The 57,671-nt window shown below is 65.0% G+C and carries 33 protein-coding genes and 3 pseudogenes (1 of these 36 running past the window's edge); 24 read left to right on the top strand and 12 right to left on the bottom strand.

What is annotated here, in order from left to right; all coding sequences use genetic code 11:
- Positions 1–41 precede the first annotated feature (41 nt).
- Positions 42–9,974, top strand: a pseudogene (locus tag NA4_RS15950) (non-ribosomal peptide synthetase); the annotation flags it as partial.
- A 605-nt stretch (positions 9,975–10,579) separates the two neighbouring features.
- On the opposite strand, the gene NA4_RS15960 reads toward NA4_RS15950, so the two are convergent.
- Positions 10,580–11,215 carry an MspA family porin gene (locus NA4_RS15960; protein ID WP_245671403.1) on the bottom strand — a complete coding sequence of 212 codons (636 nt, stop codon included), beginning with the start codon at positions 11,213–11,215 and terminating at the stop codon, positions 10,580–10,582.
- Between the two features lie 436 nt (positions 11,216–11,651).
- On the opposite strand from NA4_RS15960, the gene NA4_RS15965 reads away from it, so the two are divergent.
- Positions 11,652–11,918: a hypothetical protein gene (locus NA4_RS15965; protein WP_067470424.1), complete on the top strand. Its 267-nt coding sequence runs from the start codon at positions 11,652–11,654 to the stop codon at positions 11,916–11,918.
- A 100-nt stretch (positions 11,919–12,018) separates the two neighbouring features.
- Here the strand turns inward: NA4_RS15965 and NA4_RS15970 are convergent, their stop codons facing one another.
- Positions 12,019–12,855, bottom strand: a complete 837-nt coding sequence (locus NA4_RS15970; protein WP_084497130.1) for an AfsR/SARP family transcriptional regulator — start codon at positions 12,853–12,855, stop codon at positions 12,019–12,021.
- Positions 12,856–13,654: 799 nt separating this feature from the next.
- Between NA4_RS15970 and NA4_RS15975 the strand changes: the two genes are divergently transcribed.
- The 8 genes and pseudogenes from NA4_RS15975 (at position 13,655) to NA4_RS16010 (ending at position 28,188) form a co-directional block, all read left to right on the top strand.
- Positions 13,655–15,472 carry an NAD(P)/FAD-dependent oxidoreductase gene (locus NA4_RS15975; protein WP_067470425.1) on the top strand — a complete coding sequence of 606 codons (1,818 nt, stop codon included), beginning with the start codon at positions 13,655–13,657 and terminating at the stop codon, positions 15,470–15,472.
- 24 nt (positions 15,473–15,496) lie between these two features.
- The gene (locus NA4_RS15980) at positions 15,497–17,215 is read left to right on the top strand and encodes an NAD(P)/FAD-dependent oxidoreductase (protein ID WP_218022306.1); all 1,719 of its coding nucleotides are present in this window, start codon (positions 15,497–15,499) and stop codon (positions 17,213–17,215) included.
- A gap of 80 nt (positions 17,216–17,295) precedes the next feature.
- Positions 17,296–18,171: a thioesterase II family protein gene (locus tag NA4_RS15985; protein ID WP_157129049.1), complete on the top strand. Its 876-nt coding sequence runs from the start codon at positions 17,296–17,298 to the stop codon at positions 18,169–18,171.
- Positions 18,168–23,801 carry a type I polyketide synthase gene (locus tag NA4_RS15990; protein WP_067470427.1) on the top strand — a complete coding sequence of 1,878 codons (5,634 nt, stop codon included), beginning with the start codon at positions 18,168–18,170 and terminating at the stop codon, positions 23,799–23,801. Before NA4_RS15985 ends, NA4_RS15990 begins: the two co-directional genes overlap by 4 nt.
- Before the next feature lie 285 nt (positions 23,802–24,086).
- Positions 24,087–24,710, top strand: coding sequence for a winged helix-turn-helix transcriptional regulator (locus NA4_RS15995; protein ID WP_067470428.1), 624 nt, complete (start codon positions 24,087–24,089; stop codon positions 24,708–24,710).
- 555 nt (positions 24,711–25,265) lie between these two features.
- The gene (locus tag NA4_RS16000; RefSeq protein ID WP_245671405.1) at positions 25,266–26,276 is read left to right on the top strand and encodes an alpha/beta fold hydrolase; all 1,011 of its coding nucleotides are present in this window, start codon (positions 25,266–25,268) and stop codon (positions 26,274–26,276) included.
- 174 nt (positions 26,277–26,450) lie between these two features.
- Positions 26,451–26,699 (top strand): annotated as a pseudogene (locus tag NA4_RS42610) (IS1380 family transposase); the annotation flags it as partial.
- 52 nt (positions 26,700–26,751) lie between these two features.
- Positions 26,752–28,188: an MFS transporter gene (locus tag NA4_RS16010; protein WP_067470431.1), complete on the top strand. Its 1,437-nt coding sequence runs from the start codon at positions 26,752–26,754 to the stop codon at positions 28,186–28,188.
- A gap of 187 nt (positions 28,189–28,375) precedes the next feature.
- Here NA4_RS16010 and NA4_RS16015 read toward each other — a convergent pair whose 3' ends face one another.
- Complete coding sequence (locus NA4_RS16015; protein ID WP_067470432.1) at positions 28,376–28,624, bottom strand: hypothetical protein; 249 nt, start codon at positions 28,622–28,624, stop codon at positions 28,376–28,378.
- Between the two features lie 1,304 nt (positions 28,625–29,928).
- On the opposite strand from NA4_RS16015, the gene istA reads away from it, so the two are divergent.
- Both istA and istB read left to right on the top strand, forming a co-directional pair.
- On the top strand, positions 29,929–31,569 hold the full coding sequence (gene istA / locus NA4_RS16025; RefSeq protein WP_067470434.1) for an IS21 family transposase: 1,641 nt from the start codon (positions 29,929–29,931) through the stop codon (positions 31,567–31,569).
- Positions 31,570–32,434: pseudogene (gene istB, locus NA4_RS16030) on the top strand (IS21-like element helper ATPase IstB).
- Between the two features lie 239 nt (positions 32,435–32,673).
- Here istB and NA4_RS16035 read toward each other — a convergent pair.
- A complete protein-coding gene (locus NA4_RS16035; RefSeq protein WP_084497133.1) occupies positions 32,674–33,378 on the bottom strand; it encodes a helix-turn-helix domain-containing protein in 705 nt (234 codons plus the stop codon).
- A gap of 239 nt (positions 33,379–33,617) precedes the next feature.
- Here NA4_RS16035 and NA4_RS16040 point away from each other — a divergent pair, with 239 nt between their 5' ends.
- Positions 33,618–34,628: a hypothetical protein gene (locus NA4_RS16040; RefSeq protein WP_218022307.1), complete on the top strand. Its 1,011-nt coding sequence runs from the start codon at positions 33,618–33,620 to the stop codon at positions 34,626–34,628.
- A gap of 254 nt (positions 34,629–34,882) precedes the next feature.
- Here the strand turns inward: NA4_RS16040 and NA4_RS16045 are convergent, their stop codons facing one another.
- Positions 34,883–36,688, bottom strand: a complete 1,806-nt coding sequence (locus NA4_RS16045) for a tryptophan 7-halogenase (RefSeq protein ID WP_067470436.1) — start codon at positions 36,686–36,688, stop codon at positions 34,883–34,885.
- A 458-nt stretch (positions 36,689–37,146) separates the two neighbouring features.
- Between NA4_RS16045 and NA4_RS16050 the strand changes: the two genes are divergently transcribed.
- The 9 genes from NA4_RS16050 to NA4_RS16090 all read left to right on the top strand — a co-directional run bounded on the left by NA4_RS16050 (position 37,147) and on the right by NA4_RS16090 (position 48,157).
- A complete protein-coding gene (locus NA4_RS16050; RefSeq protein ID WP_084497134.1) occupies positions 37,147–38,112 on the top strand; it encodes a DUF1702 family protein in 966 nt (321 codons plus the stop codon).
- Positions 38,113–38,198: 86 nt separating this feature from the next.
- Positions 38,199–39,080 carry a DUF1702 family protein gene (locus NA4_RS16055; RefSeq protein WP_245671411.1) on the top strand — a complete coding sequence of 294 codons (882 nt, stop codon included), beginning with the start codon at positions 38,199–38,201 and terminating at the stop codon, positions 39,078–39,080.
- On the top strand, positions 39,074–40,060 hold the full coding sequence (locus tag NA4_RS16060) for a DUF1702 family protein (protein ID WP_084497135.1): 987 nt from the start codon (positions 39,074–39,076) through the stop codon (positions 40,058–40,060). The genes NA4_RS16055 and NA4_RS16060 overlap by 7 nt, the downstream gene beginning before the upstream one ends.
- Positions 40,060–41,007, top strand: a complete 948-nt coding sequence (locus NA4_RS16065) for a DUF1702 family protein (RefSeq protein WP_067470439.1) — start codon at positions 40,060–40,062, stop codon at positions 41,005–41,007. Before NA4_RS16060 ends, NA4_RS16065 begins: the two co-directional genes overlap by 1 nt.
- A gap of 26 nt (positions 41,008–41,033) precedes the next feature.
- Positions 41,034–42,605, top strand: coding sequence for an MFS transporter (locus tag NA4_RS16070; RefSeq protein WP_084497136.1), 1,572 nt, complete (start codon positions 41,034–41,036; stop codon positions 42,603–42,605).
- A 545-nt stretch (positions 42,606–43,150) separates the two neighbouring features.
- Positions 43,151–44,956: an NAD(P)/FAD-dependent oxidoreductase gene (locus NA4_RS16075; RefSeq protein WP_084497137.1), complete on the top strand. Its 1,806-nt coding sequence runs from the start codon at positions 43,151–43,153 to the stop codon at positions 44,954–44,956.
- A gap of 63 nt (positions 44,957–45,019) precedes the next feature.
- Positions 45,020–45,862, top strand: a complete 843-nt coding sequence (locus tag NA4_RS16080; protein WP_157129051.1) for a TetR/AcrR family transcriptional regulator — start codon at positions 45,020–45,022, stop codon at positions 45,860–45,862.
- A gap of 372 nt (positions 45,863–46,234) precedes the next feature.
- Positions 46,235–47,647, top strand: a complete 1,413-nt coding sequence (locus tag NA4_RS16085) for a cation:proton antiporter (RefSeq protein ID WP_067470457.1) — start codon at positions 46,235–46,237, stop codon at positions 47,645–47,647.
- A 144-nt stretch (positions 47,648–47,791) separates the two neighbouring features.
- The gene (locus tag NA4_RS16090; protein ID WP_067470443.1) at positions 47,792–48,157 is read left to right on the top strand and encodes a hypothetical protein; all 366 of its coding nucleotides are present in this window, start codon (positions 47,792–47,794) and stop codon (positions 48,155–48,157) included.
- A 74-nt stretch (positions 48,158–48,231) separates the two neighbouring features.
- Here NA4_RS16090 and NA4_RS16095 read toward each other — a convergent pair whose 3' ends face one another.
- From NA4_RS16095 to NA4_RS16115, 5 genes are all read right to left on the bottom strand, one after another.
- Complete coding sequence (locus NA4_RS16095) at positions 48,232–48,510, bottom strand: 4Fe-4S dicluster domain-containing protein (RefSeq protein ID WP_067470458.1); 279 nt, start codon at positions 48,508–48,510, stop codon at positions 48,232–48,234.
- 274 nt (positions 48,511–48,784) lie between these two features.
- Positions 48,785–49,114 carry an SCP2 sterol-binding domain-containing protein gene (locus NA4_RS16100; RefSeq protein ID WP_067470444.1) on the bottom strand — a complete coding sequence of 110 codons (330 nt, stop codon included), beginning with the start codon at positions 49,112–49,114 and terminating at the stop codon, positions 48,785–48,787.
- Between the two features lie 94 nt (positions 49,115–49,208).
- On the bottom strand, positions 49,209–50,087 hold the full coding sequence (locus tag NA4_RS16105; protein WP_084497138.1) for an AfsR/SARP family transcriptional regulator: 879 nt from the start codon (positions 50,085–50,087) through the stop codon (positions 49,209–49,211).
- A 730-nt stretch (positions 50,088–50,817) separates the two neighbouring features.
- The gene (locus tag NA4_RS16110) at positions 50,818–52,383 is read right to left on the bottom strand and encodes a serine hydrolase (RefSeq protein ID WP_067470445.1); all 1,566 of its coding nucleotides are present in this window, start codon (positions 52,381–52,383) and stop codon (positions 50,818–50,820) included.
- A 351-nt stretch (positions 52,384–52,734) separates the two neighbouring features.
- The gene (locus NA4_RS16115; RefSeq protein ID WP_067470446.1) at positions 52,735–54,456 is read right to left on the bottom strand and encodes a GMC oxidoreductase; all 1,722 of its coding nucleotides are present in this window, start codon (positions 54,454–54,456) and stop codon (positions 52,735–52,737) included.
- 184 nt (positions 54,457–54,640) lie between these two features.
- Here NA4_RS16115 and NA4_RS16120 point away from each other — a divergent pair, with 184 nt between their 5' ends.
- Together NA4_RS16120 and NA4_RS16125 are read left to right on the top strand one after the other, a co-directional pair.
- Positions 54,641–55,339, top strand: a complete 699-nt coding sequence (locus tag NA4_RS16120; RefSeq protein WP_067470447.1) for a TetR/AcrR family transcriptional regulator — start codon at positions 54,641–54,643, stop codon at positions 55,337–55,339.
- A gap of 105 nt (positions 55,340–55,444) precedes the next feature.
- Positions 55,445–56,449, top strand: coding sequence for an NAD(P)H-dependent flavin oxidoreductase (locus tag NA4_RS16125; RefSeq protein WP_373862796.1), 1,005 nt, complete (start codon positions 55,445–55,447; stop codon positions 56,447–56,449).
- A gap of 9 nt (positions 56,450–56,458) precedes the next feature.
- Here the strand turns inward: NA4_RS16125 and NA4_RS16130 are convergent, their stop codons facing one another.
- Positions 56,459–56,653, bottom strand: a complete 195-nt coding sequence (locus tag NA4_RS16130; RefSeq protein ID WP_067470449.1) for a hypothetical protein — start codon at positions 56,651–56,653, stop codon at positions 56,459–56,461.
- 46 nt (positions 56,654–56,699) lie between these two features.
- On the bottom strand, positions 56,700–57,671 hold the 3' portion of the coding sequence (locus NA4_RS16135) for a family 1 glycosylhydrolase (RefSeq protein WP_067470450.1). It continues 348 nt past the right edge of the window; 972 of the gene's 1,320 nt are visible here — the last part of the coding sequence; its start codon lies off the right edge, out of view — the gene reads right to left on this strand; it ends in the stop codon at positions 56,700–56,702.

Consider the following 57,671-nt stretch of genomic DNA (forward strand, 5'->3'; position numbering starts at 1 on the left):
CGCGCACCGGCGGCGGGACACCGGACTGGTCGCCGCTGCCGGTGCAGTACGCCGACTTCGCCCTCTGGCAGCACGCCGCCATCGGATCCGACAGCGATCCGTCTTCACGCGCGGCGAAGCAGGTGTCGTATTGGCGCGACCAGCTGGCCCAGCTGTCCGGGCCGCTGCGGCTACCGACGGACCGTCCACGCCCCGCCACGCCATCGACCCGCGGTGCGTCGACCGCCGTCACCATCCCAGCTCCGATCCACGACCAGCTGACCAGGATCGCGCGTGAGCACAACGCGACGTTGTTCATGGTGGTCCACGCCGCCCTCGCGGCGCTGCTCGGGCGGCTGTCCGGTGGCACGGACATCGTGATCGGCACCCCCATAGCCGGTCGCGGCGAACGAGCACTCGACGATCTGGTCGGGATGTTCGTCAATACACTCGCCCTGCGCGTCGAGGTCGATCCCGCGGCAACCTTCCACGACCTGGTCGACCGCTCCAGGGAAACGGCGCTGTCGGCATTCGGCAACGCCGACATTCCCTTCGAACGAGTCGTCGAGGAAGCCGGTCTCCCGCGCAGCGCGGCGGCCGATTCGCTCATCCGTGTGATGTTGTCGTTCCAGGACCTCGAGCAGCCCACGCTGGAACTTCCGGACCTGACGGTCGCCGCACTGGACACCGGCGAGATCACCGCCAAATTCGACCTGCAGGTGATCATCGAACCGCGACTGGCCGCCGACAACTCACCCGGTGAGATGATCGTCGTATTCGCCTACGCCACCGACCTTTTCGACGAATCGACGGTACGCTCCTTCGTGTCGCGGTTCGAGCGCATCCTCGACGCCGTGGCGGCCGAACCGTCGACAGCGGTGTGGGACATCGACATCCTCGACGCGGAAGAGGCCCGGCGGCTGGTCGCCGCGGGTTCGGCCACCCCGGCGCACGGCAACGAGCCGGACACCATCGCGCTGCTGCCGGATCTGCTGACCGCCGCGGTGGAGGAGAACCCGGACGGTATCGCGGTGCTCTTCGCCGACGAGTCCGAAGCACTGGGCGAACTGGAGTACGCCGAACTCGACGAGCAGTCCACCAGGTTGGCGCGGTCGCTGATCGAACGCGGTATCGGGCCCGAGGACCTGGTAGCGGTGGGCATTCCCCGATCGCTGGAGTCGGTGCTCGCGGTGTGGGCCATCGCGAAGACCGGCGCGGCTTTCGTGCCGGTCGACCCGCACTATCCCCGCGATCGAGTCGCACAGATGGTGTCGGATTCGCGAGCGGTGCTCGGTCTGACCGTCGGTGCGGTGCGCGCCGACCTCCCTGATGACGTCGAGTGGCTGGTCATCGACACCGCCGAGTTCGCGCACGCACTCGACCGGCACCCCACCGACCCGATCAGCGACCGGGATCGGACCCGACCGCTGCGTCCGGACCACCCGGCCTACGTCATCTACACCTCCGGTTCCACCGGTGTGCCCAAGGGCGTGGTGGTGACCCACGCCGGCCTGCCGAGTTTCTGCGCCGAGCAGCGCGAGCGCTATCGCGTCACGAGTAGCTCGCGCACACTGCATTTCGCGTCACCGTCGTTCGACGCGTCGGTGCTGGAGTTGCTGCTGGCCGTAGGCGGCGCGGCGACCATGGTCGTGGTCGCGCCGACCGTCTACGGCGGGGCGGACCTGACCGCGCTGCTGCGGCGCGAGCGGGTGACCCACGCGTTCATCACTCCCGCGGCGCTGGCCTCGATGGACCCGGCCGGGCTCGACCGGCTCCGAGTGGTGATCGCCGGTGGCGAGGCATGCCCGCCGGAGCTGCTGCGGCGCTGGATACAGCCGATCGCAGGCAGGCGGACCCGGGAGTTCTACAACGGCTACGGGCCCACCGAGACCACGATCATGACCAATATCAGCGATCCGCTGTCTCCTGAGGGGCCCGTGACGATCGGCGGGCCGATCCGGGGCATGCGCGCGCTGGTGCTGGACGGCAGGTTGCGCCCGGTGCCCGAAGGCGTCACGGGCGAACTGTATCTCGGTGGCGGCCAGCTCGCGCGCGGCTACCACAACCGTCGCGCACTCAGCGCCGCCCGCTTCGTCGCCGACCCCTATGGTCCGCCCGGTGCACGGCTCTACCGCACCGGGGATATCGTGCGCCCGCAGCGGATCGGCGAGCAGACCGTCATACATTATGTCGGCCGCAACGATTTCCAGGTCAAGGTGCGCGGCTTCCGGATCGAGCCCGGGGAGATCGACGCGGAGCTATCCGGCCACCCGGACATCGACTTCTCGGTCACGGTAGGTCGTGAATCCGATTCCGGTGCAACGATACTCGTGTCCTATGTGTCGCCGGCGCCGGACGTGTCCATCGACACCGAGGCGCTGGTGGACGAACTCGCTCGCACGCTGCCCGCCCACATGGTGCCGACGGCCGTCGTCGTCCTCGACGAGATCCCGCTGACCCCGGTCGGCAAACTGGACCGGCGCGCTCTGCCGGAGCCGCAACTGGCCACCGCCCCGTTCCGGCCGCCGTCGGGACGTCTCGAACAGGCCGTCGCGGACGTGTTCACCGAACTGCTGGGTACGACCCGTCCGCTCGGCGCGGATGACGATTTCTTCCGCCTCGGCGGGAACTCGCTGATCGCCTCGCAGGCCGCGGCGCGGCTCGGGACCGTCCTGGACGCTCGAGTGCCGGTTCGGTTGCTGTTCGAAGCCTCGACCGTCGCCCTGCTCGCCGCCCGCCTGGCCGATTACGAGGGCTCCGGCCGCGGCGGGCTGCTGACCGCGCGTCAGCGGCCCGAGCGCATCCCGCTGTCGGCCGCCCAGCAGCGGATGTGGTTCCTCAACCAGTTCGACACCGGATCGGCGGCCTACAACGTGCCGATGGCGGTGCGGCTCACCGGAGATCTCGATGTGGCCGCACTGCGCGCCGCCATCGCCGACGTGGTGAACCGGCACGAGATCCTGCGCACGGTCTATCCGCAAACTGCGCAGGGGCCGGTGCAAGTGATCCTTCCACCGGAACAGGCCGTGCCCGGGTTCGAGGTGCGGACGGTGGCGCCGGAGGATGTCGAATCCACTGTCATGGCGGCGATTTCGACCACCTTCGACGTTACTGCCGAGGTTCCCCTCCAGGTGGCGCTGTTCGGTGTCGCGGGGGCGGATGGCGCCGAGCCCGTCGAGCATGTGCTCGCCATGGTGGTGCACCACATCAGCGCCGACGGGTCCTCACTGGTGCCGCTGAGCCGGGACCTGATGGTCGCCTACGCCGCGCGCACGGCGGGCACTGCGCCGGACTGGGCGCCGCTGCCCGTGCAGTACGCCGACTACAGCATCTGGCAGCACGAAGTCCTCGGTTCGGAGAACGACGCGGATTCTCGCGCCGCCCAGCAGATCGCCTACTGGCGCCGGACCCTGGCCGGGCTGCCCGAACAGCTGGACCTGCCCAGCGACCGGCCGCGTCCGGCCGTGCAGTCGTTCGCCGGCGGCAAGGTAGAGGTCCGCGTCGGCGCCGCGACCCATCAGGCCCTCGTCGACCTGGCCCACGACCATGGCGCGACCCTGTTCATGGTGGTGCACACCGCCTTCGCGGTACTGCTGGCCCGGCTCGCGCGGACCGACGACATCGCCATCGGCACCCCGATCGCGGGCCGAGGCGAAGCCGTACTGGACGACCTCATCGGCATGTTCGTCAACACCCTGGTCTTCCGCACCCGGATCGACGCCGGTGAGCCGTTCACCGAACTCCTGCTCCGGCAACGGGATGCCGACATCGAGGCGTTCGCCAACGCCGACGTGCCGTTCGAGCGGCTGGTCGAGGTGCTCGATCCGGTCCGCTCCACCGCCCGCCATCCGCTGTTCCAAGTGGGCTTCTCGTTCCAGAATCTGGCGGAGGCCACCTTGGAGCTGCCCGGCCTGACGGTGGCGGGGCTGGAACTGAACACGGGCTTGTCGCAATTCGACCTGCACCTGATCGTTGCCGACAGCTACGCCGAATCCGGCGCGGCGGCCGGTATCAACGGTTTCCTGACCTACGCCGCCGACCTCTTCGACGCCTCGACAGCGGACACCATCGTCGCGCGACTGTCGCGAATACTGGAGACCGTAGCGCGAGCCCCCAAGACCGCGGTCGGAGAGATGGCGATCCTGAGCGAGGCCGAGCGCGCGGACATCCTGGTGCGGCGCAACGCCGCGCAACGGCCTGCCGAGCGGCCTGCGACGCTGGCATCGCTGCTCGACGCCACCGTGGCGAACTCGCCGGATGCCGTCGCCGTGGTCGCCGACGCACCCGATGGCGCCACCGAACTGACCTACGGTGAGCTGGACGCGCGGGCCAATCGGCTTGCGCGGCACCTCATCTCGCTGGGAGTCGGTCCGGAGTCGCGGGTGGTGCTGGCATTGCCGCGTTCGGTGGATCTGCTCGTCGCCATGTACGCCACGGCCAAGGCAGGTGGCGCCTACGTGCCGGTGGACCCGGAGCAGCCCGCCGAGCGCACCCGTTACATCCTGGCGGCGGTCGACCCGGTCTGTGTACTGGCCGGAACCGGATTCGACACCGAGATCGCGCCGGTAGTGCGCGTGCCCGAACTGGATCTCGCGGGCCTCGATCCGATGCCGATCTCCGATGCGGACCGGATCGTCCCGCTGCGGCCCGATCACACGGCGTACGTGATCTTCACCTCGGGCTCCACCGGCCTGCCGAAGGGCGTCGCGGTGGCGCATGAGGCGATCGTCAACCAATTGCGCTGGAAGAATGTCGAATTCGCGCTGGACGCCGCCGACGCGATTCTGCTGAAGACCGCGGCGACGTTCGATTTGTCGGTCTGGGAATTCTGGTCGGCGGCGGTGTGCGGCGGACGATTGATCATCGCCGCACCCGACGGCCACCGGGACCCGGCCTACCTCACCGAGCTGATGGCCCGGGAATGGGTGACCACCCTGCATGTCGTGCCGTCGATGCTCGAGGCGCTGCTCACCGCGGGGCTGCCCGACTCGCTGTGGCGCGTGCTGGCCATCGGTGAGGCGCTTCCCGCCGCGCTCGCGCAACGCTTCCAGCGCGAACATCCGCGTACCGAACTGTTCAACCTCTACGGCCCGACCGAGGCGGCGGTCTCGGTCACCAGCCATCGGGTCACCGAGGGCGACGGCGTGACCGTGCCCATCGGCGTTCCCGAGTGGAACAACCGGGTGTACGTGCTCGATGATCGACTACAACCGGTTCCCGACGGTGTCGTGGGTGAGATTTATCTGGCCGGTGCGCAACTGGCGCGCGGGTACTTCGGACACGCGACGCTGACCGCGGAGCGGTTCATCGCCGATCCGTTCGGCGCGGGCGAGCGCATGTACCGCACCGGTGACCTGGCCGTGTGGAATGGCGCGGGTGAACTGGAATACCGCGGCCGCGGCGACTTCCAGCTCAAGATCCGTGGCTTTCGCGTCGAACCCGGCGAAATCGAGGCCACGCTGCTGACCCTGCCCGAGATCGCGCAGACAGTGGTGACCACGGGAACCGACGCGCACACCGGTGACCGCTTGGTCGCCTATCTGGTGCCCTCGGGCGACACCGCCGATCTCGATGTGGTGAAGTCGGCCCTCGGTGCCGTGCTGCCGTCGTACCTGGTGCCGTCCGCGTTCGTCGTGCTCGACGCGCTGCCGTTGACCGTCAACGGCAAACTCGACCGCGCCGCGCTACCCGAACCGGAGTTCGCGGCCGCGGTGTACCGGGCGCCGTCGACCCCGATCGAGGAGATCGTCGCAGGCATCTATGCCGACCTGCTCGGCGCCGGTCAGGTGGGCGCCGAGGACGACTTCTTCGCGCTCGGCGGCAATTCGCTGCTGGCCACTCAGGTCGCGGCCCGCCTCGGGGCCGCACTCGAAACGACGGTCGCGGTGCGCACCCTGTTCGAAGCGCCCACCGTGGCCGGGCTGGCCATGCTGGCCGAACAGCGCGCGGGCGCCGGCGGCCGCCGCGCGCCGGTGGCGGTTCCACGACCGGAACAGATCCCGCTGTCGCCGGCCCAGCAACGGATGTGGTTGCTCAACCAGTTCGACACCACCTCCGCGGTCGACAACATCCCGGTCGCGGTCCAGCTGACCGGCCCCCTCGATGTCACCGCCCTCCAGCAGGCCGTCGTCGACCTCGTGGCCAGGCACGAGACACTGCGCACCCGCTACCCGCAGACATCGGCAGGCCCGGTGCAACAGGTGCTCGACCCATCCGATGTCCCGATCGATCTCCTGCCCAAGCGGATCGGCGCCGACCAGGTCGGCCGAGAGATCCGCGATGTCGTCACGAAAGGCTTCGACGTCACCGTCGACGTCCCGTTCCGCACCGTGCTGTTGCGGCTGTCCGACACCGACCACGTGCTGGTCTTCGTCGCCCACCACATCAGTGCCGACGGGTGGTCGATGGGACCGTTGACCCGTGACGTGATGCGCGCCTACGCCGCCCACACGGCCGGAGTCTCGCCCGACTGGTCGCCGCTGGCGCTGCAATACGCCGATTACACCTTGTGGCAACACAGTGTGCTCGGCGTGGAGGACGACCCGCGCAGTCTCATCGCGCAGCAGATCGAATACTGGCGCTCGACGCTCGCGGGACTCCCCGACGAGTTGCCGCTGCCCACCGACCGCATCCGGCCCGCGGTGCAATCGTTCTCCGGTGGACGCGTCGGTTTCACGATCGACGCCGACCTGTACCGGGAGCTGCGGGCATTGGCCCGGGCACAGAACGCGACGCTGTTCATGGTCGTGCACGCGGCGTTCGCGGTGCTGCTGGCGCGCCTGTCCGCTAACGACGACATCGCGATCGGCACCCCGGTGGCCGGCCGTGGCGAGCCGGAATTCGACGACATGATCGGCATGTTCGTCAACACACTCGTGCTGCGCACGCAGGTGCCGGGCGGGCTGACCTTCGAGGAATTGCTCGCACAGACCAGGAGCACGGATCTGCAGGCGTTCGCCCATGCGGACCTGCCCTTCGAACGTCTCGTGGAACTGCTCAACCCGCAACGCTCCACGGCGCGGCATCCGCTGTTCCAGGTGTCGCTGACCTTCGACAACCTGCCCGAGAAGCGTCTCGAACTGCCCGGATTGGCGGTGCAGGCGGTCGATTTCGAAGCGGGTACCGCGAAATTCGATCTGTCGCTGGCCATCCGGGAGAACAGCGTGGCGCTGGAATCCGGTCACGACGTCGGCCTGTACGCGGAGTTCTCCTTCGCCACCGACCTCTTCGATGACGCGACCGTGCGAGGATTCGCGGATCGATTCGGTCGAATTCTGGCGGCGGTGGCCGCGGATCCGACCGTTGCGGTCGGGGACATCGATCTCCTCAACGAGTCCGAGCGCGCCATTGTTCTCGGTGAACCGACATCGAGCAACGTTTCGGCCGCTGCGGCGACGCTGCCGGGGTTGATCGGTGAGCAGGCGCGGTTGCGGCCTGATGCGGTGGCTGTGCGGTTCGGGGATGCGACGCTGAGTTTCGATGCGTTGTGTCGTCGTGCGAACCAGGTGGCGCGTGGGTTGATCGCGGTCGGGGCGGGGCCGGAATCGCTTGTCGCGGTGGCGGTGTCGCGGACCGAAGAGCTGCCGGTCGCGTTGCTGGGTGTGCTGATGGCGGGTGCGGCGTACCTGCCGCTCGATCTGAGCTACCCGAGCCAGCGGGTGGCGGGGGTGCTGGCGGACGCGGCGCCGGTGTGTGTGCTGACCACCGGCGAGGAACGCGCGGCCTTGCCGGACAGCGAGCTGCCGGTGGTGGTGTTGGAGCAGACAGTGGAGTTCGCTGATGATCCGGTGACTGATGCGGAGCGGGTGGCGCCGTTGCGGCCGGAGAATCTGGCGTATGTGATCTATACGTCCGGTTCTACTGGGGTGCCGAAGGGTGTGGGGGTGACGCATCGGAATGTGGTGGAGTTGTTCGCCAACACTGAGCCGTTGTTCGGGTTCGGCGAGCGTGATGTGTGGACGGTGTTTCATTCGTTCGCGTTCGATTTCTCGGTGTGGGAGTTGTGGTGCGCGCTGGCGAGTGGTGGCAGTGTGGTGATGGTCGATTACGCGACTTCGCGTTCCCCGGAACTGTTCCGGGAGTTGCTGGTTCGGGAGCGGGTGACGGTGTTGAACCAAACCCCGTCGGCGTTCAGTCAGTTGATCGAGGCCGACCGGGAGGCCTCGGCCGGTGAGTTGGCGTTGCGGTATGTGATTTTCGGGGGTGAGGCGCTGGATCTGCGGCAGTTGTCGCGTTGGTATGAGCGGTATCCGGTGGATGCGCCGCGGTTGGTGAACATGTATGGCATCACCGAGACCACGGTGCACGTGTCGTTCCTGTCCCTCGATGAACACGTGGTGGATAGTGCTATGAGTCTGATCGGCCGGGCACTGCCCGGGCTTGATGCTCGTGTGCTGGATGTCCGTTTGCGTCCGGCACCGTTCGGCACTCCCGGCGAGATCTATGTCGCAGGCAGCCAAGTGTCTCGCGGGTATGTGGGGCGGGCCGGTTTGACCGCCACGCGGTTTGTGGCCGATCCGTTCGGTGCGCCGGGGTCGCGGATGTATCGGTCGGGGGACATCGCGCGGTGGACCCGCTGCGGTGGTGAGCCGGGGCTGGCCTATGGCGGGCGGGGTGATCAGCAGGTGCAGGTGCGGGGTTTCCGGATCGAACTCGGTGAAATCGAGGCGGCGTTGCTGCGGTGCCCGGGTGTGAGTCAGGCCGTTGCGCTGGTCCGCACCGACCCGGTGCTGGGGGAGCAGTTGGTCGGATACGTCGTGCCCGAGTCCGGGGCGGATGTGGACCCGGCCGAATTGCGGATCAAGGTCGCCGAATTTCTGACCGGCTATATGGTGCCTGCGGCGATCGTTGTGATCGACACCCTGCCGTTGACGGTGAACGGGAAGCTCGACCGTGCTGCGCTGCCCGCACCGGAATTCCGGGCGCGCGTCTATCGTGCGCCCGCCACCCCGGTGGAGGCGGCGGTCGCCGAGGCCTTCGCGGAGGTACTCGGCGTCGACCGGTTCGGGATGGACGACAACTTCTTCGAACACGGTGGCAACTCGCTGATCGCGGCGAAGCTCGCCGCCCTGCTGTCGAGCGCGGTGGGTACGAAGGTCCCGGTGATGCGGGTGTTCACCGCGCCCACGCCGGGTGAGTTGGTGGCGGATCTGGCGCGCCGTGCGAGCGGGCAGGTGGAAACCGAGGCGGCGTTCGACATGTTGTTGCCGCTGCGGCCCGGGGGTTCGGCGGCACCGCTGTTCTGTGTGCATCCGGTGTCGGGGATTTCCTGGTCGTATGCCGGGTTGGCCGCCTACCTCGACCCGGACCGGCCGCTCTACGGTTTGCAAACCCCGGTGCTGGCCGCCGAGGCGGTGATGCCGGAGTCGATCCAGGACTGGGCGGCGCGCTACGTCGAACAGATCCGCTCGGTACAACCGGAGGGTCCGTACCACCTGCTGGGTTGGTCCTTCGGCGGGGTGATCGCCCACGAAGTGGCGGTGCAACTGCAACGCGAAGGCGACACCGTCGCGCTACTCGCGGTCATGGACAGCTATATGGCCGATCCGCCCGGAACGGTGGTCACCGACGCCGGTCAGGTGCCTGCGGCCGAGTTGATCGGCGGGCTGCTCGGTGCAGCGGCCGGGGATCTGGGCAACGTCGCGGAATTGGATTGGGCGGCACTGCCGCAGATGTTCACCGAGTTGCCCGAACCGTTCGCCTCCTTCGGCGCCGACCGGGTCACCCGGATCCTGGACGCGGCAGTGCACTCCGTGGCCCTGCGCACCGCCTACCGGCCCTCGCAATACCAGGGTGATGTCGTGTACTTCACCGCCGCCTTGGATGACCCCACCGGGCATGTGGGGGCCGCGCTCTGGGGTGAGATCGTCGACGGCACGGTCCATAACCACGCCGTATCGACGACGCATTGGCAGATGACCACCACCGCTGGACTCGCCCAGATCGCCGAGGTCCTGACCACGATATGGCGAGAAGGCATGACCAACCGAGAGTGACCTCCGGCGTCGTCGCGAGATCACCCGGTCAGCCGTTGGAGCGGCTGGCCGGGTGATTCGCGCACACAGCACAGGAAAACTGTCACGCGGGAAAGCTCGTTTCTGTGGCACGCCCTCGGTGCATACGGGACAGCGCCGAGTTGTGCGGCCACACGTTCCCGATCGCTCATCGACTCGGAGCGTGAATTGCGTTTTAGGTACAGCCTTGCATGCTTCCGGTCTGCCCGCTGATGCCTGCCTGGCGGGCTGGGCGGAGGCCCGCCAGCAGGCACCCGGTTACTGGGCAGGCACGATCGGAGTGGCCCCGCCCGGACCCGGCGCGGGCGGAACCAGCGCACCAGCAGGCGTATTCGTGCTGGGTGCCGACCGCGGGGGCGGGGGAGCCAGCATCTGCAGTGGCAGCGGTGTCTGCGGCACCGCGGGCCCGCCGCGCCCCTTCGGGGCATCGCCGCACGCGGGATCTGTTGCCGCGCTGGATGCTTCGCTGCACGCCGAGGGCGGATCGGCCGCAACGATGGGTGCGGCGGATGCGGTCGCCGCAGCGACGATCAGCGAAACCGATGTCCCGGCCGGCGCGATCCAACGCCGCCATCCCGACACCCGGATCACAGCCATATCGGGTCACCGTAGACCGCGACCGAATTGTCGGCTGTGGCGGTGGATATGGACACGATCGCGAACGAGCGCAGGCTCACCGCGCCTGCGCACGCATCGATCTTGATCTGCACCTGATCGACGGAGATCGAACCATGCGGCCCGGCGAGCGTTTTCGTGCCGAATGTGAGGGTGCTGATGGTGCCGGGCTTGATGGTTGTCGACATATTCGGCAGGGCCAGCGCGCTGCCGCCGACGGCGAGACCGGGCGAGGGAGCGACGGTCACCATCGCGTTCGGGCCGATCGCCGCGGAGATTCCGACGGTGAGTCCGTTGGACACATCGGCCTGGCAGCCGATCTGATATCCCAGCTGCAACGTCCCGGAATTCACCGCCTCCCCGCCTGCACCACCGATATCGGCTGCCGCCGACAACGTGACGAACCCTTCGCGGGTGAATGGCGTCGCGGCCAGGTTGGGTACGCGTTGCACGTCTTCAGCGGTCTTGCTGATCTGCAACTCCCAGCCGTCCTCGGTGGTGACGACGCGAGATTTGTCCGCCACTTGATCAGCGGACGCGGTGGGGGCGGTCATGCCGAACGCCGTGGTAGCGGCGATGCCGAGCATCGCGATGGTCGAGCCCTTCAAGGGAATCCTTAGTCCTAGTAACAGTCAGACGCCATAGTACGGCTTCGGTCTCGCGCTCCAGCACCGAGCGAGCGCCCCCATTACTGGGCAGTCACTCTTCGAATGCCGAGTGTTCTCGCTCGCGCCGTTTTCTCGGAAGACACACTGACACAGGAGATCACGATGACGGAAAGTGGTTCGAAAACTCTCGGTCCGGGTGCGGCATTGCCCCGGCACGGTGCACGATTGTGCGGCGGGGACCAGTGCCTCGCGACCGCCGACGGGCCGCCGTAGTGGCCGTGGACCGGCCCTGTCCGGCCCACACGCGGCCGTTTACGCATCGGGTAAGCGCCTCGAAACCCGTCCGGCCAGTATTGCCAGTGACAGACGACAATCGTGTGGCGCAATGTAATCGGCCGGATTGCCCGCCGTTGCTGCTGCACGGAAAGGGCTTGCCGTGCCGACGATACTGCAACTCGCGACTCATCTGTTTCTGCAAACGCTCGTCATTCTGGTGACGTACCAGCTCATCTGGCCGATATTCCGCAGGCTTGCGCAGTTGGAGGTCGTGGCGGTGATGGTCGCCGGTTTTCTGTCGGGGCTCTCGGTGCTCGGCCTGATCCGGCTGGGCGTTCAGCGGTGGCTGGTTCCGGCCGTGTTCGGCCCAACGGGCGAGGAACCCGAACCCGTACACCGCGCCACACCGGCGGTCGATGTCCCGTGAACGGCAAGGCGATCCTGGCGGTGCTGCTGTACGCCGCTCTGGTGGTGGCGATGACGTGGCTTTTCATCGCCGGGTGGGCTCATGGCGGCTATCTGTGAATTCATCCGGCCCGTTCGATGCGTTTCCAGAGTCGCAGTGCGCTTCGGCTCGGATCGACGCCGAGTTCGCGACGAATCGTTTCCAGATAGCGGGCGAGTTGTGACCGTGCGGCCACTACGTTGCCTTGCAGCAGACTGACCTCGGCGATCGCTGTGGACGCCGCCTCCGAGTAGGGATCCCGCTCCAGGACCGACAGAGCGATCGGGAGTGCTTTGTGGGGCAGGCCGCGAATCAGGTAGAGGCGCAGCAGGCGGCTCTCCGAATACCGGTGTGCGACCTCATGTTCGCTGCGACAGGAGTTGAATGCGTCGTCGAAGGTGTTCTCCGGCAAAAAGGTTCGGTCGTAGTAGTCCAGCAGCGCCTCGTACGACGCTATCGCTGCCTCGAGGTCGCCGTCCGTCTCGGCGGCTTTTCCGGCAGCGAAGAGTCGTTCGACCTCGACGACGTCGGTCCACCAGCAGCCGGCGAAGTCGAACCAGTACTGGCCCTTGCCATCGGAGCGGATGAAGGTGGACGGCTGCCGGGCGGCCAAACCGGGCTCGAGCAGATGCCGTAGGTAATGCAGCGTCACATGCAGCCGATTCGGGTTGCTGCGCGAGCGACGGCCAGGCCAGAGCAGCTCGGTCAGCTGCGGCGACTCGATGCGGACACCCTCGTTGAGCAGGAACCATTTCAGCAGCGTGCGGGCGCTCGTGCGCCCCAGCTCAGCCGCATCGTCGATCGGATCGCCGTCGCGGGAGATCTGGAACGGCCCGAAAAAGCGCGCCGTGAAGTGGTGTGTCGCGGCGGTCGACGGGTCTGGAATCTCGTTCCGCGCGCGTGCATGCCGTTCCGGCATTGTGGGCCTCCCCTCCCAGGGCTGAGCCGCATCGAGCAACAGGGGGCGTCGTTGTCCCGGTAGCCGGCCCCGCCCCGATGCGTCGTGCCGATGGTTCCGGGGCCGAAACCGAGCTGTGTGGTCGGTTATGAAGGCTCATCCCGGACACCGTCATCTTGGGCCGAGTCTAGTGAATACCCAGGAACTTTCGTGATCCTTTCGTGCGACGTAAGCGCACCGGAAGTGGCCGCCTAATAGTGCTCGAGCGAGGAGAATCATGGCATCCAGCGCCAATTTATTGGCGCAGAGGATAATCGGCCGAGTAGCTCAACGGGCACCGCTGTGGCGCTCAGTCGCGTGATCAGCCACCAGGAATTCGCGACGCGCTGGGGCAGCACGGGCTCGGCCTACGCGACCTGGACCCGTCGCACGGCGCCGTCGAGCAAGCTCGCCTGCTGGTCGTCGACCACGAACTGCTGCGCGGATGGATGAGGCGACGTTCACGAGAGTGCTGCGGCCCAAGCTGGTCGGCCACAGATACGCGCTGAGAGCTCCGGCGTGGCGTGCAACCTCAACGAGTTCCGTCGCGGCATAGCCTGGTTCGGCGAAGGCGACGACGGCACCGAGCTCGGCTCGAGCGGATGCCGCAGATAGTGCGTGTCACGTGGAGTCGATGCGGATTGCTGCGTGTTCTGCGGACGAGCGACAGTGTCGTGGGTCAGCCGCCTTATCGAACACTCGGCTACTTACATGACCCTTTCGAGCGACGTAAGGGCTGCGAAAGTGGCTGCCGGGAGAGTGCTTCTGCGAGGAGGCATCCATGACCAAATCCGTACGACATCGACTCTCTGGATTGTCGGGCGACCAGCGGGCGGCGCTCGTGGAGTCGCTGCGCGCCCGCAAGGCAACAGAACAGACCGAGTCAGGGCACTACGACGTGGTCGTTCTCGGCGGTGGTGTCGCCGGCCTGACGCTCGCGCTTCAGCTTCGACAGCAGCAGCCCGGTATTCGGGTGGTTGTCGTCGAAAGGCTCACTCATCCAGTCCCCGAGGCCACGCACAAGGTGGGGGAGTCCACCGTCGAAATCGCCGCGCACTATCTGCGCGACGTACTCGGATTGCAGGACCACCTCGAGGCACGGCAGATCCGCAAGTTCGGATTGCGGATGTTTTTCAGCAACCACGACAACTCCGATATCACTCGTCGAGTTGAGTTGGGCAGCTCGGTGTTCGTGCCACTGAGCAGCTATCAGCTCGACCGTGGTCGTTTGGAGAACGAACTCGGGGTGCGCTGCTGCGAAGCCGGGGTCGAGTTCCTCGCGGGCTTCAAGGTGGTCGAGGTGGAATTGCGGCCCGATGACATGGTGCACCGGATCCGGATCGCAGGTCCCGACGGGGAGCGTAGCCTGCGCGCGCGGTGGGTGGTCGACGCCTCCGGCCGCGGCCAACTGCTGCAGCGTCACCACCGTGCTCTGCGTAGGCCGGTCGGGCACACAGCGAACGCGGCGTGGTTCCGTATTGCGCACCCGATCGACGTCGACGCGTGGACCGACGATCGCGAATGGGCCGAACGGATAGCCGAAGGTGACCGCGCCATGTCGACGAATCACCTGATGGGCGACGGTTACTGGGTCTGGCTCATCCGGCTGGCGTCGGGCTCTACCAGCGTCGGGATCGTTGCCGAGACCGAGGCACATTCGTTCGGTTCCTTCAACACCCTAGACAAGGCGCGGGAGTGGTTGCGCCGGCGCGAACCGCAATGTGCGGCAGTCGTGGATGAGCATGCGGACGCTATCCAGGACTTCCGGGTGATGCGCGACTATTCCTATGGATGTGAGCAGATGTTCTCGGGGGAGCAGCGCTGGTGTCTCACGGGTGAGGCAGGTGTGTTCCTGGACCCGCTCTACTCGCCGGGCCTGGATCTGATCTCTATCGGAAACGGGCTGGTGGTGGACCTGATCACCCGTTCACTGGCCGGCGAGGACGTCACCGCCCTGGGCGCGATGCATGACAGTCTGTTCCGTAACGTTGCCGGCATTTGGCTGGCGATCTACGAAAAGCAGTACCGGCTCATGGGCAACGCGCGTGTGATGTCGTCGAAAGTCATCTGGGACACCGCGTTCTACTGGGGCGTCTTCGGTCTGCTTTTCTTCAACGACAAGTTCCGCAGTGCGGCGGCGGTCCCGTCGGTTGCCGCGGACCTGGGGCGGCTGACCCAGATCAGCAACCGGGTCCAGCAGTTCTTTCGTGAGTGGGCCTCGATCGACAACTCCGAGCTGCCAGCGCAGTTCATCGACCTTTACGCGCCGCTGAATTTCATGGTCGAGCTGCACGCCGGCATGGCGGACGAGCTGACCGATGCTGAGTTCGAAAAGCGGTTCAGCGAGAACACGCGCCTGTTCGCTCAGCTCGCCGGTCAGGTTGTCAGCACGGTCATCGCCACCTACGCCGAGCGGACCCACGACGACGATGTCGTCGCCTGTATCCAGGGCTGGCAGCGCGACCCGATCATCGCCGGTCTGCTGGCTACCTATCGCAGTGAGCGGCACCGCAATCCGACGAGCCCGGACTGGATCACTGTCCCACGGCCCGATGCCGGACAGTCAACACCTGCTGCGCGAGCGGCAACCGCGTTCTGAGCGCCAAATCCTCACGGAGGCAAAATGTTCAACCAAGCAAGCGAGTCGGTCGATGTGGCTGTCATCGGCGGCGGCATTGCCGGACTCACCCTGGCCCTGCAGTTGAAGCAGACCATGCCCGAGCTCGCGGTCACCGTGATCGAACGGCAGGCGCATCCAGTTGCCGAGGCGGCCCACAAGGTCGGTGAGTCCAGCGTCGAGATGCAGGCTCACTACCTGCGCGATGTGCTCGGTCTGAAAGACCATCTGGAGAAAGAGCAACTGCGTAAGTTCGGGCTGCGGATGTTCTTCCCCCACGATGGGAATCACGACATCGCCCGCCGCGTGGAGTTCGGGCAAATCGAAGAGGCGCCCCTGCCCACCTACCAGCTCGATCGCGGTCGCCTGGAGAACCACCTGGGCGTCCGCATCGCCGCCGAAGGAGTGCGATTCCTCGACCGTCAGCGTGTCATCCGCGTCGATCTGCGAGGCGGTGACGAGCAGCACCTGATCGAGGTGAGCGACGGTAACGAGCATCGATCCATTCAGGCGCGGTGGGTGGTGGACGCGTCCGGGCGCGCGGGCCTGCTCAAACGTAAGCTCGGCCTTGCCAAACCGATTTCGCACCGGGCGAACTCGTCGTGGTTCCGGGTAGCGCTTCCGGTCGACATCGGCTCCTGGTCCAGCGACGAGAACTGGCGAGCGCGCACGGATGTCGAACGGGGCCCTTACGGCCGCCGCGGTGGCGCCCGGCGCTTGTCGACGAATCATTTGATGGGCCATGGGTATTGGGTATGGCTGATCCCGCTGGCATCGGGATCGACCAGCATCGGCATCGTCGCGGACGCCGACATTCATCCGCACGACGGATTCAACACGCTCGACCGCGCCCTGGAATGGCTCGGCAGCCATGAACCGCAGTGCGCAGCGGCCGTCGAAGGTCATCGCGACGAGATTCAGGACTTCCGGATCATGCGTGACTACGCCTATGGCTGTAGGCAGGTGTACTCCGAGGACCGTTGGTGTCTCACCGGTGAGGCCGGGGTCTCGATCGATCCGCTGTACTCCTCCGGCGGCGACCTCATGGGGATCAGCAACGGGCTGATCGTGGATCTGATCGAACGCGACCGCGCCGGCGAAGACATCCGGGAGAAGGTCGTCGCGCACAATCAGGTTTACCTGGTGCTCAGCGAGATCTGGCTGGTCGCCTACCAGCAACAGTTCCAGCTGATGGGTAACCCCCAGGTGATGGTGGCAAAAGTCATCTGGGACACCATCATGTACTGGTCAGTGCCCGGCCTGCTGTTCTTCCATGCAAAGTTTCCGCGCCTGGGCGACAGCCCCCGATCGATGGCCAATCTGCTTCGCGCCTGGAAGATCCACACCCGCGTGCAGCAATTCGCGCGCGAGTGGCATGCGGTGGACGACCGACCGGCCGAGGGCGTCTTCGCAGAGCCGTACACCTTGTTGCCGTTCATCGTCGAGCTGCACGAGGGGATGGCCGCCGAGCTGCCGGACGACCAACTGGACGAGCAATTCGCCAAGAATGTCGCGCTACTCGAGCAGGTCGCCGGACAACTGGTGACCACCGTCATCGATCGACTGCGGGAGACACCGGAACTCTCGGCCGAGCCGCAGATCGAAGCCTGGCTCGCAGATCCATTGCTGACCGATTTGCAGTCGAAGTACCAGCAGTTGCACGAGACCAACTCGATCACCAGTGCGTGGGTCACATTGGGTCGGCAAAGCCCCTCGATGGCCTGAACCGGGACGTAGAACATGAACCCAGCAATCCGATCGGCCGCCGCAGTCGAAGGCGGACTTGCCCGGACACAGGACCACCGATGGCCGGGCCGACCATGACCGAACAGGGCCTACGGGCACGACTTGCCCACCTGCCACCCGAACAACGGGCCCGACTCGCCGAACGCCTGCGCCAAGTACGGACGCGGGCCGCAACGGAGCAGAAGTGGTTCGTCCGGCACGGGAGCACGGATCCGGCATTGCGACTGTTCTGCTTCTCCTACGCCGGCGGAGGCACCACTCTCTTCCGTAGCTGGAGCGACCATCTGCCCGAACAAGTCGAAGTGTGTGCGATCCAGCTGCCGGGCCGGGAGTCCCGGTCGAGCGAGCCACCCTATCGGCGGCTGGTCTCGCTCGTAGCCGACTTGGACGCGGCCATCACCCCACTGCTCGACCGGCCGTTCGCGCTGTTCGGACACAGTATGGGTGCACTCGTCGCGTTCGAACTGGCCCGACAGTTGCGACGGACCGGTGCGCGGCAACCAGAACGGTTGTTCCTGGCCGCATTCCGAGCGCCGCAGCTGCCGAACCCCAATATTCGGATCTATCACCTGCCCGACGAGGTGCTCAAAACGGTGCTGGCAAAGGAGGGCACGCCGCAGAGCGTGCTGGACAACGAAGAGATCATGCGTGCTCTCCTGCCGACACTTCGCGCCGATGTCGAACTGTGCGACACCTACGAGTACACCTTCGAAGCTCCGCTGCCGGTGCCGATGTCGGTCTTCGGCGGCCAGCAGGACGTGCGAGTCGGGCGCTCGGATCTCGAGCAGTGGAAAGTGCAGGCGGGCGACGAGTTCGGCCTCACGATGCTGCCGGGTCCGCATTTCTTTATCCAGGGCAGTCAGGACCTGCTGCTCGCGCAGCTCACCAACGAACTGCGGTCCACGATGAACCACGGAGGCGGTATACCGGCATGAGCGATCGACAGCACGACAACCTCCCCCGCGAACCCATAGCGATCGTCGGAATCGGATGCCATTTCCCCGGCGGAGCCGTTACCCCGGATGCCTACTGGGACATGCTCTGCGCAGGCGTGGACGCCACCCGCGAGCTCCCGCGGGATCGCTGGGAGGTCGGCAAATTCTATGATCCCGACCCTGCCAAGCTCGGCAAGATGAGCACCTTCCGCGGTGGCTTCCTCGAGCGGGTCGACCAATTCGACGCCCACTTCTTCGGTATCTCACCGCGCGAGGCGATATGGCTCGACCCGCAGCAGCGCCTGCTGCTGCGTGCGGTCTGGGAGGCGCTGGAAGATGCCGGCCAGGACGCGGACCGACTCGCAGGCAGCGACGTCGGCGTGTTCGTCGGCGGTTTCACTTTGGATTACAAGCTGCTGCAGAACTACGGGGTGCACAGCCGCTACGAACTTCAGGCGCACTCGGCCACCGGCATGATGATGACGATGCTGGCCAATCGGTTGTCACACGCGTTCGACTTCCGCGGCCCCAGCCTCACCGTCGACACTGCATGCTCCGGCTCGCTGGTAGCCCTGCACCTTGCGACGCAAGCGATCTGGAACGGTGAATGCACCCATGCCGTCGTCGGTGGCGTCAACGTGATGCTGGCCCCGAATATGACGATTGCCGAATCCAAAGGTGGGTTCTTGAGCCCCGATGGCCGGTGCAAGACGTTCGACGCCTCCGCGAACGGCTACGCGCGAGGCGAAGGCGCGGGCGTGGTCCTGTTGAAGCCGCTCGCCCAGGCACGGGCCGATCGCGACTCGATCTACGCGCTGATCCGCGGGACTGCCGTCACTCAGGACGGTCACACCAACGGCATCACTGTCCCGAACGGTGACTCGCAAGAGGCTGCCATGCGCGCGGCCTACGCGCGGGCCGGAGTTTCCCCCCACGAAGTGCAGTATGTGGAGGCGCACGGGACGGGCACCTCGCTCGGAGATCCGATCGAGGCCACCGCGATCGGTCGAGTCCTGTCGACGAACCGGCGCGCCGACGACCCCGTCCTCATGGGGTCGGTCAAGACCAATATCGGGCACCTCGAAGCCGCGGCCGGTGTAGCCGGCCTGATCAAAGCCGCACTGTCTCTCAAACACGGGCGCATTCCAGCGAACCTGCATCTGAAGGAGCCCAACCCCGCTATACCGTTCGACGAATTCGGGTTGCGCGTGCCTACGCAGTTGACCGAATGGCCACAGACCGATGGCCCTAGATACGCGGGAGTGAACTCGTTCGGCTTCGGCGGAACCAACGCTCATGCTGTGCTCGAGGGCCCGCCTCCGGAGAACTCGATCCCGGCGCACGGCGATGATCAGCGCCGCGTCGTCGTGTTGTCTGCCCGCACGGCCGATGCTTTGCACGAGTTGGCCGAGTCGATGTGCGCGTTCCTGGACGATACCGACCGCAACCTGGCCGATATCGCGTATTCGTGCAATCTCCGCCGCACTCATCACGATCATCGTCTTGCCGTGGTCGCGCGAAATGCCGATGAGGCCCGAACACGGCTGAGCGCCTACCTCGGCGACGCGAAGTCCGTCGGCGTAGTCGCGGGTCGCGCGCAGCTTCGGACCAGGCCCAAACTCGCTTTCGTGTTCTCCGGGATGGGTCCGCAGTGGTGGGGTATGGGGCGGCAGTTGTTCGACACCGAGCCGGTATTCCGTGCGGCCGTCGAAGCATGCGCCACAGAACTGCAGAAACACACCGGTTGGTCGCTTATGGATGAGCTCCTCGCCGACGAGGACCGGTCCCGCATGGCAGAGACCGAAGTGGCGCAACCGGCCAACTTCGCTTTGCAAGTCGGCCTTGCCGAACTCTGGCGCTCCTGGGGAATCGAACCCGACGCGATCATCGGGCACAGTGCAGGGGAGGTCGCTGCGCAATATGTGGCAGGGGTGCTGAGCCTGGAGGACGCGACCAAGGTCATCTACTACCGCAGCACTCTGCAACAGCGCACCTCGGGCAGTGGCCGCTTGCTGGCCGTCGGTATGACACCCGAAACCCTCAAGCAGGCGGTTGCCGACGCGGGACCGAAGGTGTCGGTAGCGGCGATCAACAGCCCGAGCGCGGTGACGCTCTCAGGTGACGCCGAAGTCCTCGAGAGCATGGCCGCACAGTTGGAGACCTTCGGCGTCTTCCACCGCTTCCTGCCAGTCGAAGTCCCGTTCCACAGCCATTACATGGATCCGCTGCGCGCGGACCTGGAGGCCGGCTTGGCGGGACTGCGCCCCTGCCGCGCCCAGCTGCCGCTCTACTCGACGGTCACCGGCAGCCGCATCGATGGAAGTGGAGCCGACGGCCGCTACTGGTGGCAGAACGTGCGGGCCACAGTCCTGTTCTCGGCCGCGTTCAGTGAGATGGTCGATGACGGGTACACCCACTTCCTCGAACTCGCACCCCACCCGGTCCTGGCAAGCTCGATGCGGGAGTTGCTCACCCGGCCTGAGGACGAAGGCTTGGTGGTCCCGTCGCTGCGACGCGATGAACCCGACGACGAGATTCTATTGCGGACGCTGGGCTCCCTGCACAGCCACGGTCAACCCGTGAAATGGGAGGCCTTCCATTCGGCCGACACACACTTGGTCAAGCTGCCGAACTATCCGTGGCAGCTCGAGACCTACTGGAACGAGTCGGCCGAGGCCCGCGAGGACCGCCACTACCAACAGGTACACCCGCTGCTCGGGCAGCGGATGAACGCCGCGCATCCCACCTGGGAAGTGGAACTCGATACCGGTCATCTGACGTATCTGGCCGATCACCGCATCCAGGAGAATGTCCTGCTTCCGGGCGCGGCGCTGATCGAGATGGCGCTAGCCGCCGCTCATCAGGTGTATGGCCAGGATGGCTACAGTGTCGACAAGCTGCAGCTGCACAAGGCGCTGGTGCTGGCACCCGTATCTGATGCGCGGTTGCGCACGACGCTGTATGCGGAGCAGGCGCGGGTCGAGATCGCCAGTTTTCTGGCGCTGCCCAGCGGCGAACGGCAGTGGACGATCCATGCGACCGCCCAACTTGGCGCGAGCGTCACAGCCTCCGAGCCGCATGATCTCGCGGCCATCAGCACTGGGTGCGGGAACCACGTTTCCCAGGACGAGTTCTACACACGGACACGCGGCATGGGATTTCAGTACGGGCCCGCGTTCCAGGCGGTACGCGATATCGCCACTGGTGACCGGGTAGCGATCGGCAACGTCGCGATTCCCGACGAGATCTGCGCCGGCGTCGGGGACTACCTGTTCCATCCGTCGCTGATCGATGCCGCCTTCCAGGTTCTGCTGATCGCGGCCACGCCGCCCGACTCCGATCGTGAGCGCGCGACACCGTACCTTCCGGTTCAGATCGACCGCATCCGTGTGCTGGCACCGCCCACGGACGACATGGTCGTCGTTGCGCGAGTGGTGCGGGCTGATCGATCACTGATCGTCAGTGATATCGCGCTGTGTGACCGCACCGGACGGGTTCTTGTCGAGATCCAAGGGTTCAGAGCGCAGTCCCTCGCCGCAGCCGCGAGCCTCTCCCCGGAGCGTATCGACCGTGGTCTCTACGAGCTGAAATGGCAGGAGGAACCCTCCGCGATCACGGTGGCAGATGACCCTGCGGCGGTCGAGGCCACGCCGCTCGACGCGACCGACACCGCCGACGCCTGGGTGATCTTCACCGACGCAACAGGTGTTGGTGCCCAAGCGGCGGCCATTGTGCGAGCCGGCGGGCGCCGTGTCTTCTGCGTGACACACGCCGACGTCAGTGAGCCCGTCGGAAGCCGCGACGAGTACACGATCGACTCGACCAACCCGGCCCACTATTCGCAGTTGATGCGAACCCTGCGTGAGCACGAGATCGGCAAAGTGGTGCATCTGTGGAGTCTCGATATCGACTTCGACGACACTGGAACAGCCGAGTACCTGCAGGCTTCTCAAGAGACGGGCGTCTACTCGGTCATGCGTCTGATGCAGGCAATGTCGGCTGAGCTGTCTCAGGTACCGAAGGTGTGGCTGGTCACCCGCGGGGCACAATCGGTCGGTGCAGACCATGATCGACCGAATATTGCGCAGGCCCCGCTGTGGGGGCTGGGTCGCGTCATCGGGCACCACGAATTCGCGACCTTCTGGGGTGGTCTGTGCGACCTCGACCCGCTGCACAGCGACGCGGAGCAAGCCCGCCTGTTGGTCGGATTGATCACCAGGCCCGACGTCGAGGATCAAGTCGCGCTGCGGGGGAGTGGATGTTACGTCGCCCGTCTCGCCGAGAGCGCCGATCTGACGCCGCCGTTCCCGGCTCGCATGCGTGACGCTGGTAGTTATCTGGTCACCGGTGGCCTGGGCTCGCTGGGCCTGCTGGTCGCGCGATTCCTGATCGAGCGCGGAGCGCGCGACGTTGTTTTGATGGGCCGTACCCCGGTCCCGGCTCGACAATCCTGGAACGAGTTGCCCGGTGACCACCCCCAGAGGTGCCTCGTCGACGAGCTCCGAGAGCTCGAATCCCTAGGCGCCAGAATTCATCTCGCCGCGGTGGACGTGACGGATGCCGACCGGCTGCAACAGTGGCTCACCGCGCACAGCAGGGAGGGTCTGCCCCCGATCGCCGGTGTCATACACACCGCTGGTGTCGTGGCCGACGAGCTGCTCGTGCGGATGGACCAGGAAACCTTCACGAAGGTCCTGCGGCCCAAGCTGATGGGCGGTTGGGCGTTGCATCGCCTCTTGCGGAATACGGCCCTGGACTTCTTCATTCTGTTCTCGTCCACCGGGTCGGTCATCGCGTCTCCGGGCCAAGGCAACTACGCGGCCGGCAACGCATTCCTCGACGCACTGGCGTTCTACCGGCGCGGGCTCGGTTTACCCGCCCTCAGCATCGGGTGGGGGCCGTGGTCGGTAGGCATGGTCGAACAGCTCGACCTCGAACAGATGTATGCCCGCCGCGGTATCGAACTCATCACCCCCGAGGCAGGCATGCAGATTCTGGGCCGCGTCCTGCATCAACGTCCAGCCCACGTAGTAGCGATCACCGTCGACTGGGCGACAGCACGTGAGACGTCGTTGGCGGGCCAGATGCCGCCGATGTTTTCCCAACTCGCGGTCCGCGGCGCGGGGGATGAGCTCGAGGTCAGTGGTGCTGATTCCCAGTCGCTGCTGGCCGCGCTGCGGCAAGCCCGCGAAGACGAGCGCGCTGTCGTGCTGGGCGAGTACCTGCGCGAGGTGGTCGCGCGGGTGCTCGGCTTGGAAGCCGAGCAGGTCGGCACCGGGGAAACGCTCAGCAGCCTCGGGCTGGACTCGATGATGGCGATCGAGATGAAACACCGCATCGAGGTCGTCCTGCAGATCGACGTTTCAGTCCTCGACCTGCTTCAAGGCGCCACGATCTCCACGCTCGCGGAAGGGCTGGTCACGCGCCTCGATCTCGGGGGATCCAAACCTGATGTCGGCGCGGATGATTCGGCGCCCACCGAGACGAGCGACAGCGGTGATCAGCTCGATGAATTGGAGCAGCTACTCGCCGGAGCCTCCCCCGACGAACTCGAAGGGCTGCTGCGGGAGCTCGGGGGCAACCAGTCTGCCGCCGACCATCACGGCCGAGACGGTGTCACGGTGCCCTAGTCGGCGAACCGCTCCCAGATTTTCCCAGGAGGTTGCCCGCCAGGTCCGGATGGTTTCGCTCATCTCGTCGGCGGAGTCGGACGGTACGAAGTGACCGGGCGCCGTGAACCACGACCGGTGGGGTTCAGACTTTCTGTTCCAGGCGCTCGCGGGCATTTATTGCTGAATGCTATGACGAAGTCTGCCGAGTTGCTGAGCGTGAGTCGCGATCTGGGAATGTGCAAATGTGCTGTTCTATACTCAAGTAAGTAAAAGAAAGTCAAGCACGAGTGGGTGAGGAGAGCAATGCGATCCTACGGTCAATATTGTGGTCTCGCCCGAGCGCTGGACGTCATCGGCACGCGCTGGAGTCTGCTGATCGTCCGCGAGCTGCTGGTCGGCCCGGCCCGGTACGGCGAACTGTTGGCAGGGCTGCCCGGCATTGCTACCAATCTGCTTGCCCAACGCCTGCGCGAGCTGGAAGAAGTCGGAATCGTCCAGCGGACCCTCGCCGCCGAGGGAAATGGTGTCGAGTACACGCTCACCCCGTGGGGTAGTGAGCTTCGGGGTGCGGTTGGCGCCCTGGTTAGCTGGAGCACTCCACTGATGATCTCGGGCCCTAAGGAAGACGATGTGTGCCAGGGTCACTGGCTGGTGGTGGCATTGGATTCGCTGCTGCCCGATAGGCGGTCCGATGAGCCGACGACGGTCGGTGTGGCCATAGACGACACGATCGTCACCGTTCGCGTCGACGAGACGGGCAGGCACGTCGAACTCTGCCGTGGTGCGGAGCCGGCGACTGTGCTTCGCGGCGATGCCGCGGTGGTGCTGGGCTTGGCATCGGGCATGCTGACGGTCGAACAGGCGATCGCGGGTGGCGACCTCCACGGGCAGGAGAAGGATCTCGCCGTCGCGTTCACGCACGGCTGAGTTGACGGCCACCGGTTGCCGCAGTCACCTGTGACCGCCGGTTGCCGGTAGGTGCTGCACCTGCCGGCCCAGCACTCCCGCCGCACGAGGATCCCGCAGCGGTTGTCGAGTGCGGGCGCGCCCGGCGCCCATGGCGTCTCCTGACCGCACTTACGCGCTGAGTAAGTGAAATGGAACAGCGACTGCGCAGCATTGTTCGCTGAGTGGAGGCATATATGAAAATGGCTGCGGAACGTAGGAACATTCCGCTGTGCACCAGCTCTGACCGGTCGATGCGCGGCAGGCGACTTCGCGGCACTTTTTGGACGGTTGCTCAGAACCGCCGAAATCGAGCGCATCCGTGGCCGGGGCCTCGACGGTCTCTCGAATTGTCTGTTTGAGCCGGGGGATTCGGGTGTGTTGTCGGAGGGGGCCTGCGGCAGCCTGGGAAGATCGTGTTTGCTGAAGCCGGCCGCGATCGTCGCCGGTTGTTGCTGTGCAGCGGGCACGCCCAGAATCTGCGGGTCGAACCCGCACATCACGTCAAAGCCGCAACCCTGGAGTCTCGTGGGCCGCGTGGGCGCAGGCGAGGCAGCTGACACGGGCAGCTTTAGTTTTGAGTGTCTACTTGACTATTTTCTCGGCCTCGGCAAGGATTTGGGCATGGCCGGTGCACCACCTGTAGGCGAACGTCCCGGTTGGGTGGACGATGAGTTGTTCCCGTTCAAGAGTCGTTTCGTGGAACTGGACGGGAATGTTGTGCACTACGTCGACGAAGGGTCGGGGCCCATCCTGCTGCTGTTGCACAGCAATCCGGTGTGGTCGTTTGTGTACCGCGACGTCATCGCGACTCTGCGTGACAGGTTTCGGTGTATCGCTCCGGATTTTCCGGGGTTCGGTCTGTCAACTGCCGCTCCCGGCTATCGGTTCACGGCCCGAGAACACTCGGAAGTGTTGTTGTCCTTCATCGAGCGTCTCGATCTCACCGGAATGACCTTGGTCGGCCACAGTTGGGGCGGCCCGTTCGGTCTGTACGCAGCAGAGCGACAGCCTGAACGGTTCGATCGCCTTGTCCTGACCAACACCTGGGCCTGGACATTGAACGGCGACCTCTCGACCGAGTTCTTCTCCCGTGTCGGGGGTGGTCTGGTCGGGCGCGAGTTGATCCGACGCTTCGATCTGATGGTCAAGTACTTCGTCCCCTCGGCGCACAAGCGGCGCAAGGTGTCCGATGCCGAGATGAACCAATATCGCCAGGCGATGCCCACGCCAGCACTCCGCCGGCCGTGCGCAGCACTTCCCGGTCAACTGATCGGTGCGAGGAAGTTTTTCAGGGACCTGGAGGATGGGCTCGAGTCGGTCCACCACATGCCCACCCTGCTCCTTTGGGGCGACAGCGACTGGATCTTCCCTGAAAAGTACCGCGAGCGTTGGGAAGCGATACTGCCGAACTACACCACGACCATCCTGAAAGGAGTGGGCCACTTCCCGCAGTCCGACGCGCCCGGCGAGTTCAGCGAAGCCATTGAGGCGTGGTGGGGCGGACCGGCCGACGACAGGGACCTACCTACCCCAGATCAGAACTGAGGCTCGTCAAGCACGCGCCATCAAGTTGTGTCGTTGGCATCGGTCTTCTTCCGTAGGCATCGTCCCCGTTCAGGTGGCGGGAAGATCGTACTTTTAGCGCAAGAACAACAACCGAATTACGAAGGGAACACGTCGCAGGTTCGCCGCCGGCCTGCCACGTTCGATGATGGCAATATCGTGTCGCTCGCCGAGCCGACCGTGTTGGCGGCGGCGAAGGTGCCTGTCGCCGAGCCGCGAATCCCGTCGCTGAAGCCGGGCGACCCTGATCGCGGGCAGGTACGCGGAAGTGGACAGCATCGACGATCTGGATGTAATGCGCAGGGGGGGAAGAGAACACCGCTCGTGGGCGGGTATGCGCCATCCACGATCGGAATATTGTTGCGGGAGTTCACCTTCGGGCATGCCTGCCCGCTGGAATCGGTATCGGGGCACACCTAGTTCGAAGTACTTTGACCTCAGAAGGAGGCACCTTGTCATGACTCGCACGGTGGAAACATCATCCGCCCTCTCGACCAGGCGCGGCAAGCTGATACTCGCGCTGCTCTGTTCGATCGGTTTCCTCGACTTCATGGACGCAGTGATCGTCAATGTGGCACTGCCCTCGATGCAGCATCAGCTCGGCTTCTCCGAGCAGGGCCTGCAATGGGTGGCCACCGGCTACCTGCTGACCTACGGCGGCTTCATGCTGCTCGGCGGGCGCGCGGCAGACCTGATAGGGCGCCGACGAGTGCTCGTCGTCGGCGTGGTCGTATTTGCCGTCGCATCCCTGATCGGCGGGTTCGCCAACACCTCGGCATTGCTCGTCGGTGCCCGCATCATCCAGGGCGCCGGCGCGGCGTTGATGATGCCGGCGGCGTTGTCACTGGTGACAACCTCCTTCAAGGAGGGTTCCGATCGGCATCGAGCTCTCGGCGTCTGGGGCGGCATGATCGGGGCGGCCTCGGCGGCCGGTGTCTTGCTCGGTGGTGTGCTGACCGAGACGTTCGGTTGGCGCTCGGTGTTGCTGATCAACCCGATCATCTGCGTGTTGCTCCTCGTCGTGATCTATCGGTTGCTGCCCGACGATCGCCGCAGTGCGCCGTTGGCCAGCTTCGACGCACTCGGTGCCGTTCTCGGCACCGGGGGAATGCTGCTGCTGGTATACGCAGTGGTCGAAGCGCCCAACGCGGGCTGGGGCTCGCTGAGCACGATCGCTCGCTTTGCCGGCGCGGCGCTGCTCCTGGTCGCGTTCTTGGTGAACGAATACCGCCGCCCGAATCCCCTGATGCCGTTGTCCATCTTCCGGGTACGTGGGCTCGCGGCCGCCGACGCCACCCAGCTGATTGCGATCGCCGGATTCATGTCGATGTTCTTCTTTCTCACCCTCTACATGCAGAACGTGCTCGGATATTCCGCACTCAAGACCGGCGTCGTCTACCTGCCGGTCACGATCGGTATCGGACTCGGCGCCGGTGCCGCGACGAAGCTGATACCGCTCGTAGGCACCCGACCACTGATCGTAGGGGGATCGGTGGTTGCGTCCATCGGCGTGCTTCTGTTGTCCGGCCTGCCGGTCGACGGCGACTACGTGACCGACCTACTGCCGGGCATGATGGTGATGTCGCTGGGCCTCGGCTTTGTCATGGTATCGGTCACGAACGCGGCCAACGCCGGAGTACCGGCAGACAAAGCAGGTCTCGCGGCGTCGTTGTTGAACAGCTCCCAGCAACTCGGCGGCGCGCTCGGTCTCGCGGTCCTGACCACCGTCGCGACGTCGCGCACAACCGACCTGCTGTCCGCCGGCTCGGCCCCGCCCGACGCGCTGGCATCCGGGTTCAGTCGTGCATTGCTGGCCAGCAGCATCGCCATCCTTGTCGCGGCGGTGATCGGCCTGCGCACCTACAACACCCGCAGCAACGACGCACCCATGTGACCATCGCCGCCAAAGGCCGGCCACAACCGAGAGGCGACCACCACGCTGTGTGACCAGGCGCCCGGGTCGAGTACGTGCCATTCCGCGTGCTCGGCCCGCTGGGCGGCCAGATTGTCTCCACGGGTCGGCGACTTTCAGGTGTAGTCAGGCAAACTTGCGATCATCAAGAGGCGGAAATGAGTCGAAGCTACGACCCTGTCCTTCGATCGTTCTCGGCCTGGCCGCTGGCGGGCTGGCTCTCGACGAGGCCCGGGAACTCGTCGATGTCCAAAGCGACGAGGAGGCCGTGCGCACCGTCTTCGGTGGCTGACCCGTCGGGGCCGGTGGCTTCGCACGTCAGTGGCCTTGAAGCCCAACGCTCGATGTGCCGTTGCTCGGTCAGCTCACCGAGCGCGCCTGTGCGGGTCGCGTAGTTGTCACCGCGGGCGAGCCACATGGGCGGCGCCGACCCGTTTCGCATAGTCGATGCCGGTGGGTTTCGTTGGCGGACAAGTTGTTTCCTGGCGTGAAGCTACCGGATTCGGTTGCGCTGCTGCCGACATGATGGAACACGGCTTCGCCGAGGTGACATGAACAGGACTCCACGTGGAGTGCTCATCCTGCTCGTTGACGCGCTCCGTCGCCGCGGGCCGACTGGTCGCGGGCGGGTACGACGCCTCTGTGACCCTCGGCTAGATCACGCATGTTCATCATCTGCCGGCGCATCATGAACAGGTCCAGCCAACCCAAAAAATACTGCCGGACCAAGCCGAGTCCTCTGGCGCGAGGAAGGGTCAATTTCACGAGGAGTCGGGTGCCGTCGGATCCAATCGGACGAATGACGTAACTGATCGCCAAATCCCCCAGAAGTAGTCTCGCGATCCAATGACTCACACGTATAGTGACATGTTCGTCGTAGACGAAGCTGACCAAAGTGAACAGCGTCATAAATCGCTGACCCAACTGAAGCTGCTCCAATCCCGGCGTCAGCGTACGTGGACTCCTTCGGCCCAAGTTGTTGAGCAGGTCGTAGCTGTAGGGTGCAACCCTGATCTGACACAGCCATCGGTAGACAACCGCGGGAGGTGCCGCGATATCGAGTGCACGGTGCGGCTCTGTCCTGGGGCCATCTCCGACCTCGACGTCACACGGAAACGTCTCACTCACCTCGGCATCCGACGACCCCCAAACGAACGGCAAACCGGATGGGCTGAAGAATTTCTGTCTCGAGTTGATCTGCCTGCCCCCTGCCTTGCTGCCTACCTCGGCCGCAGATAGGCAAAGTTCGATTAATTAGATGAAACTGTGGACGGATCGACTTCCCGATGGTTTACCTTCCCCGTAAGTAAGCGGACCCGGGCAATCGGCCGGGACTGTATTGCGAACGGCTCTGTCCCGAATTGGATTTGCGCCGTGAGGCGCTTGTTCCGAGCGGAGGTGAGAGATCCCCGCATCCGGCCTGTCGTGGTGGAGCTGGCCTCAGCGCAGCGGCCAGCGTCGAGTCCGGACGTTGGCCGCTGGGCTACTCAGGAGGTGCCCTTATCGAACGGCAGTGTCGACATCTTCCGTGCTCAGCGCGGTGTTCTCCGCCGGTCTCGCCGGGCTGGTTCTATCGGTGAATCGCGAGACCGTCGATCGGTGAATCTCGGCACCGATCTGGTTCGGAAGATGTTGGTATCGGCGAATTTTGGCACCACCTGACGGGTTGCGGTGGCAGGATCACCCTGCTATCAATCTGCAACGGCCCGTAGGAGCTGACCCGTGCCGCCGAACCAGTCCAAGGCACAGCTGTACGCGGCGATCCGCCGTGGTTCGCGAGCGGGGATGTCCGGGCGGGAACTACGGCGCAAGTACAACGTCGGCTACCACACGGTCAACGCCGCGCTGACCTCCGCGTTTCCCGAGAAACGCAAGGAGTATCCAGCGCGGGCGTCGAAGCTGGATCCGTTCAAACCGTTCATCGACGCGACCCTGCGGGCGGATCTGGACGCACCACGCAAGCAGCGGCACACGATCAAGCGGATCTTCGAGCGGCTGCTGGACGAGCACGGCATGACCGATATCGCCTATCAGACGGTCCGCGATTACGTTGATCGGCGTAAACCGCAGATCAGGATCGAGGCCGGCCGCGAACCGCCGCAGGTGTTCATCCCGCAGACCCACCGCCCGGGTGAGCAAGCCGAGGTCGATTTCGGTGAGGTGACCGTCGAACTGCGGGGCGAGCGGACCGTGCTCTACCTGTTCTCGTTGCGAATGTCGTTCTCGGGCCGCTCTGTTCAGCGCGTGTCGGCCTCGGGCGGGCAAGAAGCGTTCCTGGAAGGCCACGTTCACGCATTCACCGTGCTCGGCGGGGTGCCGCACGGCAAGATCCGCTACGACAATTTGAAGGCCGCGGTGGCGAAGGTTCTCGGATTGAGCAGGGCCAGAACCGAATCCGAGCGCTGGACCGCGTTCCGCAGCCACTACGGCATCGACGACCCGTTCTACTGCATTCCGGGCATCGAGGGTGCCCACGAGAAGGGTGGTGTCGAGGGCCAGATCGGCTACTACCGGCGCAACCACTTCGTCCCCGTCCCGCAGGTCGAGTCGCTCGAGGAACTGAACTCGCTGGTCGAGGGGTGGGACACCGGGGATCTGGCGCGGCGGATCGGGGCGCGGGCGCGCACGATCGGCGAGCATTTCGCGTTGGAGGCGCCGACGCTGAAACGCCTGCCCGCCGAGGAATTCGAGACCGGGTCGTGGCTGGCCACCCGGGTGGATCGGTATTCGATGGTCGCGGCGCGGACCAACAAATACAGTGTCCCGATCCGGTTCATCGGCCGCCCGGTCCGGATCCTGTTGCACGCCTCCTGGCTGGTCGTCTACGACGGCCGCACCGAAATCGCCCGCCACGAACGCCTGATCGGCAAGGCGTTGACGCGCGTGGAACTCGATCACTATCTCGAAGCGCTGATCCGCAAACCCGGCGCGATGGCCGGGGCGACCGCTCTCGAACAAGCCCGCCAGAGCGGGAAGTTCACCACAAGCCACGACGCGTGGTGGGCCGCGGTCCGCAAAGCCCACGGCGAGCGTGACGGCACCCGCGCGATCATCGAAGTTCTTCTGCTGCACCGCAGCATGCCCCACGACCAGGTCGTCGCCGGCCTGGACGCCGCCCTGCGCGCCGGCGCGCTGACCGCGGACGCGGTCGCGCTCGAAGCCCGCAAGGCCGCCGAAGCCACACCGCGCCTGGCCCACGTGATCGATCTCGACGAACCCGACCCGGACCCGGATCCGGTTCCGTCGCTGACCGCGCGCCGGCTGGCGCACCTACCACCGGACACCCGGCCCCTGCCGTCGGTCGCCATCTACGACCAGTTGCTCCGCATCACCAAACCGAGAACCGCAGAAAGGAATCCATAGATGACCAGCCCAACCCCGCGCCGCCACGGCATGACCGACCAGGCCGCCGACACCGCCGTCGACCAGGCATGCCGGATGCTGAGGCTGCCCAGCATCCGCACCCAGTTCAACGACATCGTCGAGACCGCGACCCGCGACCAGATGAGCTACCGGGCGTTCCTGGCGGAGCTGCTGCTCGTCGAATGCGACGACCGCGCCCGGCGCCGCTCCGAACGCCGCATCCGCGCCGCCGGATTCCCGCGCGACAAATCATTGCGGGCCTTCGACTTCGACGCCAACCCCAACATCGACCCCGCCGTGGTCAACACCCTCGCCAACTGCGACTGGGTGAAGAAGGGCACACCGCTCTGCCTGATCGGCGACTCCGGGACCGGCAAGAGCCACCTGCTGATCGCGTTGGGCACCGAAGCCGCGATGCGCGGCTACCGTGTGAAATACACCCTTGCGACAAAACTGGTGAACGAGCTGGTCGAAGCCGCCGACGAGAAGGTGCTGGCCAAGACGATCGCCCGCTACGGTCGAGTCGATCTTCTCTGCATCGATGAACTCGGCTACATGGAGCTCGACAAGCGCGGCGCCGAGCTGTTGTTCCAGGTATTGACCGAGCGCGAGGAAAAGAACTCTGTCGCGATCGCCTCGAACGAGGCGTTCTCCAGATGGCTGGTCGAACACATTTCCCGAACCACGGCTCTGCGCCGCGATCGTCGACCGCCTCACCTTCGGCGGGCAGATCATCGAAACCGGCACCGACAGTTACCGACTCACCCGCACCGCCGCACTCAACAACACCGCTAACACCACTACGCAGGCGCCGCAGCAACCCGCATTCACCGATGCTCAGCAGTCACTGGAAACCGTACTCTGACCGGCAGTCTATCGGCGAATCACGAGCCACCCCCACGCTGCGAACGCAGCCGGGCCCAGGTTCCCACAGCCCTGGCCCGGCCAGCAGAAGGCAAGACGACCGCGCCCGCAGTCGACCCGAATCAGTTCACCACGGCGCTCGGCGCCATCATCAACCCCGCTGGCGCCCCAGCCCGAGACGTCGTCGCCCTTCTGGCTCATGCCGCGCCCGGATCATGCCGACGTGGGGCGTAGTGCAGGTCACGGCGCAGGGCGTGCAGGGATTCGTCCTTGTTGAACTGGCGGGAGGTCGCGCCGGTGCTCGGCCGAGGCCAGACCGTCCAGGCTGATCTGCTCCAGGAACGCACCGCCCCTGGCCAGGCGGCGTCCCACGGGCGTGTCGAGCCCAAGCGTCTGCCCCGCCGCCTTCGCGATCTCAGCCGCCGCGAGCGTCCGCCGCAAGCTGATCACCGTCGAGTGGTACCAGGCGTCGTCGTCAACTACGTAGATGTCGCGCCGCCGCCGCGGATCACGTTCGCGCCTGATCAGCCCCTGCTGGATCAGGTAGCCCACTGCCATGGAGATCGAGGCGGGACTGACTTTCAGCCCGCGCGCCAGCTCGGCCGCGGTGAGCCTGCCGTCCTCGCTCAACCACAGGCCGATGAGCACGCGCGCCACCATCTTCGGCAAGCCCATCCCGATCGCCATCTCGACGGCTCCCTCTTCCACCTCGAAGACCTTGCGGTCCCGGGGTCCGGCCTCGGGCGACCGTGCCGGGGTGCCGCGCCGCGCCCGCCGTGCTGTCGCCTGGTGCGCCCGCTCGGGGCGGTAGTCGCTGGGGCCGCCATTGCGGCTGACCTCACGGCTGATCGTCGACGTCGGCCGGTCCAGCCGCCTGGCGATCGCGGCGTAGGAGCGGCCTTCGGCGAGGCCGGTTGCGATGCGCTGGCGGTCCTGCAGGGTCAACCTTCCTTCTGACATGACATCACTATTGCGTTCGGTGCCATACAATGCAATGTTTCATTGCATTTAGCTTCAGCATCAACGCATCTATTTATCGGCTTTTACCAGTGCTTATGGGCATTGATTGATTGACGGAATTTCTGAAAGCAACGTAGCTTTCAATTGTGACGAACACTTACAATCGCGGCGAGTGCGGGCATCGCCCTGGTCAGTTATCTGTGGGCACGCAGGCTCTGCAACCGGTGAGGGTGCACGTGTTCAAACGCAGCCTTCCGGCACTTGGCCTGTTGGTTCTCGCGCCGCTGGTCGGCGAGTATCTGCTCGGCAACATTCCCATCAATGCCCTGCCGATGATCATCGGGCTGATTCCGCTCTACGGCGGTGGCGCGCTGCTTATCCGCGAGGTCGCCCGCCGGTGGCGGCTGGGGTGGCCGGGGATCATCCTGCTCGGGCTCGCCTATGCCGTGATCGAGGAGGGCCTGCTCACCCGGTCGCTGTTCGATCCCGACTATGTCGGATTGCGGTTGCTCGACTATGGGTTCATCCCAGCGCTGGGCATCGGCGCCTACTGGACCGTGTTCGTTCTGGCCATCCATGGGGTGTGGAGCATTGCAGTGCCGATCTCGATGGTAGAGGCGGGCTCACGCCGACCGGAGACGCCCTGGCTCGGCAAGGTCGGCCTCACCGTGTCAGCCGTCCTGTTCCTGCTGGGCGGCGCGGTGCCCATCGCCCTGGCAAGTCCGGCCATCTACCCGTTGTCGACCGCTCAGATCATCTGGACGATGATCACGGCCGTCGCCCTGATCATCGCCGCGTTCCTGTCCGTTCGATTCCGCCGCCCCCTCCTCCTGGCCACGGCGGCCGGCCCGTGGACCGTCTTCGCGATCACCATCGCGGCCGGGGCGGCGTTCTGGTTCCCCAGCTTGCTCGCCATGGCGGGGAGCAAGCTCGAGTCCCTCGTGCCCGCGTGGATCACGGTCGGCTGCTACCTCGCGCTCTACGCCACTATGACGCTGCTCATCCTGCGCTGGTCCCGGTGCACGGGCTGGGGACCCTGGCACAGGTTCGCCCTGGGCGCTGCCGGCCTGGTCACCTACGCCTGGCACGGCTTCCTGCAACCGCCGAGTTTCCCAGCGCCCACGAATGTGGACCGTATCGGCAACGCGGTCTTCGCGCTGGCCGCCCTCGGGCTGCTCGCCGTCGTGGTGGTACGGCTCCGCCGCACGCTCCGCCGACTTGACCCTCAACCTTGACTGCGAGATCGCTCCGGATTTCTCAAGAACAAGGCCCCGGAATCCTGGAGCCAGGACAACGCTGCCCGACTCCAGACGATCCGGAGTCGGGCTGCGGTCATTCCACGCACTCTCATGCCGCTGTGCGCGCGATTTCGAATCAGGCGCCCATGGCTAGCCTTTCTGACACGCCCGGCGACCTGACACGCCGACCGGAGTGACCCCGAAATTCACCGATACGGCCGCCCTGGATCGCCCCTGAGTGACCTCAGAATTCACCGATAAGTGGCCTCAGAATTCACCCTTACAGCCACCGGGCCGCCCATCGTGATCCAGCGCGGACTTGTCGGGTTCTTGTGCCGGTCTCTGCGGTAGATGGACAAGAAGTCGGTGATCAACGGATCGCGCCGCCACTGCTGGATGCGGTCCACGACTTCGTCGGTGTAGTTGTCGGCGTAGGCTTCGATCACGGTGCTGATCAGCTGGCCCGCGAGCTGCGCGAACAGCCGGGTATTGGCGGAGAACCTGGTCTCGAACTCGGCCGGGCTGAGCTCGTCGGCCATACCGCGGTGCAACCGGTCCATGAAGTCCAAGGGCACGTGCGTATCGATGTATTGCGGCTCGAGTGGCGGGCCGTCGATGGACTTCCACTCGGTGAAGAACTGCTGCACCCGGTTACTGATCTGGGTGAGCCTGCCCAGGTTGGCTGCCACCGAGGGGTTCCCGCTGATCGTGCGGAACTGGTCGTGGAAGAACAGCAGGCCGAATACGCCCCAGTAGAAGGCGGTATCCCAGATCACCTTCGAGGACATGATCCGGGCGCTGCCCATCAGCGGGTAGCGCTTCTCATAGATGGCCCGCCAGAAGTCGGTTACGTTGCGATAAAGGCTGTCGTGGATGGCCGCGAGCGCAGTGACATCCTCGCCGGCCAGGGACCGCAGTATGAGGTCAGCCGTCAGCCCGTTGCTGATCGAGATCAAGTCGAGGCCTGGCGAGTACAGCGGGTCCAGGAAGATTCCGGCTTCGCCGGTCAGCGCCCACCGCTGATCTCCGGCGTAGACCTGCTCGGCGCTGTAGCAGTAATCACGCATGACCCGGAAGTCTTGGATCTTGTCCAGGTGCTGGTCGACCTGCGTTGCACACTCGGGCTCGTACTTCCGAATCCACTCCAGGGCCTTGTTCAGGGTGTTGAAGGTACTGAAGTCGTGTATGTCGTCGTCGCACACGATCCCCACGCTGGTGGAGCCGGAAGCCAGCGGGATCAACCAGAGCCAGTAGCCCGGCCCCATCAGGTGGTTGGTCGAATGGTAACGCTTGCCCTCGGCTGTCCGCTGCGTCCAGTCGGTGTCATCCGACCATGTGTCGACATCGATCCGATGGGCCACCCGGAACCACGACGCGTTAGCGGTGTGCGCGACCGGCGTGCGCTGTCTGCCCAGGTGACGCCGAAGGAGCTGGCTGCGGCCGGACGCGTCGACTACCCACCGCCCGAAGAGTTCACGTTGCCCCTCCGGAGTCTCGATCCGCACATGGTGCATATGCTCCTCCGGGCCCAGGTCGATATCGGTGACCTTGCAACCGCTGATGAACTCGACTCCCGCTGCCGCACAACGCCGCCCGATCTCGTTCTCCAGTCGGCCCCGGTCCAGCTGATAGGTGTCCAGTGGGAGCCAGACCGACGTGCCCACCTCGACCCGACGAGTGATGTCGGAGTTGTCGCCGCCCGTAAAGAAGAAACGAAGACCGAATTTGCGCAGCTGACTGTCATCCAGATGATCTTTCAGCCCGAGAATGTCTCGCATGTAGTGGGCGGAGATCTCCACCGTCGATTCGCCGACCTTGTGCGCGGCCTCCGGAACCGGGTGGAGTTGTCGCTCGATGACGATTATCCGGATGTCCGGCTGCGTCCGCCGCAGTTGCAGTGAGAGGGTCAATCCAGCCATTCCGCCACCCAGAATGATCACGTCATACTGCCCCGGCTCCGGCGGGCGGGAAGCCCGCCGTGCGCGCAGCACCTCCGCCAGCGCAGCCTTCTGATCCTCGGGCAGCTCGGAAAGTTGTTGCCGTACCGCTTCAGTCATGGTTCCTCCTCGGGGACAGACTGTCCAGCTGGCAATTTCGGTGTGCTTACGTGTGGCGAAAGGGGCCGCGGAGTGCTGTGCTCCCCGGGCCGCCCACGCGCTGGTCGCCATGCGGAAACTGATCACCGACGCGGTCGCCACCGCACCGGCGCCACCAAGGCCGACGCCTGGCCGACGTCCGGATCTACCGCGCGGCCGGCAGGACGAATATCTGCGCTTCACCCGTTATCGACGAACGCCGTCCGACAACAACAACCGCTCCGAACGCGACCTCCGCATGATCAACTCCGGCAGCAGGTCTACGCCTGCCTGCGCACGCTGCCCGGAGCCAGACAGTTCTGCGCGATCAGCAGCTACCTGCGGTCTTCCCAACTCGGTAAGTCCTGCGTAATGACTACTCACATCATCGGTGGAGACGAGCACTTGTCCACGACTCCTTCCAGGAGAGATCAGACACGATGACTACCATGCTGGCCCGGGCGCGTTTGGCGGTGCTGGGCGTTTCAGAGAGAGAAATCCTCGCATTCAAGAAGGGCGATTCCGCGAAGTGGCGCCATCTAGAGGACGCATTGCGGGCCGAGGTCGGCGGCTATCACGCGGTGCTCGAGGGCGGAGGCGTGGACGCTATCGTGAACCGGCTCGGCCGCTTTCCCAAGGATATGAACGGTTACGCTCACGAAGGCGTGGCGATGGGTCTCACGGGAATGGACTGCTGGTTACCGGGGAAGTCGCGATTTCGAGAGTTTCTGTCCGGTGCCGGTGACGCTCACATCTACATGTCTCATATTGGCGCGGGCGAGGCGTTGGCCCGCATGCGGCGCCTGCCGGAACCGTTCCTGACTCGACTCGACGACCCGGTGGCACGTTGGCTGGTCATGGATGGCTACGGCTTCCACCAGGGCTTCTTTCATAGGTCCCGCTACGTAGATCGCCAGGTCGTGCCACCATACCTTTCGCCGTACGCTCGTCGCGTCTTCGACCAAGGCGTCGGGCGCAGCATCTGGTTCACCTCTGGCGCCGAGGTGGATCGTGTTGCCGCCGACGTGGCTGCTTTTTCCCCGGCCCGCCAACCCGACCTGTGGTTGGGCATCGGGACCGGGTGTTGCTACGCCGGCGGGTTGGAACGTCGCGAGGTCGAGCACCTACGGGAGGTTTGCGAACCGCACCTTGCGCACGTTGCGACGGGAGCGGCCTTCGCGGCGAAGGGTAGGCATCGCGCGGGCAACCCGGTCTCGGACACCGAAATGGCTTGCGAAGTGCTGTGCGAAACCACCAGCGTCGGCGCCGCCTCGATCGTGGACGACGTGCTGGCCAATATTCCGGCGCACTACGCACGTCCAGCCTGTGAAGTCGTGCAAGACAATGTGATCGATGCGTTCTCCGCGCTCAGTCGTCGTGCGGCAGATACGGAGCATGCGCGATGACCCTTGCACCTACTGCCCCCGTCGAAGGTGGACTGCGCGACGCCGTGGGCAATCTGTTATGGCGCTCCTTCGCCGCGGCCGGGGCGATGCCGTCCGCTCCAGATATCGATGACGGCGCTTCAGCTGCGCGGTTGAAGCATGTCGTATTCACCGTCACCGAGTGCAGCCGTACGACGCTACTCAACCCTGGATTCGACGCTCTGATTCCCAGGCTAGAGGCATACGACGAGGAGCTTCACGGATTCGCCTACGAGGGCGCCGGAGTCGGACTTGCCGCGCTCGATTGCATGTGGCCCCGAAAGAATCGCACCGCAGCCCTCGCCACCGGCCCCGGAGCGCGGCACGTCTTCGGTATCTATCTTGGTGCGGGGATGTGCTTGGCGAGGATTCGTAAAAACCCTGAATCGTTCCGAAGGCGAATAGGTGATCCTCTTCTCAGCTGGATCATCTTGGACGGGTACGGCTTCTATCGAGGCTACTTCGCCTACCACCGCCACGTGATTCATCGGCACGTGCCGCCGCACATATACGGATATGGCCGGCGCGTCTTCGATCAGGGGGTGGGGCGCGCAATTTGGTTCGCTTCCGACGCCGACGTCGATCGGGTTGCCGCCGTCATCGCAGCCTTCTCACCGCAGCGGCAGGCCGACCTGTGGAGCGGAGTGGGGTTCGCATGCGGTTACTCCGGTGGCATCGAGCGCGGCGCACTCGATGCGCTGCCCGCCCTTGCCGGCAAACACCGCGGTGACCTGGCTGTTGGGGCGGCGATCTCGGCCAAGGCGCGGCATCTGGGAGGTAACCCGGCATCCCAGAACGAGCTGGCATGTGAGGTTCTGTGCGGGACCACATCACAGCAGGCATCAGCAATTGCGGATGCCGCAGTGCGAGACCTTCCGTCAGGCAACGACGTCCCGGCCCATGCACTGTGGCGGCAGCGCGTTCTTCAGGAGTTCCTTTCACTATGTTGAGCAAACTTCTCGAGCCTGTACTGAAGCTGTCGGTCGATGACTTCCCACGAGTGGCCAAACAGCAGTTCGGCGCACTTCCGGAGATGGATGATGTATGGCCGCACTTCAAACCACCTTCACACGCGATCATCGACAACTTTTGGGCGGCCCTCGACAACCCTCGCTTGGGCGACCTCATTCCGATCGTAGAAGCCAACCCCGCGAAAGTGCGTGGCGTCGCCTACGAGGGTGCGGCCATGGGCCTGATGCTTCTGGATTTCATGCTGCCGTACCGAAAGCGTCTCAGAGGCCTTCTTACCGGGCCTTGTGGTGTTTACAAGCCCATGGTCTATGTCGGCGCGGGAATGATCCTTCCCCGCCTACCGATTGATCCTTTGCGGGTTATCGCGCGCTTCGACGACCTCGACGACCCCGACCGATGGCTGATGCTCGACGGATACGGCTTCTTCCGAGGTTTCTTCGCCGCCCGGGACAGCCTCGATAGGCAGGCCAGGCCGGACGGGCTCACCGGCGAAGCCGCACGCAACTTCGATAGCGGCCTGGGACGCAGTCTCTACTTCCTCAGCGCGGCCAATCCAGATCGGATTGCAGCGGTCCTTCGAGCTTTCCCAGAGGATCGCCGCCGGGACCTGTGGGGAGGCGTGGGCTTGGCGTGCGGCTACACCGGCGGGGCACTCGACCGCGAGGGTTTCCAACGGCTGATGCACACCTCGGGCCCCTATGCCGCGGAGGTAGCTGTAGGCCTTGCGGTCGCGGCAGGGTTTCGTGAGCAAACCAATCACCCCGCCGACCACACGGATGGGGCATGCAACGTGTTCTGGGGCTTGGATGCCGGCAAAGTGGCGAGGCTGGTTGCGGCTGAATGTACTGGCACACATCCCGATCCGTCCGGAGCTCGCTATGCGGAATGGCGTCAGCGCATAAAGGCTGTCTGGACCGAACGCCAGAAACTCACAGCCAGCACAGGGAGGGCAGACTGATGACCGCGTTGGGCAGCGTGCGACGCCGCGCATTCGGCATAACTGAGCCACGAAAAGTATTCAGCAGACGGGGATTCGCTCCGGAGGGATGGAGCCGATTCGCCCCGGTGATCGAGGCACTTGCCTTGGGATACAACGCAACCCTCGAGAACAGCTCTCTGCCAGTGCTGATTCCCAAGCTGGATGCGGTGGACCCGGCGCTGCACGGATTTGCCTACGAGGGCGCGGCCATGGGCCTCGGCGTTCTCGACATCATCGCGCCCGGGAAGAGCAGGATAGGTGCCTTCGCGGGCGGGCCAGGCGGGCATCACATGGCTACCGTCTACGTCGGCCTCGGCATGGCCCTTGCCCGCCTGCGGCGGCGGCCCGAAAAGTATCTGCAACAGCTGGACCCTGTCCTGGGTTGGGTAGTTGTCGATGGCTACGGTTTTCATGAAGGTTTCTTTGTGCGCCGGCGTTCCATTGAGAAACAACTGCGGCCAGCACATCTGTCCGATCATGGGCGGGAATTGTACGACCAAGGTCTGGGCCGGTCGATCTGGTTCTCCAGCGGGGCGGTCATCGCGCTTGCGGCCGACACAATCTCGAGTTTCGAACTCGACCGCCAGGCGGACCTGTGGACAGGAGCGGCTATCGCCTGCAGTTTCGCGGGGGGCACCGACCGGGCCGGTCTCGAACAGCTGCGTCAGGTAGCCGGAGCGCACCGCCATCGGCTGTCGTGGGCGGCCGCGGCGGCGGCCTGGACCCGGGGCCTCGCCGGGAACCCAACTCCCCATACCGACCAGGCTTGTGAAGTGCTGGCCGAAATCCCGAGTTCTGACGCTGCCCGTGTTCTGGAAGAGACCCGCCGCGAACTTGTCCGGAATTCGCTCTCCGCGTCGTATCGAACCTGGCGCGAAACCTGCATCCCGGAGCTCTTGGCAGGAACCTCCGGTCGGACCAATTGAATTGACGGCACCTGAGAGGCTCACCCATGCGGAAGTACCGGGAGACAATGATTCTCCTCGCGTTGATGGCCACCGCGTATATCGTCACCGTGGAAATCACGATCATGAACGTGGCGCTGCCCACTCTGACCAGGGACCTCTCGGCCACCACTACCGAGCTGCAGTGGGTGGTCGATGCTTACAACCTGTTCCTGGGAGCCTTCGTCCTGGCCGCCGGTAGCCTGAGCGATCGGCAAGGTCGAAAAGGAGCCCTTCTGATCGGGATGGGAATTCTGGTTTCCGCCTCGCTGGTGGGGGCTTGGGTCGACACGAGTAGCGGTCTCATCGCCGCGCGGGCAGTGATGGGACTAGGCGCGGCCCTCATGCTTCCCACCACTTTGTCGATTCTGGCAAACGCATTCACGGAGCGGCGCGCCCGCGCCCGAGCCATTGGACTATGGGGTGCCTCAACTGGTTTGGGTGTCGCCACCGGACCGATCGTGGGCGGCTGGCTGCTGGGTCGTTACTGGTGGGGAAGCATCTTCGCCTTCTTGGCATTTCTTACTGTGGCCGTCGCCGTTCTCGTCGTCTTTTTCGTGCCGACCTCGCGCGACCCGAAGACACCTCCGATCGACTGGCGCGGCCTTTCGCTGTCGAGCCTGGGGTTCGGGGTGCTTGTTTTGGGCATCATCGAGGCCCCTCGATGGGGATGGGGATCGCCCTTGACAATCGGGTGCTTCACGATTGGGACACTGGTGCTGCTGGTATTCGTCGCTGTGCAGCGGTACATCGAGGATCCCATGCTCGACGTTTCGTTGTTCTCCAACATGCGCTACACGGCGGCGAGTGGTTCGGTCGCCATCTCGTTCTTCGCACTCAACGGCTTCATCTTCCTTATTACGCAATACATGCAGCTGGTGAAAGACTATAGCGCATTATCTATGGGCTTGCGCCTACTGCCGATGGCCGCCTCGATCGGAGTCGCATCAATAGTCGGTGCGTGGCTCGCCGTGCGAATCGGGAACAAAGTAGTTGTCACCGCAGGTCTGATTCTCTTCGCGGCAGGTCTGGTCTGGGCCTCAACGAACACTGGAGATACTGCCTACACCTTCATGTCCGTCAATATCATTGTGCTCGGTCTAGGATTTGGCCTCACCAGTACACCGGCCACCGAAGCCATTATGGGCGCGGTTTCCAAAGAGAAGGCAGGGGTCGGCGCCGCCGTGAACGACGCGACCCGTTTGTGCGGAGCCACCCTCGGGGTCGCGGTGATCGGAAGCATGGCGTCCTCCCTCTACTACCACAGAATGGACCAGACATTATCCGCTGACCTGCCCGACTCCGTCGTCTCAGCCTCCGATGGATCGCTCGGCGGCGCGCTCGATGAAGCGGACGGCATTGCCGCCCAGGGAGACATCGAGGGCGCCCGGCAGTTGGCCGAAACCGCCACCTCGGCCTTCCTGCACAGCATGCAAGGCGGTTCTCTACTCGCGGCGGGGACTGTCTTGGCGGCCGCTGTGATGGCATGGTTCCTTTTGCCTGCCCGTCCGCGCACGCACGATTCAGAACCGGGTTCGGCGGCACTGGCGGCAGTTCCTGAGCAAAGGCGGGTGCGGTGAGCGATATAGCCGGAAGTCGGTTGCGCGGATGGGCGTGAACCGGAACGACGAAGGCGTCGCGCAGGCCGCCGCGGTCGATCTCGGCCCGCCATTCCTCGAAGGGCACCAACGGGGTATCACAGTAGGAGACTGCGCAGCTGACGTTGTCGACGTCGACATCGTCGCCTACAGGAACGGTCGGCCATCGAGACCGCGGCCAGCGTCCTCCCACTCCCACGAGATCGGTAGACACCTGCCCATGCCGCGACCGGCGACCGGTGTGATTCGCGGGTGGGAGACGCCAGGTCGAGAACCTCACGGTGATTCCGGTTTCGAGCGGCTAGTGGTGCATTCGTGCGGCACGCCGTCCCGAACGAGCTTCCATCCCCGGTAAGTCCGGGGTAACCAGGCTTCGTAATGTTCGCGATCAAGACGAGATGCCCGACGAAATGCGTTGCTGTTTCGAACTATTCGCTGTCGGTTCCGGCGCGCTTTTCGTCCCGGGCAGCAACTGTCCAACCATCTTGGGCCCTGTGGCCCCGTGACGCCGTGCTGGAGGTAGCACAATGACTGATCAAAAAGCGTCCGATGATGCGGGTTCCGCGTTCGATGTAGCGATCCTAGGCGGCGGCGCAGCGGGGTTGACGCTGGCACTGCAGCTGTACAAGGCCCGACCCGACACCTCGATTGTGGTGGTGGAGAAGAGTGTTCGGGCACCCGAGGCGGCGCACAAGGTGGGTGAGTCGACGGTCGACATCGCCTCGCACTACATGCGCGACGTGCTCGAAATCGAGCCGCACATCGCTGACGAGCAGCTGCAAAAGTTCGGGCTGCGGTTCTTTTTCACCCAGGGCGACAACCGGGACATCGCGCGCCGCGTCGAGCTCGGCCACGCACGTCCGACCCACGTCGCGACCACCTACCAGCTCGACCGTGGGCGCTTCGAGAACTACTTGTCCGACAAGCTGAGCGCTGTCGGCGTGGACGTGTGGGTCGGTCATAAGGTCGACGAGGTCGACCTTACCGGCGCAGGAGAACGTCACCACGTCGTCGTGACCACGCCGGATGGGGCACACCGCAATATCCGGGCTCGGTGGGTGATCGACGCCTCGGGCCGCGCTTCGATCCTGAAGCGCAAACTTGGATTGGCGAAACCCAACGGCCACAACGTGAATGCCGCATGGTTCCGGATCGATTACCCGATCGACATCGACGAATGGTCGAATGTGCAGAGCTGGCACGAGCGGATCAGTGACGGCCGCCGTAGGCTGTCGACAAACCACCTCATGGGTGAGGGGTACTGGGTGTGGTTGATCCCGTTGGCCTCGAACACGATCAGTGTCGGCATCGTCGTGGATGCCGATCTGCACCCGTTCGCTCAGATCAGCCGTTTCGAGAAGGCGCTCGGCTGGTTGCGGGAATACGAGCCGCAATGCGCCGAGGTTGTCGAGTCGCATCGCGACAAGTTGCTCGACTTCAAGGTCATGCGCAACTACTCGTACGGCTGTGAGCAGGTGTATTCCGCGGACGGTTGGTGCTTGACGGGCGAGGCGGGAATTTTCCTGGACCCGCTGTACTCGCCGGGGTTCGATGTCATCTCGATGAGCAACGGGCTGATCACCGATCTGGTCACCCATGCGCTCGATGGTGCCGACATCACCGATCTGGCCGCGATCCACAACAACGCATTCTTCATGGTCACCGACGGTTGGCTGCCGATCTACGAAGGCCAGTATCCGATCTTTGGCAACGCGCGGGTCATGAGTGCGAAGATCATGTGGGACACCGGGGTCTATTGGGCTGTGCCTTCGCTGCTCTACTATCGAGATCAATTCCGGCAGTTGGTCGATCGTCCGAAACTGGTAAGGCAGTTGGCTCGGATGTCGTCGATCACTGTGCCGGTCCAGCGGTTTTTCCGGCAGTGGTACGAGGTCGAACCGCGGGTGCATGCCGACGGCTTCGTCACCTACTACGACTTCGACTTCATGACCCGGTTCCACGAGGGCATGCTCGCCGAACTTTCCGACGCCGACCTGGGCGACCAGCTCACGGCAAATCTCAACGAATTGGAGCGGATTGCCGGCGAGCTCGTGTCGGCGGTGATCGCCGAGTGCGACGCCGCCGAGGACAAGAAGCGAAGTGATCAAGCCGATCGGTGGAGAGCCGACAAGGCATTGATGAGGCTGGTCGATATTTATCAGGCGCAAGGCAGTTCGGCCGATGTGTGGATCACCGTGGGGCCGGACGGGCTGGCCAAGGGAGGCGGCCGGGACTTCTCGGTTCGCCCCCACTCCGGAGACACGACCACATCGCTTCAGGAATCCGGCCTTGACCGCGCGGCAGGCGCGCTGGCAGGGAAGCAGTCACGATGACCAGATGCTCAGGCCTGCCCACTACCGGCTGGCCTGGTTCGGCCGCGGACGGAAATCGTCTGGATGAGCATGGGCAAGTCGGTCTGGGGAGACGAGATGGCGCTACAGGCACGAGCGATGAGTCGTCGCGAACGGCGGCGGCTGGAGACCTACGACGAGATCGTCGAGGTAGCCCGGGAAGTGCTGCGAGAAGGCCACGACCTGTCGGTGCGAGCGGTTGCCACCCAGATGGGGATGACTTCACCTGCCCTATATCGATATATCGATAGCATCGACCAATTGCACCTATTGGTCGCGCACGGCATATGCACCGATGTCGTTGCCGCCATGGACAAAGCGCGCGACCACTATTCGTGTGATGATCCCGCGGCTAGGCTGGCCGCTTCGGCCACCGCTCTGCGCTGCTGGGCGATGGCGAACCGAATCGAATTTCGGATGGCATTCGCGAACGCGACGCTTGCTGCCGCCTCCTGTCCGATTCGCCGTAAGGCGCTGGGATTGTTACCCGAAGGCGACGACGATTCTTCGAATCCGTTCGCCGCGCACTTCGCACGGTTGTTCATCGACCTGCACTCCCAAGGCTTGATCGTCGTGCCTACAGCCGACGACCTGGACCCCGGACTGCACGTGCTCATCCAGAAGAGCGCGGCCCAGCGCGACAATCCGTTCTATGCCGCCCTCGGTGTCGACGGGCTGGGCGCATACTGGCTGTTCAAACTGGCCTGGGTTCGGCTGTACGGGGTCCTGGTCGCCGAGGTCTACGGGCAGGTCGACGAGGAACTCATCGGCTCCGACGCTGTTTTCAACACGCTGATGCGCGAAACGTTTTCCAGCCTCGGCTTGGCCGACAGATGGGAACGGCTCGTCGAGGTAAGCCGCGACACCGCGCTGCGCGCGGACGATTAGCGTTCCGTATTCGACTCGTCTACACGCCAAGCCGGAGTTTCGCGTCGAATCATCAACGGCGGCAGGGAAGTTCCGCCAAAGATATCTCTCACTCGATGCGGCCACTTGCGAGGCAAGTAAGCGCAACGTAACCGGGCGAGGTCATGATCGTCGGTGCTGACCGAAAGGAATACGGCGCAAGGCAATCGACGAAACACTTTGCCTGGCGGTTGGGTGACTCGCCGCACCGAATGCTCCGGTCCGCAACGTCCGTAGCGTCGGCGTTGATTCGGCTTTGTGCCGAGCGGCACGCGCGACCGGCGGCACGAGACGGCCGCAGATGCCCGCTCGTGGGAACTGCAGCGGCCACAATCCGACATCGAGGAGTCAGCTTTGCCGACACTGCTGGAAATCACAACTCATCTCTTTCTTCAAATGCTGGTCATTTTGGTGACATATCGTCTTATTTGGCCTCTATTTCGTCGGCTAGCTCAGGTACAGGTCGTAGCCGTGATGGTCGCCGGGTTCGTACTGGGGCCGTCGGTGCTCGGGTCGATCTGGCCGGCCGCGCAACACTGGCTGTTCCCGACCACGGTGGACGTCGGGAACATCTCGATCATTCATCCGAATCTGACCGCGATCTACGCGGTGGGACAAATCGGTCTCGTGCTCTACATGTTCCTGGTAGGAGCATCGTTCAAACTCGATATTCTTGGTGCTCACGTCCGGCAGGCAGGTGCTACGTCGGCCTTCGGCGTTATGGTGCCGATGATCCTCGGCGGCCTCGTGGGCTGGATGATGATCTCGAATGGCGGCTATTTCACCGACAAAGTAAGCCCTTGGCAGGGTGCATTATTCCTCGCCGCCGCGGTCGCGATCACGGCTTTTCCGATGTTGGCGTGGATCGTTTATGATTCTGGGCTGATGAACACCCGGTTGGGCACGATGTCGTTGTCGTGCGCGGCCGTTGACGATGCCTGCTCATGGATCTTGCTGGCGGCCGTCGTCGCCACGGCCAAAGGTGAGATGAGTGATGCGCTGATCACCCTGGTCGGCGGCGTCGTGTATGTCCTGTTCATGGTGTTCATCGCGCGACGCTGGCTGGCGCGGCTCAACACCTGGTCGCGGAGCGGCGATACCGGGCTAACCGGCGGCATTCCGATCACCCACCTGACGATTGTGTTGCTCGTCATCCTTGCTGGCTGCTGGTTCACCGATTCCATCGGGCTGTTTTCCGTGTTCGGTGCATTCGTCGCAGGAGCTGTGATGCCGCGCGGTGAATTGCTCGATAAGATCCGCGACCGATTCGAGCCCCTGGTCGCTTACATGCTGCTACCCGCCTTCTTCATCTATTCGGGGCTGAACACGCAGCTGTCTCTCATTTTCGCACCCTCGGTGCTGCTGATGGGTGCGCTGGTTCTAGTCGTATCGTTCGCGGGGAAGTTCGGCGCTATTGGTCTCGCCGCGCGATGGCAGGGAATGGGCTGGCGAGAAGCGGGTTCGATGGGCGCCCTCGCCAACGCACGAGGACTGATGGAGCTGATTTTGCTGAACGTCGGGCAATCGGCTGGGCTGATCACAAACGAGATGTATACCATTCTGGCGCTGATGACGATCATCACCACCTTCGCTGCGACGCCGATTCAGCGGATCTTCGAACGCCGCGCATGGAAGGAAGGGTACGTTTTCGGTCCGACTGGGGAGGAACACAAACCAGCCGAACCTGCCACACCGGCGCCGCCGGGGGCGCTGGTGAAGCCCGCGGCTGCAACACCCGTGACGCCGGCGACGGTCGACGCTGAGTGAATGAATTGGGGCGCCGGCACAGAGGTGTGACGGCGCCCCGCACATTCGAGGTCATCGGCGTTGTCGAACAGGCGAATCGGAACCCTCGGCCTGATCAGCAGGGGTCTGGTTGTTGTGGTGAGGGCGGTTTCGCCGACTACGCTCATGACGGTGGTCAGCCTGCTCGTGGCGAGGAAGCGGCGGGCTTCGGTGACGGAAGCTCCGGTCATCCGCGGGCGGTTGCTGGCGATGTTCTTCCACTTCGATGTCCGTGTCGAGGAGGTCGAATACGTCGGTGCGGACGCTCATTCGCTGGTTTCGGTGCGCCCCGCGCTCTGTGAAGCGAGCGGGCCGCGGTGCTCGCCGAGCACCCTGCGTGAAGTCGTGGCACGAGTGCTCGGCGTGGCGGCGGGCCGCAACGCATGCCCGATCCTGCCCGGCGCGATCAGCGGGCCTCGCACAGTTCGCGGACCACAAGACGATGGCGCACGGCCGCGTATTTCGTGCCATCCGGCACCAATGACGAGATGAGCGGGGCCATCCGGACATAGTGCGACGGCCGGACAAGTCGACGTAGGCGACAGCTGGCCACTTCGTCGCCGAGCCTACGGCGCCGATGCGGCCTCGTCGACGAAGTGCCGCCGGTTGACCGCTATCGACGCCTGGGATTGGGCCGGCACGTCACCCTCCTCGTAGATCGCCTCGACCGGGCAGACCGCAGTACACGCGCCGCATTCGATGCAGGCCACCGGATCGATGAACAGCTGATCGTGGCTGTCGAAGGCGGGGCCATCAGGCGAGGGTTGGATCGCATCGACCGGGCATACGTCGTAACACGACGTATCCTTGCTGCCGATGCATCGTTCAGTGATCACATAAGGCATGCGTATCTCCTTGGGGTAATGCATCACCGTGTTCGCCGAATCCTGGACCGGCGGCGCCGCCCAGCTCGAGCAGCGCGGTAAATCCCTGCGGGAGCGCGGTGACGGTTGCGCCGGAATTGGGTGCAAGACCGAGACCGCGTCGAGGATGGTCAGCTCAGTGAGCCTGCGAGTATTCGTCAGCAGGAGGCTTGACCGTGTAGTGGCGGAGGCGGAACACGCCGCGAGCGACCAGAACCGGCAGGTGTGCCGGGCGAGGTACCCGCGACGGGCCGCTTCATGCTTCGATGTCGAAGAGCTCGGGAACCCGGAGCGCGAGCGTCATATCGCCCTCGACCTTCATTTTGCCGGCCATGAACGCCTTCATCGCGTCCTGGCGCCCCTCGGCGATGGCGAGCCAGATCTCGCTAGTGGTGGTGAAAGTGGTGTCCGGTTCGGCGACGCCACCGGGGATGAGGCGTCCCTGGCAGTCCTTGATCTCGACGGCCCACACCCCCGGGTCGAGATCGGTGAGCTGCCATTGGAGGGTGCGGTCGAGGCCCGCCGCGGCCTCGGTGCGGAGGCGGCTGGGCAGTTGGTCGAAGAGTTCGCCGACAGTGAGGGTCATGGGATTGTGCTCCTGATGCCGTATTGTTCAGGCGGGCTTCACTTCTCGGCCGGCCCGTGCGCGACAACGTTAGAGACACGGACTTCCCCGCGTATTACCGTTCTGGTAAGTGCGGTATGTCGCTGCGCTGCATGCGCGTACCCAGCAGCTGACGGCGGAGTTCGACGAACTCCCTCGGCGGCTGCACGCCGAGATCGCGCTGTATGGCATCGCAGAATGAATGCAGCCGGTGTTCGGCCCTGCCGTGGTTGCCGTTGCGCATCGACACCTCGATGATCACTTTGGTCGCCAGCTGGTTGTACCGATCCAGGCGCAGCATCTGGTAGGCCGACTCGAGAATTTCTTCGTCCGTGCCGCAGTCGATGTCGATCTGCATCAGGCGGGTGAGAGCCTGCGAGCACATGAGGTCGTATCGATGCCGGTAGGGCTCGAGCCAGTGGCACGATTCCGCGTCGAGCAGAGGACCCTGCGAGACGTAGTCCGAGACGCGTCGGTAGTAGAAGCGCGCGCGGGTGACGTCGCCTGCCACATCGCAGGCGTGGCCGCGCCGGTACAGCAGCTCGAGGTCGGCCACGTCGGTCCACCACAGGTCTGCGGACTCAAAGGTGTACACGCGGTTGGCGTGGTGCTGGATGAACGAAGATCGTTCTCGCGGACCGAGTTCCGGCTCGAGTAGCCGTTTGAGCGCATGCATGCTGACGTCGAAAGCCTGGATAGCCTTGCCGGGATCGGCCTCGGGCCACAGCGTGTCGACGAACTGATCAGCTGAGTACGGCTTTCCGGGGTTCAGCAGGAACCACAGCAGGATGTGCAGGCCCTTCCGGCGGCCGGTCTCCAACGTCACCCGATGGGCCCCGTGGTACATCCGGAGGTGCCCGAATAGGTAGGCGCGGTAGGGAGCCTCTCGCTCGAGCTCCCTCGGATGGTCGACATCGTTCCTGCGCAGGCCATCGATCGCGTATGCAGCAGTCATTGATCCCCCGTTTCTAGAAACCTGGCTGACGTGCCGAGGCGCCGTCGACCCGGTTCGAAGTTAACGATACTCACCAACGATAGGGCACGTCGCCAAAGTTTACGACCAGCAAAAAATGTGGGCACGCAAGGCCTGATCGAGGACAGCCCGGTCGGTGCTGGCCGGTTCCGGCGCGCCCGTAATTGACTATCTTTCGTTTCAGAATCAATAGGCATTCATCCGTCGGCCGGAAATGGTCGGGGACACTTTCCCGAAGAGTAAGTGGAATGTAACAGGGTCCGCTCAGAATAGTTCGCGACCCTGAAAGGCGGGGGTGCGTGAAAACAACTGCGACACAGCGGCGCGTCTCGTCGCATTCGAGCCGCCGGTCGCCGCCTTCGCGGCGCGTCATACGCGGGTTAATTCTCGGGAATTGTCGGAATCGGCGGCTGCCGGCCACCCGGACCCCGGTCGATCCGGATGCTGGTTTGCGCCTCCACCGATGAAGAATCCGTGTCACGGGTTCCGGTGGGCGTGGGCAGCGTTGCGGTTCGACGAGGGCAGCGGGTGAACAAGAAGCGGGTGCACCGGCTCTGGCGTGAAGAAGGCCTACAGGTGCGGGGGCATTCGCCGTGGAAGCGGGCCGGGTGCTCGCCGGTGCCGCCGATGGAGGCGGACGCCGGACACAAGAGATCACGATGACGGGAAGTGGTTCGGGAACTCTTTCAGCCGTAGGTGCCGCGCCTGGTTCTTATTTGCGGATGAAGACGCCGAGCTGTTCGGTGTTGTAGTACTCGAGCGTGAGCTCGGTCCCGTCGAAAGTGGCCTGCGAGACGGTGCCTCGGTTGGCGTTCTCCCCGGGCGGGGTGAAGACGAAGGTGTTGCCGCTCCAATGTTTCAGCGGGAATGTCATGTTTCTCGGACCCAAGGTGAGGTTCAGGGAACTATCGATGACACTGACCGTCGCCGGTCCGTAATATGCGTTGTCATAGGTGCCCGCATAGCTCGGCAGCGGTTGCGCCGGAATCGGATCGGAGGGCGGCTGTTTGCCGGCCAGGGCGCCCGACGGCGCGCTGATCGGTTGGAATGCCGTCCGGTACAACGTGCGCCAGTCCTGTTGAATTCTCCCGAATTGGACCAGGTCGGCGAACTCGGCGTTGAGCGTTTCCGGCACGCCGATCGGCGCCGCGTTGGTCAACGTCACGATGCCGACGTCGGCGGACGGGATCAGCGTGAACGCGGTGCCCGCGCCGAGGCCGAATGCACCGGAATGACCGAGTATCACCCGGCCCGCGGCGGAGTCGCTGACATTGAAGCCGAACCCGTAGAAGCCGGCGCGCGCGTCCGGCGTTTTCGGCGGCGCGGAGACCGCCTGCGGGGAGAGGGCGGGCAGCAGATCCTCCGGTGGCACGAGCACCGAGCCGCCCACGGAACCGTTCGCCAGCACCATCGCCATCCATTTACCCAGGTCGGCGACGGACGAACTGACCCCACCCGCCGGAGACTGCGCGTCCGGCTGGCGCGGCGGGTTCGCCACCGCGTACTTGCCGTCGACCAGGACGTGCCCCTCGGCGCGGTTGGCTCGGGCGATGAAGTCGGCGTAGCGCGAACTCGTCGCATCCATACCGAGCGGATCGTAGATGGTCTGCTCCGACAACGTCTCCCAGTCGGTACCCGCGGCCGATGACACGGCGACGGCGGCCGCGGTCAGGCCGAAGTTGGTGTACTCGTAGGAGTCCCGGAAGGTACCCAACGGCAGCAGTCGCAGCCGGTCGAGCACCTGTTGACGGTCGTAGCCGAGGTCTTCCAGCAGGTCACCGGCGTGATCGGGCAGTCCGGAGCGGTGCGCGTACAGGTCCCCGATGGTGACGTGCTCGGTGACGTACGGATCGGCGAGCGCGAACGACGGCAGCAACCTGTGCACCGGGGTGTCCCACTCGACGCCACCGGCGGCGATCCGGCGGGCGACGACCGTCGCGCCGATCGGCTTGGAGACCGACGCGAGTTGAAAGACCGTGTTCGCGTCCACCTTCTCCTCGGTGACGATGTTTCGGACACCGAATCCGTTGCTGTAGACGACTTTTCCACCGTGGACGACGGCGACCGCCATGCCGGGGATGTCGGAGGATTCCAGCAGCCCTTCGGCGAGTTCGTCCAGTTCGGCCACCGCGTCGTCGATCTGTCCGTCCGGGATCGGCACTCCGGCGACCTGATTGGGCATAGCCGAGTTGGTCGGTGTGCCGGTTGCGGGGGAGGAGGTCGAATCGTCGTCACCGCATCCTGTCACGGCGAGGGTGACGGCGGTCGCCATCGCCATGGGACCGAGCAGTGCACGCCGGCGTGTGCTCACGGATCGCCTCCTGGCTCTCGTAGCAACAAAAGACCAGTTAAAGGCTAGTTGAGGCGAGATTGCTGTGCGGAAGGTTCGAGCATCTCGCTCCGGCGCGGATCGTCCGGTCGGCTGGCCCTCGGGCTGCTCGCCAGCCTCCGCCGGGCGGGCGAACGTATCGTCCGGCAGGCAGGCGGCTGGTGTAGGCACCGCTGGGCGGGTCAACCGCGATGTCAGTGAGGGCGATGTCACCGGGCTGCCGAAGGGCGGAATCATGGGCGCCGCGACGGGAAACCCGTCGTGAAATGGGCGCCCGGTCGTACACCGGGCGCCCCGCTCCTATCCGGCAGCCGGTGTCTCCCGGATCTCGACGATCGGAAGCACCAGCGCCGCAGGCGAACTCGACGGAACCGCCGGATTTACCGGCGCGACCGGGGCGATCCGCCGATATCCAGCACCGATCGGAGGCCGCGTGTCCACCTCACCCTTGTTCGGCCAGTACGCCGCCGCCCGCTCGGCCTGTGCGGTGATGGTCAACGAGGGGTTCACACCCAGGTTCGCCGATACCGCCGCACCGTCGACGACGCTGAGCGTGGGGTAGCCGTACACGCGGTGGTAGCCATCGATCACGCCGTGCTCGGCGTCGGCGCCGATCACCGCGCCGCCGAGGAAGTGAGCCGTGAGCGGAATGTTGACGATCTCGCCCCAGCTGCCGCCGGGGATGCCGCCGATCTTCTCGGCGACCCGCCTGGTGACGTCGTTGCCGACGGGAATCCAGGTCGGATTGGGCTCGCCGTGCCCCTGCTTGCTGGTGAGTTTGCGGCCGAACAGTCCGCGCTTGGTGTAGGTGGTGATCGAATTGTCCAGATGCTGCATGACCAGCGAGATGATGGTGCGCTCGCTCCAGTTCTTGGTGCTCAGGAAGCTGAGCAGGTCCATCGGATGCCGCAGCACCATGCCGAGGAAGCGCAGCCAGCGCGGGATGCGGCCGCCGCCGTCGACCATGAGTGTCTGTAGCAGACCCATGGAGTTGGAGCCCTTGCCGTATCGGACCGGCTCGATGTGGGTGTCGGGTGTGGGGTGGATCGAGGAGGTGATGGCGACACCCTTGGTGAAGTCGGTGCCCGGGGCGACCTTCTTGGTCGCCGCGCCGACGATCGACTCGGAGTTGGTGCGCGTCAGCACGCCGAGCCGGTCCGACAGGTTCGGCAACACACCCTTGTCGCGCATCGCGAACAGCAGCTTCTGCGTGCCGCGCGTTCCGGCGGCGAGTACCACGTGCGCCGCGGTGAACGTCTGCGGGTTCTTGCGCACCCAGGCGCCGGTGCGGACGGTGGACACGTCCCAGGTCCCATCGGGGTGCGGCCGGAGCGCGGCGACCGTCGTCATCGGGATGACCTCGGCCCCCGCCTTTTCTGCGAGGTAGAGGTAGTTCTTGACCAGGGTGTTCTTCGCGCCGTACTTGCAGCCCACCATGCAGTCGCCGCATTCGACGCAGCCGGTGCGGTCGGGACCGGCGCCGCCGAAGTACGGGTCGGACACGGTCTTTCCCGGCTCACCGAAGAACACGCCCACCGGCGTCTGTACGAACGTGTCGCCGACCCCCATGTCGTCGGCGACGGACTTGAAGACCTCGTCGGCAGGCGTCATGTGCGGGTTGCGCACCACGCCGAGCATCTTCTGCGCCCGCTCGTAGTACGGGGTCAGCTCCTCGCGCCAGTCGGTGATGTCGCGCCACTGGGCATCCTGGAAGAACGGCTCCGGCGGCACGTAGAGGGTGTTCGCGTAGTTCAGCGAGCCGCCGCCGACACCGGCGCCGCCGAGGATGAGGACGTTGCGCAGTGGATGGATGCGCTGGATGCCGTAGCAGCCGAGCGCGGGCGCCCAGAGGAACTTTTTCAGCTCCCAGCTGGTTTTGGGCAGTTCGTCGTCGGCGAAGCGGCGGCCCGCCTCCAGCACGCCGACTTTGTACCCTTTCTCCACCAGCCGAAGCGCCGTTACGCTGCCGCCGAACCCCGAACCGACGATCAGCACGTCGAAATCCGTCGTCCGCTGGTCCATGTGGAACTCCTCATCGTGTCGCCAGTGACAGGGCTAACACTACTCCCGGGTAAGTAACGGTCCGCAAGTCGATCTGGACGACTTCGCCGCCGCATGGAGGGGCCGTATGCGCCCGTCCTCAGGTAGAGAAGAGCAATGCTCTCAATAGTTGACATCGCTCTCTCTGGCGAGCAAGGTCTCTGCTATGCCGACGACACCCCGCGCCCGCGCCAGGGCTCAGACCATGAACGACATCGTCCGGATCGGACGCGAACACCTGGCGACCGACGGCGCCGCCGCGCTCTCCCTGCGTGCCGTGGCGCGTGACCTCGGGGTGGTTTCCTCCGCCGTCTACCGGTACGTCCGCAGTCGCGACGAACTGCTCACCCTGCTCGTGGTGGACGGCTACAACGCACTCGGCGACGCGGCGGACGCCGCGCTGACCGGTGCCGCGGAGGATCCGATCGACCGGCTGCGCGTACTCGGCCGCACCGTGCGCAGGTGGGCGCTGGCCGAACCGGCACGCTACGGTCTGCTGTTCGGCACACCGGTGCCTGGCTATGAAGCGCCCGCGGCGGAGACCGTCGCGCCAGGTACCCGGGTGATCGCCACCATGCAAACCTTGTTCGCCCGCGCCTACGCGATCGGCAAACTGGCGCCGCCGAGCCGGGAGCCGCGCGTATCGGCTCCGCTGGCAGGCAGTTTCGCGCGGATCCGGGACGAGTTCCAGCTCGAGCTGCCCGACTGGCTGGTGGTCCGTGGCGTGACGTTCTGGGTCGGCTTGTTCGGCGCGGTGAGCGCGGACGTCTTCGACATGTACGGCCTCGATACCTTCGCCGACCGCGACGAACTGTTCGAACACCAACTCGACGCGCTGCTGGACATGCTCGGCTACCGCGGCTGACCTGCCATGCGGGCGGGGAGTCCCGACCGGCCGATCGTCAGGTGACGCATATGGGACAACGGGGACCGAGCGCGATCTCGAATTCGGCTATGTTGCGATGGACGCGTGACGGATCATGACGAACGATTACCTGCCTCGCCGGGACCCCGGGCCCCGCTCGCCTGGGCGCACCGGATCGGCGCGCGGATTCCCCTGGTCAACGCTCCGATGGGCGGAGTGGCGGGCGGACGGCTCGCCGCGGCGGTGACCGCCGCTGGTGGCCTCGGCATGATCGGAATGGGTAGTGCCGGATCGGTCGCAGCGCTGGAGCGAGAGCTGCCGCGGGTCCGCGGCGTCGATGGACCGTTCGGCATCGGCCTGGTCGACTGGGTGATCGCAGCCGAGCCCGAATTGCTGGAGGTCGCGATCGCCGCGCGGCCCGCATTGATCTCGGTGAGTTTCGGCACCGACCTCGGGTGGGCCACCCGCGTCACCGACGCGGGCATCGTCGCGGCCACTCAGGTGTACAGCGCGCAGGACGCACGGAGTGCGCAGGACGCGGGTGTCGGTGTCCTGGTTGCCCGTGGTGTGGAAGGCGGTGGTCATGGCGCGGTGAACTCGACGCTGCCGCCACTGCTGGAATCGGTGCTGAACGTCGCGTCGGTTCCGGTGCTCGCGGCGGGTGGAATCGGCACACCGTCGAGCTTGGCCGCTGTGCTGCGAGCGGGCGCGACCGGAGCATGGCTGGGCACCTGTCTCGCGGCGTGCGAGGAATCGTCGCTGTCGGAGGCGGGCCGGCGAGCGCTGCTCGCGGCGCGTGCCGAGGACACCGTGCTGACCCGCGCCTACGACGTGGGGACGGAACTGCCTTGGCCCGCACGCTTTCCCGCCCGGGTGCTGCAAACCGAGTTCACCGATCGGTGGACCGGCCGGGAGGACGAGCTGGCCGCGGACCCGTCCGCGCGAGCGGCGCTGGCCGCAGCGATCGCCGCCGGAGATCCGGCGGTGACGCCGGTCGACGCCGGTGCGGGCGTCGGTCTGGTCACCGCGGTGGAACCGGCCGCGCGAGTGCTCGATCGGCTCTGGTCCGGCGCGACCGCACACCTTGCGGACGGACCGGCCGCCGGGTAGCCGACGGGTTCAGTCCTCGCTGCTCACACGGTCGCCGACGAAATGGATCAGTCCGGGATCGGCGGAGGTCAGCCGGTCGACCTCCGCGCCGCCGGTGCACGGGAAGAGTGCGATGGTGACCGCACCGGAGCGGCGGCCGACCACCCGCCAGACCCCACCGGAGTCGTGCCAGCGGCGCAGCACCGCGACGGGATCGTCGGACATGCTCTGCTTCCTCTCGGTGGCGCTTGCGTGGTCGATGAAGAACGCGTCACCGCGGGACCGTGACGGGGTCGGTACAGCTGGCGGGTACGTCTACGAATGAGCAGTCCTTCGGCGGGCGGGTGGGCCGATAGTCGGGCGCGACGCCGCCGGACCGAGTGATGGCCGAGTATGCCGCCACCGCGTCGGTTGGTTTGCGGGTCAATGCGGGATCGGTCAGCACGTCGACGGTATAGAGGCCGAAACGCGGTGTGTAGGAACCCCACTCGTAATTGTCTGTGAGGCTCCAGTAGTTGTAGCCGATCAGGTTCATGCCGTCGGCCTTGGCACGCTGGAGCCAGTAGACGGTGTCGCGGAGCGAATCGGCGCGGCGGTATCCATCCGCACGCGGCATGCCGTTCTCCGTGGGCATGCCGTTCTCGACGATGTAGAGCGGCTTGCCAGGGAATTTGCGCGAATAGTGTTGCAGCGCATAGTAGATGCCCTCTGGCTGCAAGGGATTCTTCCACAGCTCCGTGAAGTTCATCATGCCGGTGATGGTGTCGGGGGACAGGCCGTAGTAGTAATCGATGCCGATGTAGTCGAGTTTGCCGCCGATCTTGTCGAACAGCGGCCTGTTCACCACGTCCTCGCCGCCGGGTATATAGGCGACGTTGCTGGTTACCATCGCATTCGGTCGGTCGCGGTGGATGTAGTCGTAGATGCTGTTGTGGGCCTGGGCAATTCGGTCCTTCATGGCGAGCGCCGAGGTCAGCGCGATTCCGCCGTGGCGCAGCTCATTGACGAGATAGAACGTGGGCTCGTTGAACGTCACCCACAGCGGGTTGTACGGGGCGTAACGGTCCACGACGGCACGCGCATTGGCCAGCCAGTCCTCGACGATGCCCGGGTTGTTCCATCCACCGCGGTCGACCGCCCATCCCGGATACACCCAGTGGTCGATGGTGAGCATCGGGCGCATGCCCGCGGCCGTGATGGCGGCGACCACGTTGTCGTAGAACCTCAGCCCGTCCGGGTCCCA

The sequence above is a fragment of the Nocardia amamiensis NBRC 102102 genome, from assembly GCF_001612745.1.
In the GTDB taxonomy this organism is placed as follows: domain Bacteria; phylum Actinomycetota; class Actinomycetes; order Mycobacteriales; family Mycobacteriaceae; genus Nocardia; species Nocardia amamiensis.

What these genes read in the sequence shown, in the direction of transcription:
- NA4_RS15970 (WP_084497130.1), bottom strand. Translation starts at nt 12,855, where the DNA reads ATGCCGGAACGGCATGCACGCGCGCGGAACGAGATTCCAGACCCGTCG.
- NA4_RS15985 (WP_157129049.1), top strand. Translation starts at nt 17,296, where the DNA reads ATGGCCGGGCCGACCATGACCGAACAGGGCCTACGGGCACGACTTGCC.
- NA4_RS15990 (WP_067470427.1), top strand. Translation starts at nt 18,168, where the DNA reads ATGAGCGATCGACAGCACGACAACCTCCCCCGCGAACCCATAGCGATC.
- NA4_RS16010 (WP_067470431.1), top strand. Translation starts at nt 26,752, where the DNA reads ATGACTCGCACGGTGGAAACATCATCCGCCCTCTCGACCAGGCGCGGC.
- NA4_RS16045 (WP_067470436.1), bottom strand. Translation starts at nt 36,688, where the DNA reads ATGACTGAAGCGGTACGGCAACAACTTTCCGAGCTGCCCGAGGATCAG.
- NA4_RS16095 (WP_067470458.1), bottom strand. Translation starts at nt 48,510, where the DNA reads ATGCCTTATGTGATCACTGAACGATGCATCGGCAGCAAGGATACGTCG.
- NA4_RS16065 (WP_067470439.1), top strand. Translation starts at nt 40,060, where the DNA reads ATGACCGCGTTGGGCAGCGTGCGACGCCGCGCATTCGGCATAACTGAG.
- NA4_RS16105 (WP_084497138.1), bottom strand. Translation starts at nt 50,087, where the DNA reads ATGACTGCTGCATACGCGATCGATGGCCTGCGCAGGAACGATGTCGAC.
- NA4_RS16100 (WP_067470444.1), bottom strand. Translation starts at nt 49,114, where the DNA reads ATGACCCTCACTGTCGGCGAACTCTTCGACCAACTGCCCAGCCGCCTC.
- NA4_RS16080 (WP_157129051.1), top strand. Translation starts at nt 45,020, where the DNA reads ATGAGCATGGGCAAGTCGGTCTGGGGAGACGAGATGGCGCTACAGGCA.
- NA4_RS15975 (WP_067470425.1), top strand. Translation starts at nt 13,655, where the DNA reads ATGACCAAATCCGTACGACATCGACTCTCTGGATTGTCGGGCGACCAG.
- NA4_RS15980 (WP_218022306.1), top strand. Translation starts at nt 15,497, where the DNA reads ATGTTCAACCAAGCAAGCGAGTCGGTCGATGTGGCTGTCATCGGCGGC.
- NA4_RS16060 (WP_084497135.1), top strand. Translation starts at nt 39,074, where the DNA reads ATGTTGAGCAAACTTCTCGAGCCTGTACTGAAGCTGTCGGTCGATGAC.
- NA4_RS16070 (WP_084497136.1), top strand. Translation starts at nt 41,034, where the DNA reads ATGCGGAAGTACCGGGAGACAATGATTCTCCTCGCGTTGATGGCCACC.
- NA4_RS16120 (WP_067470447.1), top strand. Translation starts at nt 54,641, where the DNA reads ATGCCGACGACACCCCGCGCCCGCGCCAGGGCTCAGACCATGAACGAC.
- NA4_RS16110 (WP_067470445.1), bottom strand. Translation starts at nt 52,383, where the DNA reads ATGGCGATGGCGACCGCCGTCACCCTCGCCGTGACAGGATGCGGTGAC.
- NA4_RS15995 (WP_067470428.1), top strand. Translation starts at nt 24,087, where the DNA reads ATGCGATCCTACGGTCAATATTGTGGTCTCGCCCGAGCGCTGGACGTC.
- NA4_RS16075 (WP_084497137.1), top strand. Translation starts at nt 43,151, where the DNA reads ATGACTGATCAAAAAGCGTCCGATGATGCGGGTTCCGCGTTCGATGTA.
- NA4_RS16055 (WP_245671411.1), top strand. Translation starts at nt 38,199, where the DNA reads ATGCCGTCCGCTCCAGATATCGATGACGGCGCTTCAGCTGCGCGGTTG.
- NA4_RS16090 (WP_067470443.1), top strand. Translation starts at nt 47,792, where the DNA reads ATGACGGTGGTCAGCCTGCTCGTGGCGAGGAAGCGGCGGGCTTCGGTG.
- NA4_RS16115 (WP_067470446.1), bottom strand. Translation starts at nt 54,456, where the DNA reads ATGGACCAGCGGACGACGGATTTCGACGTGCTGATCGTCGGTTCGGGG.
- NA4_RS16015 (WP_067470432.1), bottom strand. Translation starts at nt 28,624, where the DNA reads ATGTGGCTCGCCCGCGGTGACAACTACGCGACCCGCACAGGCGCGCTC.
- NA4_RS16130 (WP_067470449.1), bottom strand. Translation starts at nt 56,653, where the DNA reads ATGTCCGACGATCCCGTCGCGGTGCTGCGCCGCTGGCACGACTCCGGT.
- NA4_RS16050 (WP_084497134.1), top strand. Translation starts at nt 37,147, where the DNA reads ATGACTACCATGCTGGCCCGGGCGCGTTTGGCGGTGCTGGGCGTTTCA.